Source organism: Streptomyces sp. NPDC021100, from assembly GCF_044333095.1.
In the GTDB taxonomy this organism is placed as follows: Bacteria; Actinomycetota; Actinomycetes; order Streptomycetales; family Streptomycetaceae; genus Streptomyces.
In genome coordinates this window covers 1-43203 of record NZ_JBIRQH010000035.1, presented here as the reverse complement: position 1 = coordinate 43203, position 43203 = coordinate 1, and the positions used below count along the sequence as shown (strand labels likewise).

The window sequence follows — 43203 nt, the reverse complement described above, 5'->3', positions numbered from 1 at the left end:
CGTGCGGTGAAGACTCGACACCTCCACCACACCGGAGGTCTTCGTCGTAATCAAGACCCGCGAGTGTCAACAACGCTCGTGATCAATACACCTAGACCCTCGGAGACGGTGCTCGCGAGCACTGCTCCGCCGGCGACCCGAGACGAGGGCGCCGGATGCTGGCACGATCCTGGGAATCATTCAGGGCGCCAAGCTGTCCGAGTACCTGCTCACCCGGCGGCTGCCGCTCGGCACCGCCGCCGAAAACCGGCTCGCCTACAACCGACTCAAGCGCTGGGCGACGCCCGGCTCGTCCGGCGCGACACCTGCCACTCCGTCCCCGCCGGCCACACGTCACCCCCACCGACTTCGACCGCACGGCGCTGTCCGGCTGAGGCCGCACGACCTCGCCCGTCGCGCCCGGCAGGTGGCTCCGAACCTGGCCGGTGCCGCGGGAATCTGATGTCCCAGCACCTTGCCACCGGTCGCCACTCCTGACTTCCGAAGGCAATCATGCAGCGCCACGAACCCGACATTTTCCGCCTCGGCGGCTACACATCTGAAGGCCCCGACGTGGAGCAGCGCTGGGAGTACGTCGTCCTCGATGAGGACGAGTTCACGGTGCTGGCCGAACACCACACCGACAATGACGAGCAGAGCTTCTACGTTCTCCACAACGATGCCGTCATCCCGGGCGACCCGCAGATCGTCGCCCTGCACCTGCAACGCGACCCCGCCACCCGTACGTTTCGCTTCGAGGACAAGGACCTGCCGCTGCCGGCGATGGCCCAGTCCTGGCTGATCGCCCGCGGCTGCCCCAAGGAGGCGATCGACCTTCAGGACGGCACGGGCACGCGCCCCGCCGACGCGGCCACCCGCCTTCTGGAAGAGCGGTTGATGAGCGACGGCGACCACTTCGCCCTGCTGCACAGCTACACCGACGACACCGCGGACCGACCGGAGATCGTGGTCCTCCTGCGGGCCCTGGATGAACGGGAACCATGGCCCTTCCGGATCCTGCTCAGGGAAGCCGACCTCGACGCCGGCACGCACACCCTGCGCGAAGGAGGGTTTTCCACCTTCAAGGCCGCCACCGACTGGTTTCGGGGCCACTTCGCCGGCGTCGGCGCCCCTCTGCCGACCGCCCCGCCGCCCGCGCGCCACAACCCCGTGGCCGCGGCGCCCGCACGGCCTGCGCCGGCCGTACCGCCGCGTGGGCGCAGCCGTTGACGCTGGAGCCCCGCGTGGCGCCGTGACGCCGGAAAGCACCGGGCTTCGCGTGAGGGGGTGGAACATAGCAGCCCATCTCCGGTTAGCGAAACCGGGACTTCTCCAGACCCTTGTATCGGCCCCACCGGCATTCCGGCGGGTGCATCTCCCTATCTCCCTCTACCTTCCCAGGGGTTACTTCTCCGTGCGTTCTTCCAGATTCGCTGTCCGCGCCGCTGTCCTCGGGGCGCTGTCCCTGCCGTTCGCCTTCACCGCCCAGGCCCATGCAGCGCCCGCTGCCGCCCCGACCGTCGCGTCCGACTACTGCCACCGGACCGGCCCGTGGGTGATCGACGCGAGCGCGGTCACCATCCGCTCCAGGGCCACCAGCAACTCCACCGCCGTCGGCAGCCTGTACCGGGGCCACAAGTTCACCGTCCACAAGTCGAGCGGGGGCTGGCGCTACATCACCGACCGGACGACGGGCGTTACCGGCTGGGTCTCGGGCACTTACGTCTACAACGAGGTCTACGTCTGTCTGGACTAATTCCCCATCCCTAGCGGCCGGATCTGCCACTCAAAGCATTATCGAGGGGCAGGCCGGGCCCCTTTTCCTCGTCGGAATACTCACTGTGAGGAGCTGGCCGTGCCCGACGACGTCGACGATGTGATGGGCGTCATCGCCCAGCAGATCGAGACCCGATTCCACATGAGCCTGCCCGAGTTGCGCCGGGCCGCGACGGCTGCCCCGCACGCCAACCAGCAGGCGACCGAAGTCGTGCACTGGTTCGGTCTGCTGGCGGAGTCCCAGACGGCGCTGGAGCGAGCCGAGGACGACCTCGTCGCGGTCCTCATCCAGGATCCGGTACCGCTTGACGATCCGGCGATGGAATCTGCCCACCGGGTGAATGCGGCCGTCACGGTCCGGGACGGCCGCGCCCTGGTCGTGCGGCACCTCCCGGACTCCGCCGGGCACGGATCCGGCCTCCGGCGCAGCGCCGCCCTGGCCGCCGGCCGGGGGCCGGCGCTGCAGACCAGCCCGCCGACCCGTCCGTCGGCCCCGGCGGTCCCGGTCCGGGGAGGAAGGCGATGAGCGTGATCACCAAGCCCAGCAGCCAGGACCGCCGGCTGGAGGATGCCTTCGGTTCCGTCATCGGTGTGCTGTACGAAAGGGCGCTCACCGATGAGGCGCCGGCGGCGCTGCGGCGCGCCATGGAGCTGCGCAGCTTCCTCGCCCTTGCCGAGGAACAGGTCGCCCGGGTTCGCGACCGCGTCCACCAGGCCACCGGCCCCGACCGGGACATGGATGAGCTGTCGGCGGAGGAGTTGCGGATGGACGCTCAGTGGTTGGAGGCGGCGCTGGACGCCCGCGATGGCTACCGCGTCGCCCTGGACGAACTCCTGCGCACCATGCCCTCATCGCTCCCCGCCCGGCCGCGGCCCGTGCAGTTGGTCCAGCCGAAGGCCACCACCGCTCTTCCGCCGGCCGCCCCGGCACCTGGCCGTGCGGGGGCGGCGGCAACCCGGCGTCGGTGAAAGACAGCTGCTTGCCCCACATCACGTCCCAGGCCGTCGCCGACCGCATCGAAGCGCTCTACGGGCAGCCGCTGGCCGTCCTCGAAGCCCACGCCGCCGCCACGGCGCACGAGAGCATGCTGGCCGCCCTCCTCGGCAGCCATACCGACCTCGCCCTCGCTGAGCGGAACATCGCCTTCCAGCTCGAACGGCTACGACAACTCACCGAGGCGGACCGCGAGATCGGCCACTTCGACGCCGGCCACATCCTCGACTGCGCCCGCCGTATCACCGAATCCGTCGCCGTCCGCGACGCCCACTCCAAGAGCATCAACGCGGTCCTCGCGAGCCTGCGCCGCCTGCCTGCTGCGGACACCACGGTTCCGACGGCGGCCCCGCCGGCAGTACCGGCACCTGCCGCCGCCCGCGCCCGCTGACCGCCCCGCCCCCTTTCCTTCAGGAGTCCCTCCTTTGGCCACCACCGGTCTGCCTCCCACCACGCACACCGACCTCTCGCGCGTCACCGAGACGCTGGAGATGATCGCCCCGCGCTGGAGCGCCTGGGTGCTGATGACGCTCGCCGAACGGCCCCTGCGGTACGCGGAGATCAAGCCGAAGCTGCCGTGGCTCGCCGACGGCCAGCTCCACCCCCGCCTGCGCAAGCTCACCGAGGCCGGCCTGGTCGAGCGCACCGCATACGCCCCCCGGCACGTCACCTACGGCCTCACCCGCCGCGGTGCCGAGCTGATGCCCGTCCTGGCCGTGATCGCCACCTGGGGCAACACGCACCTGGAGAAGGACCTGGTGCCCAACGCCAAGACCGGCGAACTGGAACCGGAGCGCATCGCGGCGGCCGACACCGTCGAAGACTCTCTCGTCCTGATCACCCCTCGCCACGCCACCCCGCTGCTGTGGACGCTGAAGGCCCGCGGTTCCGCCAGCGCCAAGTCCCTGGCCGCCGACGCGATGCCGGGCTACAACCTGAGCACCGTCTACCCGCCGCTGCGCCAGCTCATCGACGACGGCCTCGTCGACGTCACCGACGCGTCGGTCTTCCGGCTCTCCGCCACCGGCCAGGCCCTGGCCCCGGTTTACAGCGCCTTGTCCGCGTGGGCAGCCGGACGCCAGGTGGCCACCGCCCCCGCCCACGTGCTGTGGGGGCCGGCGCTGTCCCCGTCCCAGGGGCGGACGGGAACGTGGGTCACCCACCACGAGCGCCAGCCGGCATCACGGGCGTCCGAGGTTGCCGCGGCGCCTGCGGTGTCGGCGGCCCAGCGGCCGGCGGCTCGGTGGCAGCCTGGCGACCTGTTTTCCCATCAGGTACCCGCGCGCCCGATCGCGGCCCCGCCGGCAGGAGGCCACCGCCGGTGACCACCCCCGTGCTCACGCTCCCGGCCGGTCAGGCGGCCCGTGCCCTCACTGTGCTCTCCCATCCGGGGCTGATCCGGCTGGTCACCGAGATCGACGACAACGGCCCCGTCCACCGCCGCCTGCTCGGACGGACCTTCTCCGACCTACCGCGCCACCAGGTCCGCTCCGCGCTGGAAATCGCACGCGCCCACCAGCTCTTGCGCACCGGCCACGGCAGCGAACCGTGTTACGCGCTCACCGCCCGTGGCTCCGACCTCGCCGACGTCTACGACACCCTCGCCCGCTGGGCCCGCGCCCAGCAGGCGCCCGCGCCGGCCAGCGACTTCCTCACCCGTGTCCAGCACACCCTCGCACTGCTCCGCCACGGCCTCCTCGTGAGCACCGCGATCGACAGCACCGCCGGTCCGCACCAGGCGCCGCACGCAGTTGAGAGCCCCCTGCTGCCCGACGAGGTGCCGAGCCTGCACCGGCCACGGGAGGTTGTCTCCGCCTGGCTGTCAGCAAACCCCTCCCTCCTCGTCGGCCTCACCCGCCGCTTCTCCGCAGGGGCTCAGGGGGAGAGCGTTCGTTGAGATCTGGCTCCGGGGCACGGCATGCCCGCCGTCCGGTCTCCCGCACCGTGCGCGCCATCTACCTGCCGCGCACCGCCGACGCCGGCGCCTTCGCGATGACCACGTACGGCATCCCGCTGCTCGTGCTGGCCACCACCGACTCCGCGAGCTTGACCGGGTTGGCGTTCGCGCTGGAGTGGATTCCCCGCCTCTCCGCCTTCGCCCTCGCCGGCGCCATGGTGGACCGGTACGGCACCACGCGCGTCCTGCGCTACGCCTCGGTGGCCCGGGCGTTGGTGGTTCTGGCCGCCGCCCTGGTGCTCCCGGCCTGTTCCACCGGGCTCGCGGCGACGGCCACCGTCATGCTGCTGGCCGCTGTGGCGGGTGTGCTTACCGAGTTCAGTTACATCGCGGCCGAGACCGCGGGCGCCGCGGCCAGCCGCGAGGCGGGCGAACGGGCCCACCGCATGCAGACGGTGCTCCTGGGCATCGAGCAGGTCGCCACCCTGGCCGGACCGGCCCTCGCCGGCCTGCTGCTGCAGCACACCGGCGTCGCTGGCATGCTGGTCACGCTCGCCTGCTTCTCCCTGGCCGCCGCCGCGCTCGCCCCTCGCCGACTCCGCCAGCCGGTGGCCGAACCGGCTCCGGTGATGACGGGGTTGCGGACCGGGTGGGAGACCTTGCGGTCGCTGCCGGCCCTGGCCTGGCTGGTGACGGGCATGACCCTGGCGAACCTCGGCGTCGGCCTCATGCAGGCCGCCGCCCCGGTCATCGTGGTCCAGCAGCTCGGCTGCTCCAGCGCCGACGTCGGTCTGATCTGGTCGGCCGCCGCCCTCACTTCCCTCCTCGCCATCGCCGTGTGCCGGACCGCGATCGAGCGGTACGGACTGTGGGCCGTGGGCGCCACCTCTGCCGCGGTGGTCAGCGGCGCCGGCCTGATGGTCGCCACCCTCGCGCACACCTACACCGCCTACTTGATCGTGATCGCCGTCCTCATGGCCGGCGAAGGCGGCATGTCCGTGGTCCTGCGCACTCTGCGCTCCCGCCTCATCCCGCCCGAGACCTTTGGCGCCACCCTCGGCCTGACCATCCTGATCTTCCTGCTGCCCTTCCCCCTCGCCGGCATCCTGGTCGCCCTCACCCCGGCCTCCGCGCTGGGCAGCGTCGTCACCGCCTGCGCCGTACTCCAGGCGCTCGGCCTCACCTTGACCTTTGCCCGGCTGCGCACCCTTCCCGGCCTGCACACCACGAAGGTCCGGCCAGGCGGTGCCCCGCTGTGCAACTGAGCGTGCGCTCCTCCCCGCCGGTCCACGGCCTGACCTCTCTTAGGTGCTTATGTCTGATGACCTCGAGATCGACGGGGACGTCTACGTCTCCCCGCGCTATCTCGCCGGCAGCACGTTCACCGGCGACCCGGCCCTGCGGCCCCTGCTCGCCCTGGGCTGGCGGATGCGGCACGACGAGGACGGCAACGTCTTCGTTGCTGCGCCCTACGGCAAGGTCCGCCTCGGCTACTTCCCCGACGGAGAGGACGACGGGCTGTGGCGGATCTCCGCCTACGACGACGTCTTCGCCCAGCCGCACTGGGGCGTGTGCTTCAACAACAACGTACCCACCGAGTTCGTCACCGCCTTCACTACCGCCCTCGCCCAGGCGTACACCGACGGGCCCGACGCCTACCTCACCAGCTCGGCGCCGCGCAGGACGTCGGCGTTCGACGCCGTGGCGCCCCTGATCACCCACGGCTGGGCACTGCAGCCACCACGCGAGGGCGTCATCAAAGTGAAAAGCGCCGACGGCATGGCCGGCCTGGAGTACGCCATCACCCGGGTCGACCCCGCCCGCGAGCTGACCACGCTCGAAGCCCGCTGGTACCTATGGGGCGGTCCGGGCGCGGCCGGCTGGTACGCCACCGCTTCCACCCATACCCCCGTCCCCCTGGTTACCGCGATCACTACGGCTGTCGGTGACCCGGCCCCGCTTCCGCGCTGGAAGGCCGCGATGCCCCGCGCCCTGCGCGAGGCCGCTCAGCTCACCCCCATCACGCCGCCGCCACCGCCAGCGCCCACTCCGCTCGACGTCCGCCGCACCGCTGCCCGCCGCCGCCCGTCGGCCCTCGGCACGGTCAGCGTCCCCCGCTGGAGCACCACCTCACGACCCGCCACCCCGCCCGCGAGCCACCCCGCCGGCCTCCGCCGCTGACCTCCTTCTTCCTGTCTGCCGGAAGGCTTCAGATCGTGTCCTTGCACGCACACCAGTTCTTCACCGAGCACCTCCAACTCCCCTTCGACGACCACACCGTCGTCGGCAACACCTACTACGCCACCCCCGTCCCCGGCTCCCCGCTGCGCCTGCGCATCGACTTCGCGCGCACCATCTTCGAGGGTCAGTACGACGGCCTGCACCTGCGAGTGATCCACCCCGAGCGGGGGGTGGTCGACACCGCGATCCTCACCTTCGCCGACCACGACACCTTCACCCGACGGGATGCCGCTCGACAGGTCCGCCCTGGCCAGGACGGATACGCACGCATCCGCGACTGGCAGCGCGACGGTGAGCCACCCTGGAAGGGAGCCGACGTCCGCGGATTGCGCCGCGCGCTCGAACAGTACGCACAGGTGTGGTTCCCCGGCGCCGCCACGGCCACCGCCCTGTCCCGCACCCCGCCTCCAGCGCCGGGGGCGTGCCGTGCCAAGCAGCCGGCCGCCCCCTCACCGGTCGCCACGCCACCCGCGCTCCCCGGGCCCAGCCGGGCCCGCTGACCACCCTCACCCTTCCCGGGCGCTCTGCCCCCTCCCTGGAGTTCCTCCGTGCGCACCCCTTCCGCCCGCTGTCTTCCTGCCGCCGTCCTCACTGTTGCCGCCGCTGTCACCGGCACCCTGGCCTGGGCCCCGACCGCCTCCGCCCACGCCACCGAACCCACCCCCACCGCGACGGCCCCCGCGCATACCGCGCCGGACACACCGACCGGAGGCGTCAAGATCACCAAAAAGGACCCGGGCGGAGCCGTCCTCGAAGGCGCGCAGTTCAGCCTCCTCGACACCGTCAACGGCACCAAGGCCCTCCAGGGCAAGACCAACGGCAACGGCGTCCTGCGCTTCGACAACATCGCCCCCGGCGTCTACCGCCTCAAGGAGACCTCCACCGGCAGCGCGCTCCACGAGCTCGTCCCGGACCAGGACGTCATCGTCACCGCCGGCCAGGACACCCCGTTGACGATCATCGACCCGTTCAAGCCCGCCGAGCTGACGGTCAAGAAGACCGACAAGACCACCGGCAAACCCCTGGCCGGCGCCGTCATCAACATCGCGCCCACCGACAAAGGCGACTCCATCACCCTGACCACCGGCAAGGACGGCACAGCCTCGGCCAAGCTCACCGTCACCTCCCGCACCGGCACCGGATACACGGCCACGGAGACCAAGGCCCCCGCCGGCTACCAGCTGGACGCCACACCGGCAAAGATCACCGCGAAGCCCGGCGCACCGGTCACCGTCACCCTCGCCGACTCTCCGAACACGCAGCCGACCAAGCCGCCCACCACCCCGCCGGCCTCACCGGACACCACCACCCCGGGCAAGCCCACACCTGATAAGACGTCGGACAAGCCGGCACCGCACAAGCCCACCACCACCGCCCCCTCCCCGTCCGCCACCGGCACCCCGGCCACCGACGAGACCGCCTCCAGCACCCCCACGGCCACCACGCCCGAAGGCTCCCTCGCCCACACCGGCGCCGACAGCACCCCCTGGCTGCTCGGCGGAGCCGGCCTCCTCATCGTCGCCGGCGCCGGCGCAATCTTCGCGCTGCGCCGACGCCGCACCGACGACCACCCTGCCGAAAGCTGACATCACCTGATCAACCGCTGACACAGCCCCCGGGATCTGCTCAGATCCCGGGGGCTGTCGCATGTCCTTTCTGCACTGCGGTCGGTGCCCCGGAAGACGGTCGGCTGGTGATCGCCGGATCAACCGTCGAGACGGATCGAGCGATGACGGGCTCGCCGCCGGCTGATCAACCCCATCTCCTCCAACCGCACCAGGTGATAGGCCACGGACGACGTACTCGACAGGCCCACCCGCCGACACAGCTCCCGGACCGTTGGTGCCTCACCCCGCTCGGCGATGTGCTCGCGCACGGCGCGCAGTACACGGGCCTGGGCCTGAGAGGCGTTCGTCACCGAGTATCCGGCAGGCCGGCGGCGCGCGTCCGGCGCCGCAGCTCAACCCGAGCCGGCGACGGCCGGTCGGCTTCCCAGAACGAGTGACCGGCCAGGCGGCAGGAAAGGGTTATCAGGCGCCGCCTCAACCGGGTGGTGCCGGCCGTGGCGGGTCTCAGGGAGAGGGCCTCGTAGGTGCGGACCCATTCGGCATCGAGTTGCACAAGATCATCGGGGAACAGCGTTCGTGGCACTCCAAAAGTAGACCATGTGTTCGATTTTCTCGGCGAACTGATCAATCCGATGTCCGCAGCGTCCTTAGGCCCCTGCCGTCGCCTCGCCGGTGCCGTCCAGAAAGGCGTGCACCGAGCTGACGAATGCGCTGCGGCCCTCGTCATAGCCGGTGCGGGGGCGAAACCAGTAGTCCTCGGCGGACAGGAGGCTCCACGACACGGGATTGCGGGTGACGGCCAGAAGTTGCTGCAGGTCCTCCTCGGTCAGCGTGCCGCTCTCCGCCGGCGCGCCGTCGTCCGCAAGGACGCCGCTCTCCCTGACTAGGTACTCCAGGTGGTCGAGGTCGTCGGGGCGGTCGTCCTCGTCCCGATCGCCCCAGACTTCGAGCATCTCGTGCGCCAACGAAGCGCAACCGTGCGCGTCGTTGCCCCCGCACCGTTCCTCACACCTCTCCGCGTTCCCCGGGCACCACCTTCGCTTCAGGGCGTCCAACGCGGATCGGACAACGGCACGCCTGACCGCGTACCGTTCCATGCGCCCGCACCGTCCCCGGAGTTCCTCCGCGTGCCGGACGACGGCGTCAGGGCCGAGTACCCGCAGTCCCGAACACGCCTGTGTGAGCTCCTGGCTCTTGGTGCGCAGTTCTTCCGCCCGGGAGCGCGGGTCGAACTCCTTCAGCCTCCATACCGTGTCGGCGAACGCGTCCGAAGCGCGTAGAAACGCCTTCCACGCCTCGCACCGTTCTGCATCCAATCGCTGCCGCCGCTCCACGGCGGCCTGCGCGCTCATCGACTCCAGGGCAAGGCGACGCCCGAAGGTGGTCTGCCATCGAGCCACCATGACCGCAGCGAGGGCCGCCACCCCTGAAAAGACCGCCCCCAGCGCCGTGACGGCGGTGTGCACATCCTGTACGTTCACCCGCCCACAGTGCCGTCCGGCGGGCGGATGAACGCGCCCACGACCGCAATGGCACACACCTTGTCGCGCGGCAGCAAGAAGCGTGTCGCTCCATGTTCAGAGCTGATCGCGTTATGGGCCGGGCCCGTCCAGCAAGGCTGATCAGCCTCCTTGTGGCCAGCCCCCGGAGGGAGGGGCAAGGCTGTCGGCCCGGCGCGGCCTAGCAGTTCGCCTCGGGCAGACAGGAAAGATCGCGGAACGTCTGGCCAAGGCTGGCGAGGCATGTCAACGTAGACGCCTTCGTGAAAAACCCGCAGGTCAGAGAGGTGATTGCGCCATGACCGTGGATGTATCCCGCCCCGGATTCTCGACGAGCATTGACGCGCTGCGACTGCGCCAGTGGCGGCTGGGTCCTGGGCGACCGGAACTCGTGACGGACCAATTCGGGTCGGAGGACTTCCACCTGGTCGTAGACGACCGCGCTGATGTTCACATCGGCAGCAAGGACGGCCGCTTCTATCTCGGCCTTTTCCCCGCTGGCCGGCCCGGCAGCGACGGTGAGGGCTGGCACCTTTCCGTCACCGGGACCGCCAAGGCACCCGGCTACCACGTCTCCTTCGACACCGAGACCCCCGCCGAAGTCGTCGCCGCCACCGTGGCCTGCGTCCTGGCCACGTCCCGCCCGCTGTGAAGCCATCGCGCCACCCGCTGGCGCTTCACTTCCCCGTCCGACCCAGAACCCTTCACCGCAGGGAGCATCGAGTTGAACCCGGACACCCCGCAGATGACGGTCGGCGAGCTGATCGACCGCCTGGCCGCGTGCGACCGCTCGGCGACGGTCCGCCTGGCCATCAACCCCTTCTTCCCCATGGCTCATCAGGTCGCCGACGTGATCCAAGCCCCGGATGAGAACGGGCAGCCAATGGTCTTCATCACCGAGGGCGCAGAGGCTGAGCAGCTCGGACACCTCCCGCCCGACGTCGCTGTACGGCTTACCTGGCAGGAACCCGTCGACGCACCGCCGCGAAGGCGGCGCGGCACGATCCGCCCCGTCGACAACGGCCAGTGACCATCCCGACGCTCCGGAGGCGCCCCTGAACCCGCACCCTTCCTTCGACTCCTCCACCCCCGGTTCCGCAGAGCCGGCTTACTGGGTCAGCCCCCGCCACCTCGCGGGAGACGACGGCCACTTGGCCGAGCAGATCGGCAACCACCTCACCAGCGCCGGCTGGAGAAACTGGCCCACCGCCCGCGACACCCTGCTCTACGTCAGCCCGGACGGACTCCGCGGCGCCGAGTGGATCCTGGCCAGTTACCCCTTCGAGCTGGGCGGGTTGCCCGTGGCCTGGCAGATCTCCGCCCGCGCCCACCCCGCCAGCGCCATGACCGTGTGGAACGCCTACTTCACCATCGGCACCCCGCACGAGGCGATAGCGGACTTCCTCCTCGCCCTCGACGCCCGCGCCGAACCCGATGCCGGCTTCGACGAGCCCGGGACGGTCCTGGCCGCGCTGACCACCCAGGGGTGGATCCGCGACGTCGACCGGCCCACCACCACCGCCACGGATCCGGCCTTCACCGCCAGCGTCTCCCTTGAGCCGCTGCCCGACCTCGTCCAGGATGCCGACCCCCGCCCCGACCTGGCCGGCTGGCAGGCATGGGCAGAACCCGTGCTCGGGGAGAGCTACTTGTGGTGCGCCACCTTCACCACCAGCATCCCGCACGACCTGGTCGCCGCCTTCGCCTCCTCCCTCGCCTCACCGGTGCCCGTGGTACGCCGCTCGCTGCCCGAGAACACGGGGGGCCGGCTCATTGTCCTCCCGGCCGGCTGATGCCGATGATCACGGTGCTCAAGCCGCCGTTGCTTCCGCGACGGCGGCTCTCCGCTGCAGTGCCCGTGTAGAAATGACGCCCCTGCCCGCTATCGGGCAGGGGCGTCTGCGTGGGCGGACGTCAGTGACCGGTCTGGGCCTTCTTGAGTGCCTTGTCTAGGTGGGTGTCGACCAGGCCGGGGGAGCCGGAGATGACCACGACGGTGGTGCCGGTGCGGATGGCCGTCTGCTTCACCATGGTGGCGCGGCCGTCGACGGTGAAGGTGAAAATCTGGCTCCACTGCTCGTCGCCCACCTTCGGGGCGGGCGCCTTCTGCGTGGTCATGGCGATCGGGGCGTTGCCCACCACGACCTGGTAGGTGGGGCAGGAGGTCATGGCGTCGAAGATCTGCCGCGTCCGGTGCGACGCTTTGGCCTCGGTGTCGCTGTAGAGCTCCTCGGAGAGTTCCGAGTCGCTGCTGCCGTTGTAGGTGAAGGACGCCTTCGCCTTGTTGGGGAAGTTCATGGAGCCGCCGGCCGCCGCGTCGCCGCCCAGCTTTTCCAGGGCCGGGCAGCCGGTGACGGTGACGTCGTCGTGGTCGGAGGTGTCCTCCGGCTTACGGGTGTAGCCGGGGCCCAGGTCGCTCTCGTCCAGCAGACGCTCGCGCAGGGCGGCGGAAGCCAGCGGCGGGGCCGCGGCCGGCCTGGCGTTCGCACCGTCGTGCGCTCGGGCGGCGGACGAGGATGACGACGCCGCGGGGGCGGCGGGTGAGGGGTGGCTGCTGGAGCAGCCCGGCAGCGTCAGAAGGGTGAGGCCGGTCAGGCCGAGGACGGTGGCGGCGTGGCGAAGGCGCATGTGAGGACCCCCGAGGGTGGTGCGGAAGGGCTGGCTGCGGGCCGGACCGCAGTAGGGCCGGCGAACGGACGAGGTGGGGGTCAGTGGCCGAGATGCTTGAGGCCGTCTTCGAGGGTGGGGTGCCACCGGTCCATCGGGCCGGAATGGCGGTTGTACCAGGCGGCGTCGAGCCGGGGCTCGAACGTTTCGTGGCCGGCGCGGCAGCGCAGCCACACCTCGTCGCGGACGCTCAGCAGCACCCAGTCCCGGTAGGCGCCGCACTGCGGGCAGGAGCGGACCTCGCCGTCGATGACGAGCGGCTTGTCGAAGGGCATCATCATCCCGGCGATCTCCTCCCGGGACGGCATACGCAGGTCCGGCGGCAGGAAGTCGTCGACCTCCACGGCCGGAGCGCCGGCCGGGCCGGACGCCGCTGCCGGCGCGGGGGCCTCGGAGAAAGGCGACCCCGGGCGCGCCTGGAGCCACTGCGCCGTCTCCTGCTGGATATCCCGCAGTTCCTGTATGGCGCGCTTGCGACCGAACATCTCTATCTCCCTCACGTCGTCCTCGTGGGCCGCACAGAGCGTGCCTCACCCCTTTGACCTGCTGCAACTCACGAATGCCATAACTCACCTGCGCCCGCGGCGCCGGTCGGTACGAGCTCCGGCGGGGCGAGCGGCGTGGGATGCCGGCTGCTTCGGGGTGTTCTGGCCGACCGAGGGTGTCGCGGAGGGGTCGGCGGGCAGGTCGGCCATGCGGCGCAGCCGCCACACCAGCACGTCGCTGATGGATTCGGCGGTGGTCAGCTCCCGGCGGGCGGCGGCTTCGGTGAGCAGGGTGGCGGGGTCGTGGCCGGCGGCTTCGGCGTCGGCCAGTGTGGCGGCCAGGGCGTACCAGCCGGTCTCGGCGAGGACCTGCTCGGCGAGGTGGGGCAGGGCCGTTCGGAGCGTGGCCGCGTGCCGCCGCTGAAGGGGCTGGGAGAGGTGGCGGCCCCGCTGGTGGAGGGCTGCCATGGGGGGCCCGGCGGCTGCTCGGTAGGCGGCGCGCAGGTGCTCGGCGGCCTGGCGGGCAGCGGCGGCCTGCTGGGTGTGCTGCTTCTTGCCGTGCCAGTGTGCGGCGGCTGCGACGAGGAAGAAGGCCATGTCGATCAGCATCGCGGTGGTGGCCCCGTCTTCCCCGCGGCCGAGCGCCGGCCGGCTGTAGACCAGGTCGCGGGCTGCCTGCCGCAGGGCACGGTCGTGGCCGCGCTCGGCCCGGACGTGCGAGCGGGAGGCGCGTTCGAAGGCGAAGGCGGCCTCGCGCAGTTGGACGCGGGTGTGGGCGGCGGAGGTCTTGGCGAGCGCGTCCAGGACCTCGCCGGCCGCCGCGATCTGAGCGGCGACCGAGGCGTCGTCACCGCGGTCGATGATCAGCATGGCCCGCCAGGCGGCGGTGGTGGCACGGCGGCGCGCGTCGGCGGGGCCGGCCGCGCCCGTACGAGGTTCCCGGCCCGGCGCGGCACCGGTGGCCTGGTCGGGGTCGGCGGACCAGCGTTCGCGGATGCGGGGGAGCGAGAGGTCCGGGGCGAGCTTGGTCCCCGAGTAGAAGACGGGTTCGCCGTCCTTGTTGCGGTCATCCGGCAGCGCGACGGTGTAGCCGAGCACGTCGCCGGAGGGCGCGATGCGGCGCCGGACGAGCACGCCGGCGGCGCCCAGCCGGTCGAAGAACTCCCTCTCGCCCCTGGCGCCGGCAACGGCGCGGCGGACCGCCTCCCGCAGCTCCTCGCGCGCGGTGCGCTCGCGCTGCTGCCGTTCGGCCTTGTGGCGTTCGGCGCTGGTGGGCCGTTGGGCGGCGGTCCCGTCCCCGGTGTTGAGGCGCTTGAGCCCGTAGTCGGCCTCGACCAGGCGGGCTTCGGCCTGGGCGCGGCCCGCATCGTTCTGGAGGCGGGGCCGGCGGCCGTCCTCGCGGACGAGGGTGGCGATGATGTGGATGTGATCGTCGGCGTGGCGGACCGCCGCCCACCGGCATCCGGCGTCGTCGCCGTCGGGGGCGATGCCGGTGGCGGCGACCATGCGCCGGGCGATCTCGCCCCACTGCTCGTCGGAGAGGACCGGGTCCTCCGGGGCGGCGCGCACGGACAGGTGCCACACGTGCTTGGCCGGCCGCCGGCTCCTGGTCAGGGCATCGACCGGCTGGTCGAGGAGCCGTTGGAGGTCCGCATACGTGGCCTGGGGGTCGCGGCCGGGGTCCGGGGCGAGGCTGTCCCAGGCCGCCACGAGGTGCGGGTCGATGTGTTCCTCGTGGCTGCCAGGCCCGTAGAGGTAGTAGAGCAGGCCGAGGGTGCGGGTGCCGCGCTTGTGGATTCGGGGGATCATGCGGCGTGGCTCTGGTCGTCCACGACGTGCTGGGTGAAGGTCTCCACGCGCTTGGCGGCGCGGTGGACGGCGTCGAGGACCGTGCGGGTGTGCGGGACGTCGGCTCCGGAGTTGGTGGCCTTGGCGACCTGGTTGAGGTTGTTGCCGATCTGGCCGAGGTGCCGGCGCAGGGCGAACAGCTCGCCGACCACTTCGCGTTCGGTGGCGATCTCGGCGGCGGTGCGGTCGAGGTCGCGGGCGGCTTTGAGCGCGGCGTGGGCGAGGAAGCTCGCCACGCTCATGCGGCAGGCGGACGCGGCGCGCAGCAGGAGTTGGTACTCGTCGTCGTTCATACGGCAACTGGGCTGGCGCATGCGCTTGTTCTCGTCACGCAGGCGCTCACGCTGGCGCACGGGCGGCTGCTGGGGCGCGGCGTGCGCGCAGCGCGCGGTGTGACAGGAGTGCTGCTGTTCCCCTTCCGGATGCGGTTCGCCCTCGGCCGCATCCCGGTGGACCGGCGCCCCCCGGTGCCGGTCCACCCCCTCCGCTCCGGGGTCGGGGGACGCAAGAGCATTGCTCCCGCCGGGAGCAATGCTCTTGCGATAACTTGCTCGCATCCAGGTCGAGTTGGACTTCGACTCACCCGGTGCGGGGGTGGCGGGCGTCTTCGGGATCGTCATCGGATACGGGTCCTGGTCGTGCGGATACGGTGCTGGATGCCGACGCTGAGGGCGACCACCGAGGCCGGCCCGCCCGCGCTGGCCTCGGCGTTGCCCACCTCGGTCGTGCGCGGGTATCGAGAGTGGATGCGAGCGGTCCTTTCGTCACGGGCAGGGGCCCGGCCATGTGCCGGGCCCGGGACCAAGCAGGTCACGAGTAGACGGTTGACCTGCGTCTTTGCAGGCTCAGCCGCATTGCAGACAGCGGTCGACATGTCGGCTGAGGGCCCGGGCCATGCTCCGCTTGACCGTGAACGCGTTTTTCGCGCTCGTCTTCGCCGGCGCGGTCCCCGGGTTCCGCTCGGCGTAACTGCACAGGAACAGGATGTCCTGCTCGTAACCGGCCTTGATCCGGGCGAAACGCTCACAGGTCTTCATCGGGCACTGCTCCTCGTCGTCGTGGTGGTGCCGGCCGCCTCGTTGCGCAGGCGCTGCAGGACGGGCGTGAGCCGGTCGTTGCGGATGGCGATGTTCTGGGCGCGCATGATCTGCCGCAGCTGGACGCGGGTGACCTCGCTGTTGCCGTCCCGCTTCAGGGCGGCGGGGATGTGGGGGCGCAGGCGCTGGACGATCTCGTCCTCCGTCAGCTGCGGCGACCGCTTGCCCGCGCTGCTGCGGGACCGGTCCCCGGTCCCCGTCGCCGAGGTGTCACCGGTGGCCTGCGTCCCCGATGCCTTGTCGGGGACCGAGTCGATCTGGTCCCCGCCCTGGCTCGCGGGGACCGGTCGGGGACGGTCCCCGGTGCGCTCGGTCCCGGAGGAAAGGGTCTGCCCGGTGCCGGGGACCGCGCCGCCCGGGTCCCCCAGGGGTTCGTGGGGACCGCTGGACTTGGTCCCCGGTTTCCCGGCGGACTCACCACCGCAGGCGGGACCCGTTGCGGTCCGGTCCCCGACGGCGGCGACCGATACGCCGTGGCTCCCGTCCCCCGCGGAGACCGCAGTTCCGTCCCCGACCGCGTCCGGGACGGCGTCGCTCCTCGGTCCCCGGTCGCTGGGGGCCGGATGCTGACGTGGCGTTGTCCGGTCCCCGTCAGCAGGGTGCGTCGCGGGGACGGCGGGACGGTCCCGGTCCTCGGCCGCGCTCGGGACGGCGCTGTCGGAACGCGGTCCCGCTGGCATTCCGGCGGGACCGTCCCCCAGCGCGCCCCGGTCGGTGCGGGGACCGCCGGCAGAGTCGGGGACCAGGTGGAGGCGGTGGGGACGGTGGTCCCCGTCGGCGGCCTGCTCGGGGACGAGGGCTGGCCGTTCTTCGTCCCTGTCCGTTGCCGCGTTCCCGGCCGGGGTGGGCTGGGGGTGGTGGCGGGTGATGAGGATGTACAGGTGGACCGCGCCGGCCAGGGCGAGCGGGGCGAGCGTCGAGAGGATGGCCACCACGGTGTCGCCCAGGCGCAGACCGCCGTGCTCGGTCTGCTGGTTGAGGCGGACGGCGTGCAGGGCGTTGGCCCAGATGCTCGCCGCGGTGGCGGTGCCGAAGAGTGTCCACACGTAGGCGCGGGCGTGCCAGGGCGCGGTGCGGGTGAGGATCAGGGCGCGGACGCCGTAGGCGATGAAGCCGTCGATCACGAGCGGGAAGAGGTATGTCAAGAATCCGCGGACGTGGATGGCGACGGCCATCTGCTGCAGGGCGTCGTAGCTCAGGGCGCAGCCGGCCGAGCCGAGGGCGACGATGGCCAGGCGGTCCCAGGCGCCGACGGGCGCGACCGGCGGGGGAGTGCTGGGGTGGGTCATGCGGCTCTACCTTCTTCCTGGGTCTGCCCCAGCCATTCGTAGGGTTGTGGCACCCAGGGGAGCGGGGTGTGGCTTTCATGCGGCTGCCGTTCGTGGCTTGACAGGCTTGGCCGCCCCGCTCCCCACGACGACTCGGCCGCCGATTGGGAAATGCGAATCTGTCGCTGTGTAGAGCAATGCCGGCGAGGTCGTCCGTGGTACGCACTGCAAGCACGACCCGATGGAGCACAATGAGCCGGATATGGGTGGGGACCGACTGCGGCAAGACCCACCACCACACACTGGTCCTGGACTCCGAGGGCAACACCCTGTTGTCGCGACGGGTGGCCAACGACGAGCCGGAACTCCTTCAGTTGCTCGGGGACGCCCTGGACCTCGCCGACGGTGCTCCGGTGACGTGGGCCCTGGACATGGCCGGAGGTGAACCTGGCCTGCTGATCGCCCTTCTGGTCAACCACGGCCAGGAGCTCGTCTACATCCCCGGCCTTGCGGTCAACCGGGCGACCGACAGCTACCGCGGCCAGGGCAAGACCGACGCCCGCGACGCCAGAGTGATCGCCGATCAGGCCCGGATGCGACGAGATTTGCAACCGATCAAGCCTGGTGACGAGGAGACCGTCGAACTGCGGCTGCTGACCGAGCGCCGCGTCGACCTGGTCACCGACCGCACGCGGACGACCAACCGGCTCAAGGCCCTGCTGACCAGCATGTTCCCCGCCCTCGAACGCGCTCTCAGCATCGACAACACCGGACCGCTGATCCTGCTGACCGGCTACCAGACACCGGCCGCCATCCGCCGCGCGGGCACCAGCCGGCTGACCACCTGGCTGCGTAACCGCAAGGTCCGAGGCGCCCAAGCCCTCGCCGCCGCAGCGGTCGAAGCCGCCGAACGCCAGCACACCGCGGTCACGGGCGAGAAGGCCATCGCGAAGATGGTTCACACCCTGGCGAAGGAGGTGATGGCCCTCAACGAGAAGATCGCCGAGACCGACAAGCTCATCGAGGGCCGGTTTCGCGAACACAAACTCGCCGAAGTGATCGAATCCGTGCCCGGCATCGGCACCGTCCTCGGTGCCGAGTTCCTCGCCGCGGTCGGCAGCAGTCTTGACGCCTTCCCGACCCCAGACCGGCTCGCGGCGTTCGCCGGCCTCGCCCCCGCCCCACGGGACTCCGGCAAGGTCAGCGGCAACCTGCACCGCCCTCAGCGCTACCACCGGCGCCTTCAACGGGTCTTCTACACCTCCGCGCTCATCAGCATCCAGCGCGACCCGAACTCCCGCACGTTCTACGACCGCAAACGCGCCGAGGGGAAACGGCACGTTCAGGCCGTCCTCGCCCTCGCACGCCGACGCGTCAACGTCATTTGGGCCCTTATCCGTGACCGACGGTGCTACCACGTCACACCTCCCGTCACTCATGCCGCTTGACTTCCGGATTGGGAAGCCTTTCCGAGCGCGGCGATCAGGGCATGGGTGTGCACCTGGCGGGTGACGGGTGAGGAGGCGGGCTCGTCCTCGTCCTCGTCGTCGCGGCTCTGGTCGGGGGCGGTGGTCGGTTCGTCCTGGCTGTCGTAGAGGTCCCAGTAGCGGTCGCGGTCGGCGACGGCGTGGGCGGCTTCGCGCATCAGGTCGCGGGCGTAGTCGAGGTCGAGCTGGAGGGTGTGGGCCAGGCGTTCGGGCGTCCAGCCGCGGACGTAGGCGTGGCGGGTGACGGCGGCGCGTTCGGCGTCGCTGAGGTGGACGTCGCGGCCGGCGAAGGCGGCGCGAACCCGGGCGTAGTCCAGCCGCGCGTTGACCTTCGCGTGCCAGGGCCGGCGCTCGGCCTCGGTCAGGCCGCCCCAGATCCCGTCCTTGATCGCGTTGTCCAGGGCGTGGGTGAAGCACTCGCGCTTGACCGGGCACCGGCCGCAGAGGGACTTGGCCTCGGCGATGGCCTGGTGATCCCGCGGCTTGGGGAAGAAGATCTCGTCCGCGTCCTCGGGCGTCATGCCGTGGCACAGGCCGCGCACGTGCCAGCTGTGGTCGGCGATGCCGCGCAGCGGCGTGGGCGGGGCGTCGTCGGTGGTGATGTAGCGCAAGGTGGTCTCCGGGGTACGCCTCACGGCCGGCGGGCGGGTGGTGATCGCGCGCGACCGGGCGGGTGAGGCGGGGCAGGGGGCCGGGCGGGAGGGCGGTGCCGTCCGCGCCGGGAGGGGGCAGGCGGGGTCAGGTGGGCTGGAAGCGGCGGTCCGGGCCGGTGAACTCGATCGGCACGCACATGCCGGACAGGCGGCTCAGGACGCGGTCGCCGACCTTGTCGCGCAGCACCGGCTGGCGCGGGTCCATCGCCTGGAGGCGGACCGGGGGCAGGTTGCTGGTGATGATCGTCGGCAGGTGGTTCTGCGCCCGCCAGTTCAGCAGCCGGAAGTTGATTTCCTCGGTCCACTCCGAGCCCTTGGCGGCTCCGAGGTCGTCCAGGAGCAGCAGCGGCACGCGGACGATCCGGCGCAGCAGGTACTCGGGGTCCACCCCGGCGCGGGGCCGCATCTCGGCATACAGGTCGGCGGCCGTGGTCGCGTGCCACCGCACGCCGCACCCCGCGGCGGTCAGGGCCCGGATCGCACCGAACCCCTCGTGGGTCTTGCCCACGCCGGTGGTGCCCCACAGCAGCAGCGACCGGCCGTGGGCGACCTGCCGGCGGCCCGTGCTGCCGAAGTGCGGGTGCAGGTCGCCGGCGTGCGGGGCGACGGCGCTCTCGGCGATGGCACGCACCCACCGGATCACCTCCGGGTGGGTGGGCATCGCCTCCCGGTAGGCGAGGGGGATGCGGGCCTGCGCCGCCTCCAGGGCGGGGATCGGCTCGGGGGAGTCCGGCACCGGACCAGCGGCGGGTTCGATGCCGCGCTCGGCGAGCGTCGCCTCCAGCCGGGCACGCAGGCGGTCGAAGACGGCGAGCTGCGGGTCGGCGAGTCGGGCGCGCGTCACAGGCGGCCTCCGAACGTGGTCGGCTCGGGCTGGGTCGGGTTGAGGTAGGGGGTGTAGGCCGAGCGGTTGCTGGCCCACGGCCCCGCGCCGGAGGCGGACGACGGCGGAGAGCCGGCGTCCGGCGCGGCGTTCACGACCTCGTTCACCAGGCTCGGCAGGAGGCTGGCGTGCAGGCCCTTGGCCCGCAGGCGGTCCATGGCCACACGGATGTCCTCCGGCGCGAACCGCTCGTCCAGCAAGACGTTGATCTTGCGGCCCAGCAAGCCCAGGAAGTCCTCCGGCGGTCGTCGGCTGCAGCCCCGGACGTACTCGGCCACCAGGTCCTTGGCGGAGACCGATGCGGGGGAGGCGGCGGGCGCGGGCGCCTCGCGCCCCGTAAGGAAAGATCCAGGATCCATGATCCTAGATCCAGACCCGGAGCCCTCCGGGAAGTCTCCGGGAGTGTTCCGGGAGTCCTCCTGGAATGCCGTTTGACCTGCGGTTTCCTTCGCGCCGTCGACTACGGCGTCGGCGTGCCCCGTTTCCGGGGCGGGAACCTCGCGGGGCGCCTCCTCCGAGGGCGCGCCCGGCGTCGATGCCGGCCGGAGCGGCTGGTGGAGGTCTCCCGGAGCGGTTCGGGAGGACTCCCGGAGGTCTCCCGGAACGGTCGCGGGTGCGGCGGTGGGCTTGCTGGAACTGCGGCAGTCCGCCGTCTGGCACCGGCCGCACCGGTGGCTGCTCTGGTGACGGGGGCAGCCCGGCACCCGGGAGGCGGTGGACTTGCTGATCTTCTGGTGCTGATCCCAGGTCACGATGTGCAGCCAGGCCCGCCCGTCACAGCCGGTGTATCGGCAGATCAGGCCGGCGGCGGCCAGCTCTTCCAGATCCCGGGCGACATGCGTGGCCGTGTGCTCCGGGCGCAGCGCCCAGAGCCGGCCGGCGATGACCGCCGCGTTGTCCCGGAACCGTCCCGCATCGTCCGCCTGCGTCAGCAGACCGAAGAAGGTCCGCTCCGCGGTGACACTGACCGAGGCCAGGTCCTCGGACTCGAAAGCCTCCGGCTTGATCGTACGAATCCGGGGCATCAGACGACACCCCCGCCAGGCCGTCCGGGGAGCCGGCGAGATGCCAGCCCCCGCTCGACGCAGGGGGAAGGGAAGCAGGCTGCCGCGCGGGCCGTGTTCTCCGGCCTTTTGCGCAGAGCAGTCGGCATGCGACACTCTCCATCGAAGTGAGCCGCTCCGGTACGCCCCGTGGAAAGGGCCGGTGCGGTGAAGGTGGGTAATTCTCCGACCCTTTGCAGGGGCAGGAGTGCCATAGCGTTCGGCGTCCGGAGTTGCAGCTCTCGGACGCCGTCGCTGTTTTCGGGGGCTATCCCGTCCGGCTGGACCGCGTGCCCCGCATATCGCTCCAATCGTCCTTGTCACCGGGCGAGGAGCCCGGCGGGCGGACGACGAACATATGCGGGGGCCGCCTCAAGATCCAGACTTAGCTAAGAGATCCTCCACAACTCGGCCTGCGGGGGCGGCGCCCTGCCCGTCCGGGGAGAGGGGCGGGAGGTCCGAGCACGGGCATCGGTGAGCCCTTCCCAAGCACCTCGGAGATGATCTTCACCCGTGGACCCCTGTCTGGTGTTGCAACGTCACGCCGAACCGGCTGGTCAGAAGGATTTAAGCCAAGCGCTTCAAGGCCGTCAATCGCATCTGTTTAACCCTTTTGTCCGCACGGGGCGGCCGTGCAGTATCGACTTGTCGACCTGCTGCTGGTGCCCAAGTGGCCTGTACGGCAAGGGGAATGGAGTGTTCCGCATGCCTGTGAGGGGATTCTTGGTGTGTGGTCTAGTCCGGTCGTGGGGGCCTGGGCGAAAAGCGGCAAGGATTTGCCGATTTCTAGCCCGGGCTCGCCTGGGAGGGGGGAGATGTCCGTTTCCGGGCGATCGGCGCCAGTGGATTGTTCAATCCCGAACCGCGCCTTTCCTGACGGCTGCGTGGCGCGTGGTGCCGGTGGCCAAGATCATTTGAATATTGCGTATTGTCTAGGCAGACACGACAGGGCGGGGGCCGGCGATTATGCTGCCCCTTTTTTTCATGCCCGAAATCGGGTCTGCCTCACCACGGCGGCAATACGAGAGCGAGGGCTGATGGTCGCGCAGATGCGATCCGACAGAAGTGACGACGCTGTGGGGAGGGAGGTCCTTGCGGTACGTCCCGACGGAGTCGCCGGTCAGTACATGGGCTTCGGCGCCATGCTGAAACGCTGGCGCAAGGCCGCCGGCATCATCCAGCCGACCGCCGCGCGCGCCCTGGGCATCGGCGTCAGGACCTACCGCAACATCGAGCGGGGCGCCACACCGCGCTTCACCCAGGCCCAGTGCGACTCCCTAGCCGAGGCGTTGGGGCTCGACCGAGAAGAGCGCCACGCCCTGCTCCTTCACAACGTCGGAACGTATCTTCGGGCGCCGGCGGAAGGTCGCCAGGAGGTGCCGTCCGCGCTGAGACTGCTGATGGACGGTCAGATGCCCAGCCCCACCTACCTGTCGGACCGCAACTGGAACATCCTCGCGTACAACCAGGCCATGGCCGAGCTGTGGCCGTGGGTGATGGAGCCGCGGGCCAACCTGATCCGCTGGGCTCTCACGACCGCCGAGGGACGCGCCACCTATCACGACTGGCACAAGCACGCCACGGTCTTCGTGCGGATGCTCCGGTTCGCGCTCTCTACGCACGGCGATGACGCGGATCTCCGGGAACTGATCGAGGACGTCAGAAAGAACCCCGAGGTCGAGCGGATCTGGGAGTCGGACGACGACCTGGTCGAGCACCGTGACGGGCATGTCTTCCTGGCCACCGTGCCCACGCTGGGCTGGAGGACGATCGAGATCGTCAGCCACGTGGCCTATCCCGCGGTCATGCCTGACTGCAAATTCGTCGTCATGACCTGGGTCGAAGCGAAGGCCGAATCGGACAGCAAGCGTGATGCGCTGGGCGGAGTGCGCAACGCCTGGGTCCACGAGACCCACAACACCCCGCGCGAGCGGGACCGGGCCCAGGAGCGGATCGCCGAGGCCGAACGCCGCCGCGCCGCCGACGTCCACACCGCCCGCCTCGTGGTGGACAGCGCGGAGGAGGCCGCGGAGCAAGCCGGCCGCGGAGGCATTCCGCTGCCCGCCCTCAGTCGTCTCGTCGCGGCCGACTGTCGGCTGACCCTCTCGCCGTCCCGCCGCAACGTGGTGTGGGCCGTCGAGGAAGCGCCCGGAGAATGGGGCGTCACGCAGGTCTCTCCCGCCACGGTGATCGCCCGGGTACCGCGGATGATGTCGGCCGAGGCCCGAGCCGAGATGAAGATGCTGACCCGGATCGCCCTGCCGGCTCCCCGCGAAGCCGCCGCGTCCCGAGTCGAGCAGCTCCTCGGCGAACTCGACGAAGAACAGCGCCTCCTCCTCGAAATACAACAGGAGCTGGCTCACCAGGACGCCCTGCCTGGCTGCCAAAGCGCGGGCGCGCAGGTCTGAACCGGGGGGTGGCCTGCTGCCGTCCGGCGTCAGGCCACCCACGAAGTCGGCGTGACCGACCTCCCGCCGCTGTCTGATCTCCTTGCGGAAACGAACCCCCATGAACAGGTACACCTACGCCTGCCCGCTGAGATGGGCTGACGCCGACGCCAACGGACACATCAACAACGCCGTCTTCCTCCGGTACCTGGAGGAAGCCCGCACGAGGATGTTCCGACAAGTGCTGGCCACCGATGAGGACGGCCGCCGCCGGAACGCGTTCGTCGTAGCCCGCTCGGTAGTGGACTACCGAGCCCCCCTGAACTACCGGGACGAGCCCGTCGACGTGCACGTCTGGGTCACCAAGGGCGCAGCGGCAACATTCGAACTAGCCTACGAAATCCGAGACGACGATCGCCTGTACGTCGAGGCGACAACCGCGATCGTCGCTTACGACCTCAACACCGGCCGACCCCGCCGCCTCTCCGAGGACGAACGCGCCTTCCTGACGCGATACAGCACGTCCTAGCGCAGCAGTGTCCTGGCCCTCGCGAGGTCCTCGGGGGTGTCGACCGCTATCCCCTCATCCGCGACACCGAGCATGCGAACAGCGTGACCGTGTTCGACGAGCCGGAGCATCTCCACGCCTTCGGCTCGCTCCAGCGGCCCCTGGGGGAGTCGCCGGAACAGGCCGAGGGCTGCTCGGGTGAAGCCATAGAGCCCGAGCTGCCGCAGGTACTTCGGCCGGTCCCCGCGCGGGTAGGGGATCGGCTGCCGGGAGAACATCAGGGCACGGTGCTCCGTGTCGACGACGACCTTGACGACGTTGTGGTCCAGGACGGTGCCCACGTCGTGCAGCTCGGTGTACGCGTTCACCGCCGACGTTCCGGGAGCCAGGTGCTCCATGGCTTCGGACACGGCGTCGATCGCGGCGGGGGAGACGAAAGGCTCGTCCCCCTGGACGTTGATATACGCGTCCGCGGGCAGGTGTTCCGCGCACTCCGCGACGCGGTCCGTGCCGGTGCGGTGTTCCCCGGTGAGTACGCACTCGACGCGCAGCTCGCGGCACGCCTTCTCGATGCGTGCGTCGTCGGTGGCGACCACCACACGGTCGAGGCGCCGGGCCTCCAGGCAGCGCCGGTGGACGTGCCACAGCAGCGGCTTGTCCCCGAGTCGCGCCAAGGGCTTACCCGGGAACCGGGAGGATCCCCAGCGGCAGGGAATGACGGCGATGTGGCGACGGGGCGCGGTGGTACTCGGCGGCATGGGATCACCTGTCGAAGTGGTCGAGCCAGATCCGGGCAATGGCCTGGCGGTCGGTGGTGGGCATGTCGTGGAGCCCGGGTTGCAAGCGGCCCTGGCTGAGGGCCGAGGTGGCGGCGAGGATCTCGGCTTGGACGAGATGGATGTAGGTGCCGACGGCGGCTCCGTGCACGAAGTTGACGGCGCCGCCATCGGCGAGGACGTAGAAGTAGTGGCCGGTAGTCTCGTAGCGCGTCAGGTGCCGGCCGACTGGAGTGCGCTGGTAGAGGCCGCTCAGGCTGCCGAGTTCGAGCTCGTCCTCCGAGGACGTCACCGAGGCGAGGTACGCCCCGTTGCGCAGAGCGGCGAAGTCCCCTTGGCGGAGCGCCAGGTTCCCGGTGGCGCACAGGACGAGGTCCGCGTCTCGGAGCGCCTCGGTCGTCGAGGTGGCCGTCCGGAAGCCCTCGGAGTGCGCCTGCACGCTCCTGACCGGATCGGTGTCGTGCACGGTGACGCGCAGGTCCTGGGCGCGCAAGGTCCGAGCGATGGCCCGGCCGATTTTTCCGAAGCCGATGACGCAGGCGTTCCGGCTGGTCAGGATGTCACCCCGGGCCCGTACTAAGGCGTCGGCCGAGAAGACGATGGACCGGCCCACGAGATGGTCCTCGCAGTCCTTCAGCGGGGATCGGGCCACCGAGACGATCGGACAGGGCAACCGTTCGAGTGCCGCGTACCTCTGATACCCGTTCTCGGTGTCCTCGACGACGCCGAGGACGCGGCCGGAGAACTTCTCCACCAGGGTGTCGAGGCAGGGTGCGAAGTAGCCTCCGATGTCCACGAGGACGACGTTCCGGTCCTCAGCCGTCGCTTCCAGGAACTCCAACGCCCTGGTCGAGTCGGCGAAGAGTTCCCGGCTGAGGTCATGGACGACGAAGGCGCGCCGGACAGCCTCCAGCGTCGGCATGTCGACGGACCTGGGTTTGGGCAGGATGGCCCCGACCGTGGCCGTCGAGGCCATCGCGCGCAGGAACGCCGGCCGCTCGGGGAGCAGGTGCGTGATGACCAGCGTGGTGACGTGGTCACGGGCGGGGAACCGCGTCGTGATCTGCCGGAAGAAGGTATCCAGCCGCGCTTTCTCGGGACTCTCCACTGCAACTCCTCTACATCGTCCGGCTGGTCATGCTGCGTGGCCGTACGCGGTGGACTCGGCGGTCAGTGCCTGCATCTGAGCCCGCATGCCGTTGTGGAGGCCGACCTGGGGCTGCCACCCCAGAACCTCGTGAGCACGTCGCGGGTTGGCGCGGGTGGTGAGGACGTCGCCGCTGCGCGGGTTCTCCTGGCGAACCCGGATCTCGCGCCCGGTGAGGCTCTTCGCGATGTTGATCACTTCGAGCAGGGAGGCGTTCGAACCGCCCCCGACGTTGATCACCTCGTCGGTCGCCGGAGCCCCCGCCGCCGCGATGGTGGCGGCGACCGCGTCGTCGACGTACGTGAAGTCGCGGCGCTGGTGACCGTCGCCGTACAGGCGGAGAGGCCGGCCGGTCAGGGCGGCTTCGAGGGCGCGGTGGGTGAACATGTCCGGGCGCTGGCGGGGGCCGTAGACGGTGAAGTACCGGAGGGCCACGACGCTGGCGGGGCAGCGGGTGTGCCGGGCGTGCGCGAGGCAGAGCTGCTCCTCGGCGAGCTTCGTGACCGCGTACGGAGATGCCGGCTGCAGCCGGTCGGTCTCGACGCTCGCGCCGCCGTCGGTGGGGCCGTAGACGCTGGAGGACGAGGCGACCACGAGCCGGGGGACGCCCATATGGCGGGCCGCGTCCATGACGCGGTGGGTCGCGAGGACGTTGCAGGCGACGTACTCGCTGAACTCCGGTCCCCACGAGGGACGTACACCGGGGACGCCGGCGAGGTGGAAGACGACGTCCGCGTCGACCAGGAGGGGCTCGATCGCGCAGTCGAGCAGGTCGGCGGTGACGTGCAGGTACGTGGGGAGCGGCTGAAGAGCGGCGAGATTGGCCGCGGCCGCCCGGTCGGTGGCAGGGGCGCGTCGGTCGACTCCGACGACGACGGTGCCGGCCTGGACGAGGGCGTGCGCGAGGTGAGAGCCGATGAAGCCGGCGGCGCCGGTGACCACCGCGCGGCGTGGGGCAGCGGTGAGCGTTTGGGGCGCGTGCTGTGTCACGAAGGTCTCCAGGAACGGGAGGGCGGAAGCTCAGGCGAGTCGGGACAGAACAGTGCGGCCGTGGGCGCTGAGGGCGAGGTCGCCCTTCTCGTGTCCGCGAACCAGGGCGGTGACGGCCTCGACCGCGCCGAAGGACTCCAGCAGGCGCTGCTCGCTCTCGTTCAGCCGGGCTCCGTAGCCGGCGAAGAACGCCGTCCGGAGGTGCGGCGCCGCTTGCCACCGGCGAAATTCGAGCCGGGTGAAGTCGCGGACGCGGGCGTCCCTGCGCATGTGCTCGAAGTCGCACACCCAGAAGGAGGCGCCGAGGATCCAGTTCCGCGGTTGGTAGTCGAGGTGGCAAACCGCGCTGTCCATGCGCGTGTTCGCCAGGACGGCCGCACTGTGACTCAGGTGGTCGCGCTCGGCCTCGGAGAGGAGAGCGGCCTGGTCGGCACGGGCGATCCAGTCCCGGAGCCGTTGGGACAGCTCGGTCCCGACGGCGCCGCTGCGGCGGACCGAGGTGGCGTGGTGCAGCTTTCCGAGGACACGGCCGGCCTCGTAGTGGGACCGTTCCTCCTCGGGCGAGCCGGGGGACACGGTGTCGACTCGGACGCCGGGCACGGCGGTCAGCAGCAGGGTGTACGTGGAGTCCCGGCGTCCGACCAGGTCGGGGGCGTGGCCCTTCAGATGGGCTCCCCATGCCTCGTAGGCGTGCAGTTCGTGGAAGTACCGGTCGCGTGCGCTGTGCTGCTTGGCGACGAACTCGTGGCCGTCGGTGTCGGACAGGCGCAGGAGGCGGTGCGGAAGCGACGGGTCGGGAAGGACCCGCACCTCCCCGAGTAGGCTCTGGGCCAGCTCGACACGCGGATCGTCGAACGATGTGATCACGAGGCGGCCTCCCGGTCCAAGGCGATGAGGTGCTCGGTGTCGTTGTGTCGGTCGAGCATCCACCGCCGCTGGCCGAGCCGGTTCAGGTGGTGCTGCCATCGGGTGATGGACCCGTGAGAGACCGTGAAGCCGGCCGGGGAACCGAGTGGAATTCCCAGGAGCAGGGTGTGCGCGGCGATCACTGTCTCGCCGTGCGCGGCGAACAGGATGCGCTCACCCTCGTGCTGTTCGGCGAGTTCCTTAAGGGAGCGGGCGGCCCGTTCCAGGTAGCCGTTCCACGTGTCGGACCCGGCGGCCCAGGGTGTGTCCGGATGGGCGTGCGGTCCGCCGTCGGCGGCGGTTTTGACCTCGGCCCAGGGCCTGCCGTCGGCCGCACCGTGGGCCGGGCCGTCGAGGCGGTCGTCGATGATCAGAGAGATTCGGAGAGCCTGGCTGATGATCTCGCCGGTCTGGCGCAGACGGATGCGCGGGCCGGCGTACAACGCGTCGAACGGCTTGACGTGGTGTTCGGCGGCGAGGCGGACCGTGGTGCGTTTGACCTGGGCGTATCCACGGTCAGTCAGTCCGGTGCAGGTGCTCGGGCCGCCGACCAGGCCGTCGACGTTGCACTGAGCCTCGCCGTGACGGACGAAGACGAGTTCGGTGGTGATCATGTGATTCCTCGGGGACGAGGCCGGGGCGGCTCGCTGAAGCGGTAGCCGTTGCGGCCGGTGTAGGGAGCGGTGAGGACGGCGTGCAGGGCGAGGAAGTCGTCGAGCCGCCGGCGGTCCGTGGTGCCGAGCCGGGGATCGTGGCGTTCGGCGGCCTCGTTGTAGGCGCACAGGGCGGAGTCCAAGGCCGGCGAGGCCAGCGGCCCGTACGTCAGGATCAGCGTCGCGATGAGCTTCGCCAGGTCGTATCCCATCGGCGCCAGCGTGAGGTCGTCGGTGTCGACTGTGCAGACGTCGTCGGCCTCGGTGACGATGAAGTTCCGGAGGTTGCTGTCCTTGTAGAAGGCGGCCGGTCCCTCCGCGGTCTTTTCCAGCAGCGTCAGCATTGCGTGGAGGGCGTCTCGATCCGGCAGGTAGCCCTGCCGCAGCCTTCTGCGAAGGGCGTCCTGGCGGGGAGCGAGGTAACCGTCGAACGAGGTGCCGTCCCGCAAGCGGTACGGCGCGTGCAGAGCGGCCGACCGGAGGTCGGTGGACCAGGCGGCTCCGTGGGCGTCGCCCAAGAGCTTGGCCAAGATCAGCAAATCCTCGGGCTGCGCCGAACGGCCGTCGATCCACTCGTAGGCCAGGCTCGTCGGCCGGATCGCGACCAGCGCCGGCAGCCGCATCGGCCGCGCGTGCTCGGCGAGCCAGACGTGGTGGCGAACGGCCGATGTCGCCCGGCCAGCGGTCTCGTAGTGCTTGACGAATCGGCGGGTGGTCACGGCCGGCCCCCTCGGGGCCGGGCCACGACGAAGGTGACGAGAGAGCTCGTGGTGAACGGCCGATCGGGCAGGAACGTGTGCAAGGCCGCCGCGATCGCACTTGGATTGCCGTACAGGCCGGGGGAGAGGTGGTACTTGGGGCTCGTGGCCAGGTAGTCGGCCAGGTGGTCGTGACCGTCGAAGGTGAAGGCGTGCTCCTCGTCTTCCGCGGCGAGTACGTCGAGCGACGTGGCGGCCAGGCGGGCGAGGTTGCCGCTGTGCGCCGAGGCGTACAGGCTCTCGTGCTGCTCGGCACGCGCGTCGAGGCCGCCGGCAGCGACCAGCTGATCCATCTCCCGGTAACTGTCGAGGCCCTTGGTGACGAGCACGGCCAGGCCATCGGGTGCCAAAACCCGGTCGATGTCCGCGATGACCGCCTGAGGGCGCGGCGAGTGGTACAGGCAGAACGCGGCGACGATGACGTCGCACGACCCAGCGGGTACGGGGAGTTGATGGAAGTCGCCCTGGAGAAAACTCACCGGCAGTCCGGGCACCCGACGGGAGCGTCGGCGGGCCAGCTCAAGCAGGGCCGGCGCGGCGTCGAGGCCGACGACGAGGCTGGGCCGGAGTTCCCGGGCGAGGGTCAGGGTGCTCGTGCCGCGACCGCAGCCCAGGTCCAAGGCCAGCCCGAGACGGCCCGGCCGCTCGTGGTGGTCGCGCACCAGCTCGGCGATCGTGTCCGGTACGGGACGCCCGGAGGTCTTCGCCCGCATCAGGGCGTTGGAGCGGCCGACCAGCCGGGAGGCGTGGCCGTACAGCTCTGGCTGCCGCGCCGGGTCCAGGAAGGGGTTGGTGGCGCTCACTCCGCACCAACCCCTCGCGGCCGGCGGACGCTCAGCGGTGCTCGGCGGCGACCTTCTCCAGCCAGCGACGCGTCTGCCGCCGGTTGGGCAGCAGTACGACGTCGGCACGGCCCGCCGCGAACTCCTCGATCTTGGCCATGACGCGCGGGCGCATCTTGCGGCGGTATGTCGCCACGTACTTGATCACGCCCCGGTGAATGCGGTTGTGCACTCCGTTGCCCTTGTGCCCAGCCCCATGCCGGATCTGTCGGGAGAAGATCCCGTACAGTGCCGCCACGGTCGAGACGTCCATCAGGACCACCGTGTCGCACGCTTCGAGCCGGATCCGCAGCGTCGAGTTGTAGTTTCCGTCGATCACCCACTTCGGCTGTTCGACCAGCTCCCGCTGCCGGGCGGCGAACTTCTCCATGGGCAGCTCGTTCCACTCGTCGTCGTAGAACGCGGCGTCCAAGTGCGTCACCGGGGCGTCGAGAAGCCTGCCGAGCTCGCGAGCCACGTACGACTTGCCGCTGCCTCCGCAGCCGACGATGGCGACCTTCTTCATGGTGCTCCAGCGTAGAGGCGCTCGACCGTCCGGTCGGACCGGTCGAAGGGACACGTTGGGATGGTCCAGGCGTCGTCCCCTGGACGGTCGGCTCGATCACGTCGCCCTCCGGTCGACCGTGTCGGATCCGGTGGCCGTTTCCAGGACGGCTTCCAGCGTGTCGACCTGCCTGCTCAGCCGGAACAGGTCCAGGCGATCCAGACAACTCGCGATCAAGTCCGCGTGCTGCCGCGTGCCGACGATTTCCTGGAGATGAAGGAGCCGCTCGACCACCTCGCCACCGGAGCCGATGATCAGCTCCTCGGGCACGAAACGGTCGGCGCTCCGGATGTCGGCAGGGACGAGCGGGAGGCAGCCGGCGAGTACCGCCTCGAAGATCCGCTGCGTCATCTGCCCGACGGCGGCGTACCGCTCCGGCAGCATGAGCACGGTCGCCAGCGACCGGCCGTACACACCGTCTACGGCCTCGAAGGGGAGCCGCCCGAGGAACCGGACGTGCGGCCAGCGGTTGGTCCTGGGCCACTTCCCCCCGACCACGTGATCGAACTGGGCGGCGGCCGGCGCGAAGAACCGGTCGAAGTGCTCGTCGCGGTCGTACTGGTTGCCGACGTACCCGAGGACCAGGTCTCGCGGGCCCAGAGCGAGCGTGAGTGGATCCGCCTCGGCGAGGAGGCGGTCGTCGACCGGGAAGAGCAGGCGTTGGGCCCCCGCTGTGGGGTGGAGAGCGGCCTCGCAGATGGTGGTCTGACGCAGACGTCGCCACGTGCTGTCGGACGGGAGCCGGCGGTCCTTGTCCCAGATCACGGTCGGTGTCCGCAGCTGCACGGTGTACCGGGCGAGTAGTTCGTTCTGGCGGTGCAGGTCGCAGGTGTGCCCTTCGGTGCCGCAGGGGGTGGTGCTGCGTCCTTCGATCGCCCAGCGCCACTCCAGGAACAACACGTCGATGGCCGGGGTGCCGGCGTGGAAGGCGTAGGCGTTGCCCAGGTTGTCACCGGCTTCGACCAGGTCGCGATTGGTCTGGAGGAAGACGACTTCGTGGCCGCGGCCGAGGAGAGCGTCGATCAGGGGGCGGCGATGGCTGCGGCCTCCGTCGGGGGTGTCGGTGATCCCGTTGCCGAGGAATCCCCAGAAGCTGTATCCGATCTTCACTTGGTGATCCACCGGCCTTCCAGCAGCAGGGCGTCCAGCCCGGAGTCGGCCAGGCATTCCAGGGCCATCTCCGGCGTCCCGCAGATCGGCTTGCCTTTGACGTTCAGCGAGGTGTTGATGAGCACCGGCACCCCGGTGCGGCGGGCGAAGGCGCGCAACACGTCATGGACGAAGGGGTTGTCCGACCGAGTGACGGTCTGCAGTCGTGAGGTGCCGTTGGCGTGCACGATCGCCGGTATGCGCTCGCGAGTCGTGTCGGTCACGCCGGACGCCATCGACATGTAGGGAGCCTCCTGGCCGAGGGTGAAGAACTCGGCGGCGCATTCGGCCGGGACCATGGGGGCGAACGGACGGAACGACTCCCGGAACTTCACGGTGGCGTTCAGCCGCTCGACCACCCCGGGCTCCAAGGGGGAGGCGAGGATCGAGCGGTTCCCGAGGGCGCGGGGACCGGCCTCGGCCCGGCCCTGGAAGAGCCCGACGATCAGGCCCTGGGCGAGCTGTTCGGCGAGGAACTCGTCGGCCTCGATACCCAGCGTCTTCTCCTGGAGCGTGGGCCACGGCGTGAGGTCGAGGGCCTTGGGCCGGTAGCAGGGTCCGAGGTAGCAGGCCCGGGCGACGCCGGACACGGGCCGCCTGCCGCGGTCGCCGGTGTGCACGGCGATGGCGGCCCCGATCGCGGTCCCGGCGTCTCCGGGGGCGGGCGGGACGAAGACCTCATCGAAGATGCCGTCCTCGACGATCCGGCCGATGCCCACGCAGTTCGTGGCGACTCCACCACCGACGCACAGCCGACGCGATCCAGTGATCACCCGCGCCCGACGGGCCAGGTGCAGCATCACCTGCTCGGTACGCTCCTGTAGCGCTGCGGCCAGATCCCGGTGGACGTCGAGGAGCGGCTCGCTGGGGTGGCGCTCCGGGCACGTCTCGGAGATGAAACGGTGAGACGTCCTGGGGTAGCCCGAGATCAGCACGCGGGGCGGGAAGTACGCGGGGTCGACCGCGAACCCCGTGGGTGTGGTGCGCACCGCGCGGGCGAAGAGCCGTCGGAACGGCGCCGGGTCGCCGAGCGCCGCGAGGGCCATGACGGTGCCCTCCTCGTCACCCCGGCGCCAACCGAGATGCTCGGTGACCGCGCCGTACGCGTAACCCAGGGAGGCGGGGTCGTTGATCGCCTCCAGGGTGCGGGCGGACGGATGGAGTGCGTCGTGGCCGCGGGCGATGGTCGTGGTCTGCCGCTCGCCGAGGCTATCGATGATGAGGATCGCTGACTCGTTCCAGCCGGACGCGGCGAAGGCCGCCAGCTGGTGGGCGCGGTGATGCAGGACGGCGGAGACGCGGGCAGAGGGGAACCGCCGGGCGAGGGCGCGAGTCCGCAGCTGGGTGCGCGTCGCCACCTTGAGGAAGCCTCGTGCCCTCGGCAGCGCCCGGCCGCGCGTCGTCGCTGACAGCGCCAGACGCAGGGCGGCCGGGGACTCGACGAGGTAGCGGGCGGGCCGGAAGTTGTAGGCGACGGCGTCGACGTCGGCGGCGGTGAGTCCGGCCTCCTCCAGCAGCCACTCGACGGCGTGGTACGGGTACGCCTTGGTGTGCTTCCGCCGGGAGAGCCGTTCCTCCTCGACGAAGCCGATCAGCTCTCCGTCGACCAGCAGGGCGGCGGAGGAGTCGTGGGTGTAGGAGCACACGCCGAGGATGACCGAGGGGACGTGGTCCATGGTCCTCATCACCGCGCCCCTGCCGTCTCGCGCGTGTCCGAGGGCCGGGCGCGGCGGTTGAGTTCGTCGTACCAGCCGGTCAGCGCCTCGCCCAGCGGCCCGTCGATCTGCGAGGCGACCCGCCGCGCCTGCTCGCGCCGGCCGCCCTTCCACAGGCGGTAGCTACACATCGTCTCGGCCATCGCGTCCCAGCCCTGGTGGCCGGTCTCGTCCCGCGCCTCGACACGGGCGAGGAGGTCGTCGAAGCCCTGCCATGGTGTGGTGAGTTCCGGCATGGCCGTGCCCGCCGTGACCGACAGCTCCTCGGTTCGGCTGATGTGGTCTTCGTAGATGTGCAGCGAGCCCACGTGGTGGTGGTACTCGCCCAGCTCGGCGCCGAGCCAGCCCGCGACCAGCTCGTGCAGGACGGTGTAGAAGAACAGGTCGTACGGCATGCCGATCCACACGTCCTGACCGCGCATCGTGGTCGACATGTGCAGACGGCCGGCGCGCAGGTTGAAGCGGAACCCCAGGGTGCAGGGCACGTCCTTGTGCCCCGCGGCGTCCTGAGCCGGGTCGTAGAGCTGGATCAGCGCCCGGCGGGAGTCGGGGTCCTCCCTCAGGGTTTCGACGACGCGGCTCAGCTGATCGACGGTGCCGGCCCACTTCCGCATCCTCGGCCCGTACGCGCCGCGCAGGACGCCGTTATCCGCGTACTGCCGCAGGCGCGAGTTGTAGTCGAAGATCCACGGGGCGTCCGAGCCGGATAGGTGCCAGACGGTCTCCGCCACCGCGAACGCGGGGTTGATGACGCGCGTCGGCGGCGCGTACAGCAGGCGGGCCCGCGGCTGGGTCAGCCGCATCTGGACGTTGAGGACTTCGCGGGTCGCCATGCCGCGGGGGCTGGCCTTCTTGCCGTTCTTGGCCAGGGCGACCGCGCCGACGAAGAGCTCGGCGACGCTGTCGGCGGTCAGGTGTTTCATCGGGCAGAGGCTCCTTTGTCCTGCGACAGCCCAGAACCGCTGCCGCTGGCATCGTGATGGGTCGGGTGGGAGTGCGTGGCGCAGTCGTCGGCGCGGCGGGTGATGAGGCGGGCGACTCCGGCGGCGCTGTCACCACGCCAACGGCAGACCGCGTCCACCGCTGTCCGGTCGACCGGTGGGCGCGGACCGCGCAGTGCGACGAGCGCCTCGGCGACGCGGTCGGCCGTACCGCACCGCTGCGCGAGCCCGTGGTCGGAGAGGCCGAGCGTGCGCTCGCCAGGCAAGCCGAGTTCGAGCACCGGAACGCCCACGAGCACGGCCTCGATGCCGCACGTCGAGTAGGCGCTCGCAAGGACGTCGGCAGCGGCCAGACAGCCCCGAGCACCGATCCGCGGATCGGCAACCGCCACGAGTTGCCGGCCGTCTCGTTCGAGTAGGGAGCCGAAGACATCGATGCTCTGCGCCGGGTGCGGTGCGATGACGAGCCCCCAGCCGCCGACCTTCCGTAGACCGCCTAGGAGGACGTCGGCTTGGGCCTTGAGCCGGTCGGGCCCGAAGGGCTGGCAGGCCCAGACCGCGATACGGGCAGGGGCTCGCCGTCGCCCGGGGGCCAGCAGGCGCTCCAAGTAGCGCCGCTGGGGCTCGCGGCGGAGTCCGGCGAGCGCGTCGAAGCGGGGCTGGCCCAGCACGTGGACTTCGGCGTCAGGGCGGCGTGCCCACGCCTTCGCCAGCGGGACGTCCCGCTGGCCCATGACGGCGATGTCGCGGCTGTGCAGTGCGGGCCACGCGACCGACTCCGCCGTCCAGGCTCCGTGTTGGACGTGCACCGTGTTGATGCCGTGGCGCTCCGCCACGTGCACGGCCAAAGCCCCCAGCGGACTGGTGTCGTTGCTGACCAGAACGGTGTTCGGCCGGGCGGTGCCGAGCACGCTGTCGAGCCACGACTCCGCTTGGACCACCGTCCGCCACGATGGCTGGGTGCACCCGCCGAGCATCTCCAGGAGCACGGATGCGAGCCGGACCAGCCGCGGAAGGTGAACGGTGTGTTCCTTCACGCGGACGACGCCGCGTTCCAAAGGGCGGAGTTCGGATACGGCACCGGCGAGGTCGAAGAGGCCGACCGGGGGCGGACAGACGGTGATGCCCTCCGCTCCTGGAGCAGAACACCGCTCCGAGGGGTCCGTGGCAAGGTCGAGCAGCAGGCTTGGCCGACCGCTGCGGGCCAGCTCCTCAAGAACCGGCAGCAATGTCTCCGCGTGGCGAGACGACCACGACAGCGCCACCACCTCACCCTCCGGCAGCGCGGACACGGGAGGACTGGGCAGGTCCGGAGCGAGGCGAAGCGGGGGCAACTTGCGGAGCCGCGCGGAACGGAGAGGATTGTGGGGAGCCGGGGCCCCGAGCGCGTAGGCGACGCCGGACCAGGTGACGGTGTACGCCCGCGACTCCCGCGAACTGTCCGGGCGTATCCCGACCAGACCTTCGTACGGTGCCGGGACCAGGGAGCCGGGGGCCGCCGCGAAGGGCTCCCAGCCGCTGAGCGCCACCAACTTCCGGACGAGCTGGGTCACCAGGCGCCGCACCGGCACGTGCTGCACGTACAGCCACCCGGCACCGCCGGACGTCGCCGCGAGCCCTGCACCGTACTGATCAAGCGCTTCCATGACCCGGTTGACGTGCTCGTCCACCTCGGCGCGGTCGAGTGACAGGGCCTCCAAGTCCCTCGTGGAGATCTGGTCGGACCGCATACGCCGGAGCGCACCCTCTCCGACCAGCGCCCATTGGGGCCGCTCGCGGAACTCCCTCCGGACGAGGCCCAGCGCGCTGCGCGAAGCGGTCTTCATGCCGCGCCCCCGTCCAGAAACCTGGCACGGGAGCGGCCCGCGTCGAGGAACGGCAGCAGACCCGTCGGCGACTCGATGACGAAGGGGCCGGGGGCGGTGGGCGTTCCATAGCCCCAGCCGGCGTGGACGTACGAGACACCGGCGCGACGGGCCGTCTCCTGGTCGACTGCCGTGTCGCCGACGTACAGCGCGTCGGCCGGGTCAACGCCGAGGTCGATGAGAGCGAGCAGGATGGGATCCGGTGCCGGCTTGCCCCGCCCCGCACCGTTCGGGGTGCGCACGGTGGCGAACGGGACGCCGAGGCGGGGCAGCAGAGGAGCGGCGCGGGCCAACGGCTTGGACGTGACGATGCCCAGCCGCCACTCGGCGGAGGCGAAGGCGTGTAGAACCTCGGGAATGCCGGCGAAGTCCCTGACGAGGCGCGACGCGGTCGTCGACGCCGTCGAGTAGGTCTCGTGGATCGACGTGGCGTCAACGAGCCCGAGCTGCCCCATGATGTCGGTGAAGGGACGGCCGAGGTGGCGCTCGTACGCCTCGAAGGGGAGATCGAGGGCGTGGGTTTCCTGGACCACGCGCCACGCGTGCCGCATGACCGGACGGGTGTCGACGAGAACGCCGTCCAGATCGAGGAGCAACGCGCGCGGTGTCGAAGCTTGGCGGTTCATCCTTCTCCTCGGAGCGTGAGGTGAAGCCGGGCAGAGGCCGACGAGCATGTGCTCGCAGGAGGAGTGGCGGCCGTCCGCGTCGAACGGGGCCGGATCGTTCGGGAGCGGGGTCGTCATACCGTCGCCCCCACCAGCACCCGGCCTGTCGGAGCACCGCCGGCCGGAAGGGTCTCGGGCCCGCAGCCGGGCCGAAGCCGAACTGCCGGCTGCGTGGGTCTGAACGGTGGCAATCCGACGCTGGCGCGGCGGGCGTCGAGGTCCTCCCGATCCCGGATCGGCGGCGTCTCGACCTCGGCCGGGCCGAGGCGGCGCTGTGTGCCGTAGAGCTGGGGGTCTCCGGCGTTGATGCTGCACCGGTCGTACAGATGGGCCCACTGCTGGACGGTCGCCTCGCCGTGTTCGACAGCCGTGGCCAGGAGGCGCAAGGCCAGTCGCTGGAAGTCCTGGAGGCTGTCGGCGTACAGGGCGAGCTGCCAGGCCGCCTTGGCACCGGCTTCGCTGACGAGTCGACGGCCGGGCCAACCGTGAGCGCTCACCAGGCGCCGCAGCACCTGACCGTTGGCGTGGTCGACGTGCTGGCCCAGGGAGATCTCGGAATCGCTCGCTTGTCCGCGATGGAGCCTGCGGCGATACTCCCGAGCCCTGGTGGACCGGATGATCAGGTCGCGGGCGATGTCCGGCCGCTGCGGTGGCGTTGTCACAGGCACGCTCCGAACTGGAGGACGGACACGAGCCTTCGGGCGGTGCGTACGTTGATGTCGCCCAGGGCGACGGCGGCGGTGCCGTCACACCGCAGACAGTCGGGTTGGAAGAGGAGATCCAAGAATCCGCCGTCGGTTGCCGCTGTGAAGGCGGTACCGAGCCGGCCGAGGACCCGCTGGGCCTCGGCCCACTCGGTCACGTCCCGCTCACGGTGCTCCGGCGGCGCGCCGAGCAGCCGCGCAAGCCGGTCGGCCGTCGGCAGGGTGATCTCGCCGAGACGGATCTTGGCCTGGTGCACGCGCGGTTCCGGCATCTCCAGGAGGTGAGCCCGGAAAGCGGCTCCCAGCTCGTCGGCGGTCCTGAACGCGCGCTTCAGGCTCTTGCGGACGAGCAGGGTGAGGGCGTCCGCGGTTTCAGCCTCGATGAAGTCCAGGCGGATCCGCGGCCGGTCGCCGGCTACCAGGACCGTCGGTCCAATGAGGCCGGCGGTTCCGAGGATCTGCTGCAGTTCGTGAGCCGCTCGCGCGACGTTCTCCCGAACCTGCTGCTGGGGCGTGGGAACGGCAGCGGGCTCTGGATGCCCGGCCGGGCATTCGGTGTCGGTGATTGTGATCAACTAGGGCTCCGGACAGGGATACCTGGACAGTGGACGGGGGAAGTTCGCCCGTCACGGTGGTGTGGTCTGGCGAACGCTCCGACGGAGGACGAGCGCCAGGTACGCGGCAACTGGGTGGAGCATTAGCCGGCCAGGAGGAGACCGGAGCCGAGGCACGCGGTTTCGATGCGGAGGCATACTGGCGTCGTCACGGTGGCGCGGTACGTCTTGTGCCTTCGGGGGCCGCGTACCCACCAAACGGCCTGTCCGGCTGCTGCGGTGGTCGGGCCTTCCGGTGGTCCATCCGTTGTCCCGGTCAGGTCCGCGCCGACGAATGCGCGGCGGCGGCTTCATACCGACCTGCCCTGGAGGAGGCCGGCGCCGAAGTCCGGAAGGGGGGCACCGTCGTCTTCGGCCACCATGTCGAGCAGTTCGAGCACCAAACAGGCAAGTCGGCGGGCGTAGGGATTCGTGGGGACGAAGCCGTGGGCGGACCCCTGTTCGGCAAGGTGGTGAGCGCGGCCCACCTTCCGCACGAGGCCCTTGTCCGGGTGGCCCCTGGCCAGTTCGAGCGCGCGCGTGATGAGCGGCCAGACACAACCCAGAAGACGTCGCACGACGATCTCCAGGTCCTCGACGTCCAGCGGTGCGGCGCCCAGGCCGAGGACCATCTCCAAGTCGTCGTCCACGTCCTCCTTGATGAAGGAGCCCTTCAACGCGCTCAGTACATCCAGTAGGGCTCCGGGGTCGAGGCGGTGCACGGGTTCGACGTTCACCCAGCGGTCGTAGGAGCCGTTTCGCACTGGCAGCGGGGGCAGGACGGAGTTCACGCGACGACCTCCTCGACCTGTGCGCGGAACCTGGCCCAACAGTCCCTGCCGTTGCGCGTCGAGCCGGTGCTCCGGGCGTCGGTCGTTGAGCAGAGCAGGAACATCTCGCGGACGCTGGTCTTCCAACGGTCTGGCCCCAGGACGCCGAAACGCTGGCTGACGTTGTGGCCGACGAAGACGCGTGCGCTGTCGGGCTGGCTTTGCCGGGCGAGACTGCGGTCCTGAGGGTCTGCGTGTTCAGCGAGGTTGGCGCGGAACACCGAGCGGACCGTGTGACGTGCCGATCGTGAGAGAAGTGCCGGGGACGTGGTCACTCGTTCTCCCCGGGGCCGCGGTCGGGGAGCGGCACCGCGCGAGCGAGATCCCAGTAGACCTCGTAGTCGTGTGAAGGCCAGCTGGCCGCGTCCCCGTGGGCGCGCCGGTAGCGGGCGCCGGCGGGGGATTCGGCCGAGCGGTCGTGATCCTGCTCCGGTCGGGGCATCACATGACCGGACACGGCGGTGCCGGGGGAATCAGGCATGAGAAGGCTCCAGCGTGAGCGGTTTTTGGGCACGATGGGATACCGTCGTCGGCACTTCCGGGCGTGGCTTCACCGCGGAGGGCGGAGAAGGGGGGGCGTGCCGTTGAACGCGGGTACGGGCTGGGTCTGTCGGCTGGCACGGATACTGCCGGGCGCCGCCGAGCCCGTGAAAGGAGCGGATGCGTACGGCTTCCCGGTACGCATGAGCGGGCCGAACGAATAGGGAGGCGTGATGCCGCAGCCGCCGAAGGAGCTGAACCCGACCGGTTCGATGAGAGAACGGTTCGGTGCCCACTTACGCCACTGGCGCCGGGTCCGGAGACTGTCTCAGACGCAGCTCGGAACGCTCGTCCACATCAGCGGCAACCAGATCGGCAAGATCGAAAAGGGCGAGCGGCTGTGCCGGCTTCCGCTGGCACGCCTTCTCGACGCCGCCCTGGACACCGGCGGGATCCTGGAGTGGATGTGCCCCGATGTGGAAGCGGAAGCGGACAGCCAACGGCGTGATGCGTACAAAAACGAGGGCGGAGCAGGCCGTGATCGTGTAGGTGTACGGCAAGCGGTCATGCTGTCACTTGACGACGACACGCTGGGCGACAACTGGAGTGACGTGCACCGCCGTTCTCTTTTCACCGCAGGAGGCGTTGCCGCGATAGCGGCTTCTCCGTTCTCCCACCTGCTCGCTCCCACCGAGCCTGCCCAGCTCCCCTCCGTGGTCCGCCTTCAGGACATCGAGCAGATCCTGGACGCCGCGAACGTCGTCTCCGGCTGGGACAACGCCTACGGCGGAGGCGGCATCGTCCGCCAAGTCGCGACGGCTCAGCTGAAATGGGCTTCCGCCCTGCTCGAGTGCCGCTGCCCCGAAAAAATCCGCCCCCAACTCTTCGCGGCTGCGGCGAGATTGGGCATGGTCGTCGGCGCCACCGACTTTGACGCCTACGCCCACGACGACGCGCGCCGCGTGTTCGCCTTCGCCGCCGCTTGCGCCGAGGAGGCGGGGGAGTGGCACCTGCGTGCGAAGGTCTACAGCTTCCGGGCACGGCAGGCCGTCTGGCTCGGTGACGCGGACACCGGGCTCACCCACGCGGAACTGGGCCTCGCGCGTCCCGAGCGGCTCACCGCCACCGAACTCGCCATGCTCCACACCGCCCGCGCCCGCGCCTTCGCGAAACTCGGTGATGTCGAGGCCGCCCTAAGGGCCGTTGGGGAAGCGGACGAGGCATTCTCCCGCCGCGTTCCCGCCGACGATCCGCCCTGGATGACCTACTACGACGAAGCTCAGCACCAGGGTGATACCGGACATGCCCTGTACGATCTCGCCCTCGTCGGCCATCACCAGCCGGCGGCCGTGGATCGCTTCAGTACCGCGGTGCGGCTGCACACCGACGCCTACGTGCGGTCTCGGGCGATGTCCCGAACCAAACTCGCCGCTCTGCACATGGCCGTCGGTGATCCGCGTGAGGCCGTCGGCATGGCGGAACTCGCCCTGGAGGACGTCGGACAGATGCGTTCCCGGCGTGCGGCGGAGGGGCTTCGTGAACTCGCCACCTTCGCGTACCGGCACCGCGCCGTACCGGAGGCCAGGGAACTGCGCGAGCGTATCCAGGAGACGATCGACGCATGAGCGCCGTAGCCGTCTGTTCCCGCCGCCTCCTGGAGATTGCCTGCCACCAAGCAGGCATTCCCTCCGCTGGAGCGGAGCCGATCCGTATCGCGGGGAACGCCATCTGGCGGCTCCCTGGCCGTATCGTCGCCCGCATCGGCCGTCCCGATTGTGAAGCCGTCGCCGACAAGGAACTGGCCGTGGCCCGCTGGCTCGCCGACAGCGGAGTCCGCACCGTGCGACCGGCTGTCATGGACAAGCCTGTCCTCGTCGAGGGTCGACCGGTCACCTTCTGGGAGGAACTCCCGCCCCACCGGCCGGGAACGGCCGGCGATGTCGCCCGGCTCCTCAAGCAGATGCACCGGCTGACCCCACCGTCCTCTCTTCACCTGCCGCCGCTGGCGCCGCTCGCCAAGACGAGGCACCAGATCACCGGCTCCGACATCCTCTCCCCGGGCGACCGGAGCTGGCTCAAGAACCGCGCGGATCAGCTTGCCGAGGAATTCGACCGGCTCCCACCCGGCCTCCCGGCCTGCGCCCTGCATGGCGACGCATGGGACGGCAACGTCGCCGTCGACGCCGACGGCACCGCCTACCTCCTTGACCTTGAGAACGTCTGCTACGGCCCCCCGGAATGGGACCTGGTCTCAACAGCGGTAAAACACTTGACGACCGCCACCGTCACAGCGGCCGAGTACGACGCCTTTCGCCGCGCCTACGGGGTGGATGTGACTTTGTGGTCCGGCTACCCGGTGTTGGCCGGCATCCGTGAACTACGCATGGTCAGCTTCGCACTGCAGATCGCCGACGAGCACGCACACGCGCGTGCCGAGGCCCAGCACCGTGTTGACTGCCTGCGCGGCCGGAAGGGACTACGCCCGTGGACCTGGACAGCAGTGCCCTGATGAGCTTCGCCGAGGTAGTCCCGCCAGTAGTTGATCTTGAGGGCTGGCGGCGAGTACCCGTTGTCCGTTCGGCGCACTGTTGTTGGAGGTCACAACAGGTGTCGCCTGAGCGGGGCCAGCTGTGACCTCGATTGAGTGGGCCCCATGCCCCAGTTCAGTAGTCGGTCGGGCACGCCAATCGCTGCACAACCGGGTTAATAGGGCGCTGTCGGGGCGGATTCTGCCGGCAACGCCGCAAACTTTAGGAAATAGGTATTCTCTCCACCCACCAGATAGATGGGGGCTTGTAGGAAACCTTGTCGAAAACCCAGTGGCCGGGCAGTCGAGCCGGTTGGTCAAACCCGCAGGTCGGGCGGAATGCGAAGCCTGTGCTCGGTGGAGTGAGCGCGTGCTTGCAGTGGGGTGCCGACCGACGAGTGACAGGGTAGCGGATCCTGGGTTGTGAGGTCCTCCCCTCGTGGTCGGAGCGTGGTCGACCAGCCTGTGACCTGGTGTTTTGTCGTGGCGGACTCTGAGAGAGAGCCCGGTCGTCAGGGAAGCGGGAGAGGACCAATTTCCGTTTCGGGTGTTTGAGGAGATCTGCGTAGGTGTCGAGCGTCGCTGAGCGGCGCTGCTGTCACCCCGGTGGCTCGGTATGACGGGGCCGGCGCTCCGGGCTGTCGGCGCCGCGAGGTCTCTAGCAGGGTTCGTTCGAGGCTGCCAGGCGGCAGTGGTGTAGCGCGCTCCGTGGCGGTGCGCTGTGTGCGGTGCGGTGGCCTCGGGCGCCGTCTGGTGCGTGCTTGTCGGCGGGGTGCGCGGTGGCGTGCACTGGTTACGGCCCTTTAGCGGAGAGTGGCGGTCCGGGGCGTTGCCGGGG

At 70.4% G+C, this 43203-nt stretch carries 48 protein-coding genes; 19 read left to right on the top strand and 29 right to left on the bottom strand.

The window, feature by feature from the left end:
• The first annotated feature begins 492 nt into the window (after window positions 1-492).
• The 11 genes from ACH4PU_RS35355 to ACH4PU_RS35305 all read left to right on the top strand — a co-directional run bounded on the left by ACH4PU_RS35355 (window position 493) and on the right by ACH4PU_RS35305 (window position 8473).
• Window positions 493-1209 carry a hypothetical protein gene (locus tag ACH4PU_RS35355; RefSeq protein WP_398281883.1) on the top strand — a complete coding sequence of 239 codons (717 nt, stop codon included), beginning with the start codon at window positions 493-495 and terminating at the stop codon, window positions 1207-1209.
• 184 nt (window positions 1210-1393) lie between these two features.
• Window positions 1394-1735 (top strand): SH3 domain-containing protein, encoded by a 342-nt coding sequence (locus tag ACH4PU_RS35350; protein ID WP_398281880.1) that lies wholly within the window; start codon window positions 1394-1396, stop codon window positions 1733-1735.
• Window positions 1736-1834: 99 nt separating this feature from the next.
• Window positions 1835-2281, top strand: coding sequence for a hypothetical protein (locus tag ACH4PU_RS35345; RefSeq protein ID WP_398281877.1), 447 nt, complete (start codon window positions 1835-1837; stop codon window positions 2279-2281).
• Window positions 2278-2724, top strand: a complete 447-nt coding sequence (locus ACH4PU_RS35340) for a hypothetical protein (RefSeq protein WP_398281874.1) — start codon at window positions 2278-2280, stop codon at window positions 2722-2724. Before ACH4PU_RS35345 ends, ACH4PU_RS35340 begins: the two co-directional genes overlap by 4 nt.
• An 11-nt stretch (window positions 2725-2735) precedes the next feature.
• Window positions 2736-3140 (top strand): hypothetical protein, encoded by a 405-nt coding sequence (locus tag ACH4PU_RS35335; RefSeq protein ID WP_398281871.1) that lies wholly within the window; start codon window positions 2736-2738, stop codon window positions 3138-3140.
• Window positions 3141-3174: 34 nt separating this feature from the next.
• Window positions 3175-4074 carry a winged helix-turn-helix transcriptional regulator gene (locus tag ACH4PU_RS35330; protein ID WP_398281868.1) on the top strand — a complete coding sequence of 300 codons (900 nt, stop codon included), beginning with the start codon at window positions 3175-3177 and terminating at the stop codon, window positions 4072-4074.
• On the top strand, window positions 4071-4646 hold the full coding sequence (locus ACH4PU_RS35325; RefSeq protein WP_398281865.1) for a regulator: 576 nt from the start codon (window positions 4071-4073) through the stop codon (window positions 4644-4646). The genes ACH4PU_RS35330 and ACH4PU_RS35325 overlap by 4 nt, the downstream gene beginning before the upstream one ends.
• Window positions 4643-5911: an MFS transporter gene (locus ACH4PU_RS35320; protein WP_398281862.1), complete on the top strand. Its 1269-nt coding sequence runs from the start codon at window positions 4643-4645 to the stop codon at window positions 5909-5911. Before ACH4PU_RS35325 ends, ACH4PU_RS35320 begins: the two co-directional genes overlap by 4 nt.
• 49 nt (window positions 5912-5960) lie before the next feature.
• Window positions 5961-6827 (top strand): DUF317 domain-containing protein, encoded by an 867-nt coding sequence (locus tag ACH4PU_RS35315; RefSeq protein ID WP_398281859.1) that lies wholly within the window; start codon window positions 5961-5963, stop codon window positions 6825-6827.
• Window positions 6828-6862: 35 nt separating this feature from the next.
• A complete protein-coding gene (locus ACH4PU_RS35310) occupies window positions 6863-7387 on the top strand; it encodes a hypothetical protein (protein ID WP_398281856.1) in 525 nt (174 codons plus the stop codon).
• A 48-nt stretch (window positions 7388-7435) separates the two neighbouring features.
• Window positions 7436-8473 carry a SpaA isopeptide-forming pilin-related protein gene (locus ACH4PU_RS35305; RefSeq protein ID WP_398281853.1) on the top strand — a complete coding sequence of 346 codons (1038 nt, stop codon included), beginning with the start codon at window positions 7436-7438 and terminating at the stop codon, window positions 8471-8473.
• A 119-nt stretch (window positions 8474-8592) separates the two neighbouring features.
• Here the strand turns inward: ACH4PU_RS35305 and ACH4PU_RS35300 are convergent, their stop codons facing one another.
• Window positions 8593-8805, bottom strand: a complete 213-nt coding sequence (locus ACH4PU_RS35300; protein WP_398281850.1) for a LexA family protein — start codon at window positions 8803-8805, stop codon at window positions 8593-8595.
• A 297-nt stretch (window positions 8806-9102) separates the two neighbouring features.
• Window positions 9103-9936, bottom strand: a complete 834-nt coding sequence (locus ACH4PU_RS35295) for a hypothetical protein (RefSeq protein ID WP_398281847.1) — start codon at window positions 9934-9936, stop codon at window positions 9103-9105.
• A gap of 316 nt (window positions 9937-10252) precedes the next feature.
• Between ACH4PU_RS35295 and ACH4PU_RS35290 the strand changes: the two genes are divergently transcribed.
• The 3 genes from ACH4PU_RS35290 to ACH4PU_RS35280 all read left to right on the top strand — a co-directional run bounded on the left by ACH4PU_RS35290 (window position 10253) and on the right by ACH4PU_RS35280 (window position 11747).
• Window positions 10253-10606, top strand: a complete 354-nt coding sequence (locus tag ACH4PU_RS35290) for a DUF317 domain-containing protein (protein ID WP_398281844.1) — start codon at window positions 10253-10255, stop codon at window positions 10604-10606.
• Window positions 10607-10678: 72 nt separating this feature from the next.
• Complete coding sequence (locus tag ACH4PU_RS35285) at window positions 10679-10984, top strand: hypothetical protein (RefSeq protein ID WP_398281841.1); 306 nt, start codon at window positions 10679-10681, stop codon at window positions 10982-10984.
• Between the two features lie 25 nt (window positions 10985-11009).
• Window positions 11010-11747 (top strand): DUF317 domain-containing protein, encoded by a 738-nt coding sequence (locus ACH4PU_RS35280; protein WP_398281892.1) that lies wholly within the window; start codon window positions 11010-11012, stop codon window positions 11745-11747.
• 121 nt (window positions 11748-11868) lie between these two features.
• Here the strand turns inward: ACH4PU_RS35280 and ACH4PU_RS35275 are convergent, their stop codons facing one another.
• The 6 genes from ACH4PU_RS35275 to ACH4PU_RS35250 all read right to left on the bottom strand — a co-directional run bounded on the left by ACH4PU_RS35275 (window position 11869) and on the right by ACH4PU_RS35250 (window position 17340).
• Window positions 11869-12582 (bottom strand): hypothetical protein, encoded by a 714-nt coding sequence (locus ACH4PU_RS35275; RefSeq protein ID WP_398281838.1) that lies wholly within the window; start codon window positions 12580-12582, stop codon window positions 11869-11871.
• Between the two features lie 80 nt (window positions 12583-12662).
• A complete protein-coding gene (locus tag ACH4PU_RS35270; protein WP_398281835.1) occupies window positions 12663-13106 on the bottom strand; it encodes a hypothetical protein in 444 nt (147 codons plus the stop codon).
• A gap of 84 nt (window positions 13107-13190) precedes the next feature.
• Window positions 13191-14915: a relaxase/mobilization nuclease domain-containing protein gene (locus tag ACH4PU_RS35265; protein WP_398281832.1), complete on the bottom strand. Its 1725-nt coding sequence runs from the start codon at window positions 14913-14915 to the stop codon at window positions 13191-13193.
• Window positions 14912-15574 (bottom strand): plasmid mobilization protein, encoded by a 663-nt coding sequence (locus tag ACH4PU_RS35260; protein WP_398281829.1) that lies wholly within the window; start codon window positions 15572-15574, stop codon window positions 14912-14914. The genes ACH4PU_RS35265 and ACH4PU_RS35260 overlap by 4 nt, the downstream gene beginning before the upstream one ends.
• A 225-nt stretch (window positions 15575-15799) precedes the next feature.
• A complete protein-coding gene (locus tag ACH4PU_RS35255) occupies window positions 15800-15991 on the bottom strand; it encodes a hypothetical protein (protein WP_398281826.1) in 192 nt (63 codons plus the stop codon).
• The gene (locus ACH4PU_RS35250; RefSeq protein WP_398281823.1) at window positions 15988-17340 is read right to left on the bottom strand and encodes a DUF2637 domain-containing protein; all 1353 of its coding nucleotides are present in this window, start codon (window positions 17338-17340) and stop codon (window positions 15988-15990) included. Before ACH4PU_RS35250 ends, ACH4PU_RS35255 begins: the two co-directional genes overlap by 4 nt.
• Window positions 17341-17570: 230 nt before the next feature.
• Between ACH4PU_RS35250 and ACH4PU_RS35245 the strand changes: the two genes are divergently transcribed.
• Window positions 17571-18767 carry an IS110 family transposase gene (locus ACH4PU_RS35245; protein ID WP_398281820.1) on the top strand — a complete coding sequence of 399 codons (1197 nt, stop codon included), beginning with the start codon at window positions 17571-17573 and terminating at the stop codon, window positions 18765-18767.
• Here ACH4PU_RS35245 and ACH4PU_RS35240 read toward each other — a convergent pair.
• The 3 genes from ACH4PU_RS35240 to ACH4PU_RS35230 all read right to left on the bottom strand — a co-directional run bounded on the left by ACH4PU_RS35240 (window position 18755) and on the right by ACH4PU_RS35230 (window position 21367).
• Window positions 18755-19417, bottom strand: coding sequence for a WhiB family transcriptional regulator (locus tag ACH4PU_RS35240; protein WP_398281889.1), 663 nt, complete (start codon window positions 19415-19417; stop codon window positions 18755-18757). The genes ACH4PU_RS35245 and ACH4PU_RS35240 overlap by 13 nt on opposite strands.
• A 127-nt stretch (window positions 19418-19544) precedes the next feature.
• Window positions 19545-20303, bottom strand: coding sequence for an ATP-binding protein (locus tag ACH4PU_RS35235; RefSeq protein WP_398281817.1), 759 nt, complete (start codon window positions 20301-20303; stop codon window positions 19545-19547).
• A complete protein-coding gene (locus ACH4PU_RS35230; RefSeq protein WP_398281814.1) occupies window positions 20300-21367 on the bottom strand; it encodes a hypothetical protein in 1068 nt (355 codons plus the stop codon). The genes ACH4PU_RS35235 and ACH4PU_RS35230 overlap by 4 nt, the downstream gene beginning before the upstream one ends.
• Window positions 21368-22422: 1055 nt before the next feature.
• Here ACH4PU_RS35230 and ACH4PU_RS35225 point away from each other — a divergent pair.
• Together ACH4PU_RS35225 and ACH4PU_RS35220 are read left to right on the top strand one after the other, a co-directional pair.
• On the top strand, window positions 22423-23793 hold the full coding sequence (locus ACH4PU_RS35225; RefSeq protein ID WP_398281812.1) for a helix-turn-helix transcriptional regulator: 1371 nt from the start codon (window positions 22423-22425) through the stop codon (window positions 23791-23793).
• Window positions 23794-23893: 100 nt separating this feature from the next.
• Window positions 23894-24301 (top strand): acyl-CoA thioesterase, encoded by a 408-nt coding sequence (locus ACH4PU_RS35220; RefSeq protein WP_398281809.1) that lies wholly within the window; start codon window positions 23894-23896, stop codon window positions 24299-24301.
• Here the strand turns inward: ACH4PU_RS35220 and ACH4PU_RS35215 are convergent.
• From ACH4PU_RS35215 to ACH4PU_RS35130, 18 genes are all read right to left on the bottom strand, one after another.
• Window positions 24298-25038 carry a 3-deoxy-manno-octulosonate cytidylyltransferase gene (locus ACH4PU_RS35215; RefSeq protein WP_398281806.1) on the bottom strand — a complete coding sequence of 247 codons (741 nt, stop codon included), beginning with the start codon at window positions 25036-25038 and terminating at the stop codon, window positions 24298-24300. The genes ACH4PU_RS35220 and ACH4PU_RS35215 overlap by 4 nt on opposite strands.
• Window positions 25039-25042: 4 nt before the next feature.
• Window positions 25043-26164 carry an adenosylhomocysteinase gene (locus tag ACH4PU_RS35210; RefSeq protein WP_398281803.1) on the bottom strand — a complete coding sequence of 374 codons (1122 nt, stop codon included), beginning with the start codon at window positions 26162-26164 and terminating at the stop codon, window positions 25043-25045.
• A gap of 27 nt (window positions 26165-26191) precedes the next feature.
• On the bottom strand, window positions 26192-27193 hold the full coding sequence (locus tag ACH4PU_RS35205) for an NAD-dependent epimerase/dehydratase family protein (protein WP_398281800.1): 1002 nt from the start codon (window positions 27191-27193) through the stop codon (window positions 26192-26194).
• 30 nt (window positions 27194-27223) lie between these two features.
• The gene (locus ACH4PU_RS35200) at window positions 27224-28060 is read right to left on the bottom strand and encodes an aminoglycoside phosphotransferase (RefSeq protein ID WP_398281797.1); all 837 of its coding nucleotides are present in this window, start codon (window positions 28058-28060) and stop codon (window positions 27224-27226) included.
• Complete coding sequence (locus ACH4PU_RS35195) at window positions 28057-28713, bottom strand: histidine phosphatase family protein (RefSeq protein WP_398281794.1); 657 nt, start codon at window positions 28711-28713, stop codon at window positions 28057-28059. The genes ACH4PU_RS35200 and ACH4PU_RS35195 overlap by 4 nt, the downstream gene beginning before the upstream one ends.
• A complete protein-coding gene (locus ACH4PU_RS35190) occupies window positions 28710-29471 on the bottom strand; it encodes a phosphotransferase (protein ID WP_398281791.1) in 762 nt (253 codons plus the stop codon). The genes ACH4PU_RS35195 and ACH4PU_RS35190 overlap by 4 nt, the downstream gene beginning before the upstream one ends.
• The gene (locus ACH4PU_RS35185; protein ID WP_398281788.1) at window positions 29468-30313 is read right to left on the bottom strand and encodes a class I SAM-dependent methyltransferase; all 846 of its coding nucleotides are present in this window, start codon (window positions 30311-30313) and stop codon (window positions 29468-29470) included. Before ACH4PU_RS35185 ends, ACH4PU_RS35190 begins: the two co-directional genes overlap by 4 nt.
• A gap of 31 nt (window positions 30314-30344) precedes the next feature.
• Window positions 30345-30857: a topology modulation protein gene (locus ACH4PU_RS35180; protein WP_398281785.1), complete on the bottom strand. Its 513-nt coding sequence runs from the start codon at window positions 30855-30857 to the stop codon at window positions 30345-30347.
• 96 nt (window positions 30858-30953) lie between these two features.
• Window positions 30954-32018 carry a hypothetical protein gene (locus ACH4PU_RS35175; protein WP_398281782.1) on the bottom strand — a complete coding sequence of 355 codons (1065 nt, stop codon included), beginning with the start codon at window positions 32016-32018 and terminating at the stop codon, window positions 30954-30956.
• Window positions 32003-33721, bottom strand: a complete 1719-nt coding sequence (locus ACH4PU_RS35170; protein ID WP_398281886.1) for a carbamoyltransferase — start codon at window positions 33719-33721, stop codon at window positions 32003-32005. The genes ACH4PU_RS35175 and ACH4PU_RS35170 overlap by 16 nt, the downstream gene beginning before the upstream one ends.
• A gap of 8 nt (window positions 33722-33729) precedes the next feature.
• Entirely contained in the window at window positions 33730-34683 is a 954-nt protein-coding gene (locus ACH4PU_RS35165; protein WP_398281779.1) for a thymidylate synthase, read from the bottom strand.
• Window positions 34680-36527 carry a hypothetical protein gene (locus tag ACH4PU_RS35160; RefSeq protein ID WP_398281776.1) on the bottom strand — a complete coding sequence of 616 codons (1848 nt, stop codon included), beginning with the start codon at window positions 36525-36527 and terminating at the stop codon, window positions 34680-34682. Before ACH4PU_RS35160 ends, ACH4PU_RS35165 begins: the two co-directional genes overlap by 4 nt.
• Window positions 36524-37192 carry an HAD family hydrolase gene (locus tag ACH4PU_RS35155; protein WP_398281773.1) on the bottom strand — a complete coding sequence of 223 codons (669 nt, stop codon included), beginning with the start codon at window positions 37190-37192 and terminating at the stop codon, window positions 36524-36526. The genes ACH4PU_RS35160 and ACH4PU_RS35155 overlap by 4 nt, the downstream gene beginning before the upstream one ends.
• A 113-nt stretch (window positions 37193-37305) precedes the next feature.
• Window positions 37306-37899, bottom strand: coding sequence for a DUF6624 domain-containing protein (locus tag ACH4PU_RS35150; RefSeq protein ID WP_398281770.1), 594 nt, complete (start codon window positions 37897-37899; stop codon window positions 37306-37308).
• Window positions 37890-38510 (bottom strand): hypothetical protein, encoded by a 621-nt coding sequence (locus ACH4PU_RS35145; protein WP_398281768.1) that lies wholly within the window; start codon window positions 38508-38510, stop codon window positions 37890-37892. Before ACH4PU_RS35145 ends, ACH4PU_RS35150 begins: the two co-directional genes overlap by 10 nt.
• A gap of 329 nt (window positions 38511-38839) precedes the next feature.
• Window positions 38840-39319, bottom strand: a complete 480-nt coding sequence (locus ACH4PU_RS35140; protein ID WP_398281765.1) for a DUF6415 family natural product biosynthesis protein — start codon at window positions 39317-39319, stop codon at window positions 38840-38842.
• Window positions 39316-39579 carry a hypothetical protein gene (locus tag ACH4PU_RS35135; protein ID WP_398281762.1) on the bottom strand — a complete coding sequence of 88 codons (264 nt, stop codon included), beginning with the start codon at window positions 39577-39579 and terminating at the stop codon, window positions 39316-39318. The genes ACH4PU_RS35140 and ACH4PU_RS35135 overlap by 4 nt, the downstream gene beginning before the upstream one ends.
• A 50-nt stretch (window positions 39580-39629) precedes the next feature.
• Window positions 39630-39839 (bottom strand): hypothetical protein, encoded by a 210-nt coding sequence (locus ACH4PU_RS35130; RefSeq protein WP_398281759.1) that lies wholly within the window; start codon window positions 39837-39839, stop codon window positions 39630-39632.
• A 232-nt stretch (window positions 39840-40071) separates the two neighbouring features.
• Between ACH4PU_RS35130 and ACH4PU_RS35125 the strand changes: the two genes are divergently transcribed.
• On the top strand, window positions 40072-41463 hold the full coding sequence (locus tag ACH4PU_RS35125; RefSeq protein WP_398281756.1) for a helix-turn-helix transcriptional regulator: 1392 nt from the start codon (window positions 40072-40074) through the stop codon (window positions 41461-41463).
• The gene (locus ACH4PU_RS35120) at window positions 41460-42347 is read left to right on the top strand and encodes a phosphotransferase enzyme family protein (protein ID WP_398281753.1); all 888 of its coding nucleotides are present in this window, start codon (window positions 41460-41462) and stop codon (window positions 42345-42347) included. Before ACH4PU_RS35125 ends, ACH4PU_RS35120 begins: the two co-directional genes overlap by 4 nt.
• Window positions 42348-43203 lie beyond the last annotated feature (856 nt).

What these genes read in the sequence shown, in the direction of transcription:
- ACH4PU_RS35270 (WP_398281835.1), bottom strand. Translation starts at nt 13,106, where the DNA reads ATGTTCGGTCGCAAGCGCGCCATACAGGAACTGCGGGATATCCAGCAG.
- ACH4PU_RS35120 (WP_398281753.1), top strand. Translation starts at nt 41,460, where the DNA reads ATGAGCGCCGTAGCCGTCTGTTCCCGCCGCCTCCTGGAGATTGCCTGC.
- ACH4PU_RS35180 (WP_398281785.1), bottom strand. Translation starts at nt 30,857, where the DNA reads ATGAAGAAGGTCGCCATCGTCGGCTGCGGAGGCAGCGGCAAGTCGTAC.
- ACH4PU_RS35230 (WP_398281814.1), bottom strand. Translation starts at nt 21,367, where the DNA reads ATGCCCCGGATTCGTACGATCAAGCCGGAGGCTTTCGAGTCCGAGGAC.
- ACH4PU_RS35290 (WP_398281844.1), top strand. Translation starts at nt 10,253, where the DNA reads ATGACCGTGGATGTATCCCGCCCCGGATTCTCGACGAGCATTGACGCG.
- ACH4PU_RS35195 (WP_398281794.1), bottom strand. Translation starts at nt 28,713, where the DNA reads ATGATCACCACCGAACTCGTCTTCGTCCGTCACGGCGAGGCTCAGTGC.
- ACH4PU_RS35315 (WP_398281859.1), top strand. Translation starts at nt 5,961, where the DNA reads ATGTCTGATGACCTCGAGATCGACGGGGACGTCTACGTCTCCCCGCGC.
- ACH4PU_RS35125 (WP_398281756.1), top strand. Translation starts at nt 40,072, where the DNA reads ATGCCGCAGCCGCCGAAGGAGCTGAACCCGACCGGTTCGATGAGAGAA.
- ACH4PU_RS35355 (WP_398281883.1), top strand. Translation starts at nt 493, where the DNA reads ATGCAGCGCCACGAACCCGACATTTTCCGCCTCGGCGGCTACACATCT.
- ACH4PU_RS35245 (WP_398281820.1), top strand. Translation starts at nt 17,571, where the DNA reads ATGAGCCGGATATGGGTGGGGACCGACTGCGGCAAGACCCACCACCAC.
- ACH4PU_RS35220 (WP_398281809.1), top strand. Translation starts at nt 23,894, where the DNA reads ATGAACAGGTACACCTACGCCTGCCCGCTGAGATGGGCTGACGCCGAC.
- ACH4PU_RS35215 (WP_398281806.1), bottom strand. Translation starts at nt 25,038, where the DNA reads ATGCCGCCGAGTACCACCGCGCCCCGTCGCCACATCGCCGTCATTCCC.
- ACH4PU_RS35265 (WP_398281832.1), bottom strand. Translation starts at nt 14,915, where the DNA reads ATGATCCCCCGAATCCACAAGCGCGGCACCCGCACCCTCGGCCTGCTC.
- ACH4PU_RS35165 (WP_398281779.1), bottom strand. Translation starts at nt 34,683, where the DNA reads ATGAAACACCTGACCGCCGACAGCGTCGCCGAGCTCTTCGTCGGCGCG.
- ACH4PU_RS35170 (WP_398281886.1), bottom strand. Translation starts at nt 33,721, where the DNA reads ATGGACCACGTCCCCTCGGTCATCCTCGGCGTGTGCTCCTACACCCAC.
- ACH4PU_RS35225 (WP_398281812.1), top strand. Translation starts at nt 22,423, where the DNA reads ATGGTCGCGCAGATGCGATCCGACAGAAGTGACGACGCTGTGGGGAGG.
- ACH4PU_RS35275 (WP_398281838.1), bottom strand. Translation starts at nt 12,582, where the DNA reads ATGCGCCTTCGCCACGCCGCCACCGTCCTCGGCCTGACCGGCCTCACC.
- ACH4PU_RS35260 (WP_398281829.1), bottom strand. Translation starts at nt 15,574, where the DNA reads ATGACGATCCCGAAGACGCCCGCCACCCCCGCACCGGGTGAGTCGAAG.
- ACH4PU_RS35160 (WP_398281776.1), bottom strand. Translation starts at nt 36,527, where the DNA reads ATGAAGACCGCTTCGCGCAGCGCGCTGGGCCTCGTCCGGAGGGAGTTC.
- ACH4PU_RS35155 (WP_398281773.1), bottom strand. Translation starts at nt 37,192, where the DNA reads ATGAACCGCCAAGCTTCGACACCGCGCGCGTTGCTCCTCGATCTGGAC.
- ACH4PU_RS35130 (WP_398281759.1), bottom strand. Translation starts at nt 39,839, where the DNA reads ATGCCTGATTCCCCCGGCACCGCCGTGTCCGGTCATGTGATGCCCCGA.
- ACH4PU_RS35255 (WP_398281826.1), bottom strand. Translation starts at nt 15,991, where the DNA reads ATGAAGACCTGTGAGCGTTTCGCCCGGATCAAGGCCGGTTACGAGCAG.
- ACH4PU_RS35250 (WP_398281823.1), bottom strand. Translation starts at nt 17,340, where the DNA reads ATGACCCACCCCAGCACTCCCCCGCCGGTCGCGCCCGTCGGCGCCTGG.
- ACH4PU_RS35340 (WP_398281874.1), top strand. Translation starts at nt 2,278, where the DNA reads ATGAGCGTGATCACCAAGCCCAGCAGCCAGGACCGCCGGCTGGAGGAT.